This is a genomic window from Nocardiopsis sediminis (assembly GCF_042650565.1).
GTDB lineage: Bacteria > Actinomycetota > Actinomycetes > Streptosporangiales > Streptosporangiaceae > Nocardiopsis_B > Nocardiopsis_B sediminis.
Window position 1 is genome coordinate 507,519 of record NZ_JBHSBH010000004.1, and the last position, 55,555, is coordinate 563,073.

Annotated in this window: 50 protein-coding genes and 1 tRNA gene (1 of these 51 running past the window's edge); 23 read left to right on the forward strand and 28 right to left on the reverse strand. The window is 72.5% G+C overall.

What is annotated here, in order from left to right:
* The 7 genes from ACFOVU_RS06340 to mmsB form a co-directional block, all read left to right on the forward strand.
* On the forward strand, nt 1-1,244 hold a 1,244-nt coding region (locus ACFOVU_RS06340; RefSeq protein ID WP_378530709.1), incomplete at its 5' end, for an ABC transporter substrate-binding protein.
* A 49-nt stretch (nt 1,245-1,293) separates the two neighbouring features.
* A complete protein-coding gene (locus tag ACFOVU_RS06345; RefSeq protein ID WP_378530711.1) occupies nt 1,294-2,265 on the forward strand; it encodes a carbohydrate ABC transporter permease in 972 nt (323 codons plus the stop codon).
* Nucleotides 2,262-3,125, forward strand: a complete 864-nt coding sequence (locus tag ACFOVU_RS06350) for a carbohydrate ABC transporter permease (RefSeq protein WP_378530713.1) — start codon at nt 2,262-2,264, stop codon at nt 3,123-3,125. Before ACFOVU_RS06345 ends, ACFOVU_RS06350 begins: the two co-directional genes overlap by 4 nt.
* 64 nt (nt 3,126-3,189) lie before the next feature.
* Complete coding sequence (gene arfA / locus ACFOVU_RS06355; RefSeq protein WP_378530715.1) at nt 3,190-4,710, forward strand: arabinosylfuranosidase ArfA; 1,521 nt, start codon at nt 3,190-3,192, stop codon at nt 4,708-4,710.
* 40 nt (nt 4,711-4,750) lie between these two features.
* Complete coding sequence (chvE, locus tag ACFOVU_RS06360) at nt 4,751-5,833, forward strand: multiple monosaccharide ABC transporter substrate-binding protein (protein WP_378530717.1); 1,083 nt, start codon at nt 4,751-4,753, stop codon at nt 5,831-5,833.
* 61 nt (nt 5,834-5,894) lie between these two features.
* Entirely contained in the window at nt 5,895-7,406 is a 1,512-nt protein-coding gene (mmsA, locus tag ACFOVU_RS06365) for a multiple monosaccharide ABC transporter ATP-binding protein (RefSeq protein ID WP_378531202.1), read from the forward strand.
* Between the two features lie 7 nt (nt 7,407-7,413).
* On the forward strand, nt 7,414-8,694 hold the full coding sequence (gene mmsB / locus ACFOVU_RS06370; protein WP_378530719.1) for a multiple monosaccharide ABC transporter permease: 1,281 nt from the start codon (nt 7,414-7,416) through the stop codon (nt 8,692-8,694).
* A gap of 177 nt (nt 8,695-8,871) precedes the next feature.
* Here mmsB and ACFOVU_RS06375 read toward each other — a convergent pair whose 3' ends face one another.
* The 3 genes from ACFOVU_RS06375 to ACFOVU_RS06385 are packed head-to-tail and all read right to left on the reverse strand — an operon-like array spanning nt 8,872 to nt 11,953.
* Nucleotides 8,872-9,714 (reverse strand): carbohydrate ABC transporter permease, encoded by an 843-nt coding sequence (locus tag ACFOVU_RS06375; RefSeq protein WP_378530721.1) that lies wholly within the window; start codon nt 9,712-9,714, stop codon nt 8,872-8,874.
* Nucleotides 9,711-10,592 (reverse strand): carbohydrate ABC transporter permease, encoded by an 882-nt coding sequence (locus ACFOVU_RS06380; RefSeq protein ID WP_378530723.1) that lies wholly within the window; start codon nt 10,590-10,592, stop codon nt 9,711-9,713. The genes ACFOVU_RS06375 and ACFOVU_RS06380 overlap by 4 nt, the downstream gene beginning before the upstream one ends.
* A gap of 11 nt (nt 10,593-10,603) precedes the next feature.
* Entirely contained in the window at nt 10,604-11,953 is a 1,350-nt protein-coding gene (locus ACFOVU_RS06385) for an extracellular solute-binding protein (RefSeq protein WP_378530725.1), read from the reverse strand.
* A 184-nt stretch (nt 11,954-12,137) separates the two neighbouring features.
* Between ACFOVU_RS06385 and dnaG the strand changes: the two genes are divergently transcribed.
* The 3 genes from dnaG to ACFOVU_RS06400 all read left to right on the forward strand — a co-directional run bounded on the left by dnaG (nt 12,138) and on the right by ACFOVU_RS06400 (nt 17,643).
* Entirely contained in the window at nt 12,138-14,942 is a 2,805-nt protein-coding gene (dnaG, locus tag ACFOVU_RS06390) for a DNA primase (RefSeq protein ID WP_378530727.1), read from the forward strand.
* Between the two features lie 98 nt (nt 14,943-15,040).
* Nucleotides 15,041-16,183: an RNA polymerase sigma factor RpoD gene (gene rpoD, locus ACFOVU_RS06395; RefSeq protein ID WP_378531204.1), complete on the forward strand. Its 1,143-nt coding sequence runs from the start codon at nt 15,041-15,043 to the stop codon at nt 16,181-16,183.
* A 113-nt stretch (nt 16,184-16,296) separates the two neighbouring features.
* A complete protein-coding gene (locus tag ACFOVU_RS06400; protein WP_378530729.1) occupies nt 16,297-17,643 on the forward strand; it encodes a glycoside hydrolase family 18 protein in 1,347 nt (448 codons plus the stop codon).
* Between the two features lie 22 nt (nt 17,644-17,665).
* On the opposite strand, the gene ACFOVU_RS06405 is transcribed toward ACFOVU_RS06400, so the two are convergent.
* On the reverse strand, nt 17,666-18,307 hold the full coding sequence (locus ACFOVU_RS06405) for a TetR family transcriptional regulator (protein WP_378530731.1): 642 nt from the start codon (nt 18,305-18,307) through the stop codon (nt 17,666-17,668).
* Between the two features lie 96 nt (nt 18,308-18,403).
* Here ACFOVU_RS06405 and ACFOVU_RS06410 point away from each other — a divergent pair, with 96 nt between their 5' ends.
* Complete coding sequence (locus ACFOVU_RS06410; protein WP_378531206.1) at nt 18,404-19,348, forward strand: zinc-binding dehydrogenase; 945 nt, start codon at nt 18,404-18,406, stop codon at nt 19,346-19,348.
* Between the two features lie 89 nt (nt 19,349-19,437).
* Here ACFOVU_RS06410 and ACFOVU_RS06415 read toward each other — a convergent pair whose 3' ends face one another.
* The 3 genes from ACFOVU_RS06415 to ACFOVU_RS06425 form a co-directional block, all read right to left on the reverse strand.
* On the reverse strand, nt 19,438-20,595 hold the full coding sequence (locus ACFOVU_RS06415; protein ID WP_378530733.1) for an RNA-guided endonuclease InsQ/TnpB family protein: 1,158 nt from the start codon (nt 20,593-20,595) through the stop codon (nt 19,438-19,440).
* A gap of 187 nt (nt 20,596-20,782) precedes the next feature.
* Nucleotides 20,783-21,361 carry a sugar O-acetyltransferase gene (locus ACFOVU_RS06420; protein ID WP_378530735.1) on the reverse strand — a complete coding sequence of 193 codons (579 nt, stop codon included), beginning with the start codon at nt 21,359-21,361 and terminating at the stop codon, nt 20,783-20,785.
* Nucleotides 21,362-21,465: 104 nt separating this feature from the next.
* A complete protein-coding gene (locus tag ACFOVU_RS06425; RefSeq protein ID WP_378530737.1) occupies nt 21,466-21,954 on the reverse strand; it encodes a pyridoxamine 5'-phosphate oxidase family protein in 489 nt (162 codons plus the stop codon).
* 95 nt (nt 21,955-22,049) lie between these two features.
* Here ACFOVU_RS06425 and ACFOVU_RS06430 point away from each other — a divergent pair, with 95 nt between their 5' ends.
* Entirely contained in the window at nt 22,050-24,974 is a 2,925-nt protein-coding gene (locus ACFOVU_RS06430) for an FAD-binding and (Fe-S)-binding domain-containing protein (RefSeq protein ID WP_378530739.1), read from the forward strand.
* Between the two features lie 36 nt (nt 24,975-25,010).
* On the opposite strand, the gene ACFOVU_RS06435 is transcribed toward ACFOVU_RS06430, so the two are convergent.
* Both ACFOVU_RS06435 and ACFOVU_RS06440 read right to left on the reverse strand, forming a co-directional pair.
* A complete protein-coding gene (locus ACFOVU_RS06435; RefSeq protein WP_378530741.1) occupies nt 25,011-25,187 on the reverse strand; it encodes a DUF397 domain-containing protein in 177 nt (58 codons plus the stop codon).
* On the reverse strand, nt 25,184-25,990 hold the full coding sequence (locus ACFOVU_RS06440; RefSeq protein WP_378530743.1) for a helix-turn-helix domain-containing protein: 807 nt from the start codon (nt 25,988-25,990) through the stop codon (nt 25,184-25,186). The genes ACFOVU_RS06435 and ACFOVU_RS06440 overlap by 4 nt, the downstream gene beginning before the upstream one ends.
* 282 nt (nt 25,991-26,272) lie before the next feature.
* On the opposite strand from ACFOVU_RS06440, the gene ACFOVU_RS06445 reads away from it, so the two are divergent.
* Nucleotides 26,273-26,722: an ATP-binding protein gene (locus tag ACFOVU_RS06445; protein WP_378530745.1), complete on the forward strand. Its 450-nt coding sequence runs from the start codon at nt 26,273-26,275 to the stop codon at nt 26,720-26,722.
* A gap of 9 nt (nt 26,723-26,731) precedes the next feature.
* On the opposite strand, the gene ACFOVU_RS06450 is transcribed toward ACFOVU_RS06445, so the two are convergent.
* Entirely contained in the window at nt 26,732-27,217 is a 486-nt protein-coding gene (locus ACFOVU_RS06450) for a hypothetical protein (protein WP_378530747.1), read from the reverse strand.
* Nucleotides 27,218-27,220: 3 nt separating this feature from the next.
* On the reverse strand, nt 27,221-27,541 hold the full coding sequence (locus ACFOVU_RS06455) for a hypothetical protein (RefSeq protein ID WP_378530749.1): 321 nt from the start codon (nt 27,539-27,541) through the stop codon (nt 27,221-27,223).
* Nucleotides 27,542-27,677: 136 nt separating this feature from the next.
* On the opposite strand from ACFOVU_RS06455, the gene ACFOVU_RS06460 reads away from it, so the two are divergent.
* The 3 genes from ACFOVU_RS06460 (at nt 27,678) to ACFOVU_RS06470 (ending at nt 30,561) form a co-directional block, all read left to right on the forward strand.
* Nucleotides 27,678-27,750: transfer RNA gene (locus tag ACFOVU_RS06460), tRNA-Asn, on the forward strand.
* Between the two features lie 336 nt (nt 27,751-28,086).
* On the forward strand, nt 28,087-29,709 hold the full coding sequence (locus ACFOVU_RS06465) for an integrase (protein WP_378530751.1): 1,623 nt from the start codon (nt 28,087-28,089) through the stop codon (nt 29,707-29,709).
* A gap of 156 nt (nt 29,710-29,865) precedes the next feature.
* Complete coding sequence (locus tag ACFOVU_RS06470) at nt 29,866-30,561, forward strand: protein kinase (protein ID WP_378530752.1); 696 nt, start codon at nt 29,866-29,868, stop codon at nt 30,559-30,561.
* 46 nt (nt 30,562-30,607) lie between these two features.
* On the opposite strand, the gene ACFOVU_RS06475 is transcribed toward ACFOVU_RS06470, so the two are convergent.
* The 3 genes from ACFOVU_RS06475 to ACFOVU_RS06485 are packed head-to-tail and all read right to left on the reverse strand — an operon-like array spanning nt 30,608 to nt 33,764.
* Nucleotides 30,608-31,615: an ABC transporter ATP-binding protein gene (locus ACFOVU_RS06475; protein ID WP_378530754.1), complete on the reverse strand. Its 1,008-nt coding sequence runs from the start codon at nt 31,613-31,615 to the stop codon at nt 30,608-30,610.
* The gene (locus ACFOVU_RS06480) at nt 31,612-32,709 is read right to left on the reverse strand and encodes a FecCD family ABC transporter permease (RefSeq protein WP_378530756.1); all 1,098 of its coding nucleotides are present in this window, start codon (nt 32,707-32,709) and stop codon (nt 31,612-31,614) included. The genes ACFOVU_RS06475 and ACFOVU_RS06480 overlap by 4 nt, the downstream gene beginning before the upstream one ends.
* The gene (locus tag ACFOVU_RS06485; protein ID WP_378530758.1) at nt 32,706-33,764 is read right to left on the reverse strand and encodes a FecCD family ABC transporter permease; all 1,059 of its coding nucleotides are present in this window, start codon (nt 33,762-33,764) and stop codon (nt 32,706-32,708) included. The genes ACFOVU_RS06480 and ACFOVU_RS06485 overlap by 4 nt, the downstream gene beginning before the upstream one ends.
* 154 nt (nt 33,765-33,918) lie before the next feature.
* Here ACFOVU_RS06485 and ACFOVU_RS06490 point away from each other — a divergent pair, with 154 nt between their 5' ends.
* Entirely contained in the window at nt 33,919-34,932 is a 1,014-nt protein-coding gene (locus ACFOVU_RS06490) for an ABC transporter substrate-binding protein (protein ID WP_378530760.1), read from the forward strand.
* A 36-nt stretch (nt 34,933-34,968) separates the two neighbouring features.
* On the opposite strand, the gene ACFOVU_RS06495 is transcribed toward ACFOVU_RS06490, so the two are convergent.
* The 12 genes from ACFOVU_RS06495 to ACFOVU_RS06550 form a co-directional block, all read right to left on the reverse strand.
* The gene (locus tag ACFOVU_RS06495) at nt 34,969-35,847 is read right to left on the reverse strand and encodes an SAM-dependent methyltransferase (protein WP_378530762.1); all 879 of its coding nucleotides are present in this window, start codon (nt 35,845-35,847) and stop codon (nt 34,969-34,971) included.
* 214 nt (nt 35,848-36,061) lie between these two features.
* Nucleotides 36,062-37,237, reverse strand: coding sequence for a 4-hydroxybenzoate 3-monooxygenase (locus ACFOVU_RS06500; protein WP_378530764.1), 1,176 nt, complete (start codon nt 37,235-37,237; stop codon nt 36,062-36,064).
* The gene (gene pcaDC, locus ACFOVU_RS06505) at nt 37,237-38,376 is read right to left on the reverse strand and encodes a bifunctional 3-oxoadipate enol-lactonase/4-carboxymuconolactone decarboxylase PcaDC (protein ID WP_378530766.1); all 1,140 of its coding nucleotides are present in this window, start codon (nt 38,374-38,376) and stop codon (nt 37,237-37,239) included. The genes ACFOVU_RS06500 and pcaDC overlap by 1 nt, the downstream gene beginning before the upstream one ends.
* A 24-nt stretch (nt 38,377-38,400) precedes the next feature.
* Nucleotides 38,401-39,759, reverse strand: coding sequence for a 3-carboxy-cis,cis-muconate cycloisomerase (gene pcaB, locus ACFOVU_RS06510; RefSeq protein ID WP_378530768.1), 1,359 nt, complete (start codon nt 39,757-39,759; stop codon nt 38,401-38,403).
* A 34-nt stretch (nt 39,760-39,793) separates the two neighbouring features.
* Nucleotides 39,794-40,498, reverse strand: coding sequence for a nucleotidyl transferase AbiEii/AbiGii toxin family protein (locus ACFOVU_RS06515; protein WP_378530770.1), 705 nt, complete (start codon nt 40,496-40,498; stop codon nt 39,794-39,796).
* On the reverse strand, nt 40,498-41,109 hold the full coding sequence (locus ACFOVU_RS06520; RefSeq protein WP_378530772.1) for a type IV toxin-antitoxin system AbiEi family antitoxin domain-containing protein: 612 nt from the start codon (nt 41,107-41,109) through the stop codon (nt 40,498-40,500). Before ACFOVU_RS06520 ends, ACFOVU_RS06515 begins: the two co-directional genes overlap by 1 nt.
* 125 nt (nt 41,110-41,234) lie before the next feature.
* Nucleotides 41,235-41,795, reverse strand: coding sequence for a protocatechuate 3,4-dioxygenase subunit alpha (gene pcaG / locus ACFOVU_RS06525; RefSeq protein ID WP_378530773.1), 561 nt, complete (start codon nt 41,793-41,795; stop codon nt 41,235-41,237).
* On the reverse strand, nt 41,795-42,538 hold the full coding sequence (pcaH, locus tag ACFOVU_RS06530) for a protocatechuate 3,4-dioxygenase subunit beta (protein ID WP_378530775.1): 744 nt from the start codon (nt 42,536-42,538) through the stop codon (nt 41,795-41,797). Before pcaH ends, pcaG begins: the two co-directional genes overlap by 1 nt.
* Before the next feature lie 14 nt (nt 42,539-42,552).
* Nucleotides 42,553-43,728 (reverse strand): thiolase family protein, encoded by a 1,176-nt coding sequence (locus tag ACFOVU_RS06535; RefSeq protein ID WP_378530777.1) that lies wholly within the window; start codon nt 43,726-43,728, stop codon nt 42,553-42,555.
* A 31-nt stretch (nt 43,729-43,759) separates the two neighbouring features.
* Nucleotides 43,760-44,479, reverse strand: coding sequence for a CoA-transferase subunit beta (locus tag ACFOVU_RS06540; RefSeq protein ID WP_378531207.1), 720 nt, complete (start codon nt 44,477-44,479; stop codon nt 43,760-43,762).
* A 35-nt stretch (nt 44,480-44,514) separates the two neighbouring features.
* Nucleotides 44,515-45,348 (reverse strand): CoA transferase subunit A, encoded by an 834-nt coding sequence (locus ACFOVU_RS06545; RefSeq protein WP_378531209.1) that lies wholly within the window; start codon nt 45,346-45,348, stop codon nt 44,515-44,517.
* A 159-nt stretch (nt 45,349-45,507) separates the two neighbouring features.
* Nucleotides 45,508-46,332: an IclR family transcriptional regulator domain-containing protein gene (locus ACFOVU_RS06550; protein WP_378531211.1), complete on the reverse strand. Its 825-nt coding sequence runs from the start codon at nt 46,330-46,332 to the stop codon at nt 45,508-45,510.
* Between the two features lie 280 nt (nt 46,333-46,612).
* On the opposite strand from ACFOVU_RS06550, the gene ACFOVU_RS06555 reads away from it, so the two are divergent.
* The 6 genes from ACFOVU_RS06555 (at nt 46,613) to ACFOVU_RS06580 (ending at nt 53,274) form a co-directional block, all read left to right on the forward strand.
* Nucleotides 46,613-47,575: an ABC transporter substrate-binding protein gene (locus ACFOVU_RS06555; RefSeq protein WP_378530779.1), complete on the forward strand. Its 963-nt coding sequence runs from the start codon at nt 46,613-46,615 to the stop codon at nt 47,573-47,575.
* Nucleotides 47,572-48,417: an ABC transporter permease gene (locus tag ACFOVU_RS06560; RefSeq protein ID WP_378530781.1), complete on the forward strand. Its 846-nt coding sequence runs from the start codon at nt 47,572-47,574 to the stop codon at nt 48,415-48,417. The genes ACFOVU_RS06555 and ACFOVU_RS06560 overlap by 4 nt, the downstream gene beginning before the upstream one ends.
* Nucleotides 48,414-49,250, forward strand: a complete 837-nt coding sequence (locus ACFOVU_RS06565; RefSeq protein ID WP_378530782.1) for an ABC transporter permease — start codon at nt 48,414-48,416, stop codon at nt 49,248-49,250. Before ACFOVU_RS06560 ends, ACFOVU_RS06565 begins: the two co-directional genes overlap by 4 nt.
* A gap of 46 nt (nt 49,251-49,296) precedes the next feature.
* Nucleotides 49,297-50,106 carry an ABC transporter ATP-binding protein gene (locus ACFOVU_RS06570; protein ID WP_378530784.1) on the forward strand — a complete coding sequence of 270 codons (810 nt, stop codon included), beginning with the start codon at nt 49,297-49,299 and terminating at the stop codon, nt 50,104-50,106.
* A complete protein-coding gene (locus tag ACFOVU_RS06575; RefSeq protein WP_378530786.1) occupies nt 50,103-51,731 on the forward strand; it encodes a thiamine pyrophosphate-dependent enzyme in 1,629 nt (542 codons plus the stop codon). Before ACFOVU_RS06570 ends, ACFOVU_RS06575 begins: the two co-directional genes overlap by 4 nt.
* An 85-nt stretch (nt 51,732-51,816) precedes the next feature.
* Nucleotides 51,817-53,274: an aldehyde dehydrogenase family protein gene (locus ACFOVU_RS06580; RefSeq protein ID WP_378530788.1), complete on the forward strand. Its 1,458-nt coding sequence runs from the start codon at nt 51,817-51,819 to the stop codon at nt 53,272-53,274.
* A gap of 130 nt (nt 53,275-53,404) precedes the next feature.
* Here ACFOVU_RS06580 and ACFOVU_RS06585 read toward each other — a convergent pair whose 3' ends face one another.
* Nucleotides 53,405-54,892, reverse strand: coding sequence for an ABC transporter substrate-binding protein (locus tag ACFOVU_RS06585; RefSeq protein WP_378530790.1), 1,488 nt, complete (start codon nt 54,890-54,892; stop codon nt 53,405-53,407).
* Between the two features lie 197 nt (nt 54,893-55,089).
* Nucleotides 55,090-55,555, reverse strand: partial view of a dCMP deaminase gene (locus ACFOVU_RS06590; protein WP_378530792.1) — the 3' portion only. 29 nt of this gene lie beyond the right edge of the window; the window shows 466 of its 495 coding nt (coding positions 30-495); the start codon falls outside the window, past its right edge; it ends in the stop codon at nt 55,090-55,092.

Below are 55,555 nucleotides of genomic sequence, written 5' to 3' on the forward strand. Positions count from 1 at the left end.
TGGCGGCCGCCGGCCTCGGACTCGCCGGCTGCGGCCCCGCCGGGCCCCTGCCGGGCGGCCGGACGCGGCTGCGCCAGTGGAACCTGTTCACCGGTGGAGACGGCGCCCGCATGATCGAGATGCACGACGCCTACCGGCGCGAGCACCCCGATATCGATTTCCGGCCCACCACCTACCTGTGGGGCAACCCCTACTACACGAAGTTCGTCATGGGCGCCGCCGGCGGGCGCGCCTTCGACATCGGCACCCTGCACCTGTCGCGGCTGCGCGGGCTGGGAGCGGGCAGCCTGATCGACCCGGTCCCGGCCGGGCTGCTGGCCGAGTACGGGGTGACGGAGGCCGACGTGCTGCCCAACGTGTGGGAGAAGTGCGTGGTCGACGGCCTGCTCTACGCCATCCCCCTCGACACCCACCTCACCGTCACCTACTACAACCGCGAGATCTGCGCCGAGGCCGGCGTGCTCGACGCCGACGGCGAGCTGGTCGCCACATCGGGCCCGGAGGAGTTCTTCGACCTGCTCGCCGCGGTCAAGGAGGTCACCGGGCAGTACGCGCTGTCCATCGAGACCATCGGGGCCTGGCGCCACTTCTGGTCGCTCTACCGCCAGCTGGGCGGCGAGATGACCTTCGACGGCGAGCTGGGCGTCGACGACGACAAGGCGCTGCGGTCGCTGGACTTCCTGCGCCGTCTCTCCGCCGAAGGCCTGGCGCCGGAGTCCGCCGACGCGCCCGGCACCCCCGCCAACTTCCAGAACGGCATCGCCGGCCTGCTGCTCACGGGCAACTGGGAGATCGCCACCTTCCAGAACGCCGGGATGGACTTCGGCATGCGGCCCTACCCGGCGGTCTTCGGGCCCGAGCTCGGCCAGGGGGACTGCCACGCCCTGGTCCTGCCGCACCGGCGCGAACGCGACGACGCCGCCGTGCGCGCGGCCGTGGAGTACGCCGCCTGGATGCTGAGGAACAGCATCACCTGGGCCGGCGGCGGGCACACCCCCGCCTACCTCCCGGTGGCCGAGAGCCCGGACTACGCCGAGCTGCGGCCCCAGGCCGAGTACCGCCACGCGGCCGCCGACGTGCAGTTCGACCCCGACGCGTGGTTCAGCGGCTCGGCCGCCCCCATGCAGAACGAGGCCAACTCGATCATGAGCGGCCTGCACACCGGCGCGGTCACCCCCGAAGTCGCCCTGGACCGGTTCAAACGGGCCGTGCAGCGGCTCATCGACACCCCGGAGCCGGTGTGATGGCCGGACCCCCCACCCTTCCGCCCCGCGTACCCGCTGGGAGCCCGACATGACCGCTCATGCCGACACCGTGGCCCCGGGGGAGCCGCGGCCGCGCCCCGGCCCCGGCCCCGTCCGCGGGCGCCGCGGCCCGTCGGGCCGCGCCCGCCGCACCGGTGCCTACACCGGCCTGTGGTTCGTGCTGCCCTTCACCGTCCTGTTCGCCGCGTTCCTCGTCTGGCCGATGCTCGCGGGGCTGTGGACCTCCTTCACCGACCGCAGCCTGGCCCGGCCCGACGCCGATTTCGTCGGCCTGGCCAACTGGCGGGAGCTGGCCGGCGACACCGCCATGTGGCGGTCGATGTGGGTCACCTTGCTGTTCACCCTGATCAGCACGCCGCCGCTGGTGGCGGTGGCCCTGGCGATGGCGCTGCTCACCAACCGGGTGGCCCGGCTCGGCTGGTTCCTGCGGTTCTCGTTCTTCGCGCCCTACGTTCTGCCGGTGGCCGTGGTGTCGCTGATCTGGGTGTGGATGTACCAGCCGGGGTTCGGGGTGGTCAACGGCGCCCTCCAGGCGGTGGGCCTGGGCGAGGTGGCGTGGCTGACCGACGAGAACGTCGTGCTCGTCGCGGTGGCGATCACGACCGTGTGGTGGACGGTGGGGTTCAACTACCTGCTCTACCTGGCCGCGCTCCAGGGCATCCCCGGCTACGTGCACGAGGCCGCCGCGCTCGACGGGGCGGGCGCCTGGCAGCGGCTGACGCGGATCACGCTGCCGCTGCTGCGCCGCACCACCGCGCTCATCGTGCTGCTCCAGATCGTGGCCTCGCTCAAGCTGTTCGACCAGGCCTACCTGATGACGGCCGGCTCCGGCGGCCCCGACTTCGCCGCCCGGCCGATCATCGGCTACGTCTTCGACACCGGGTTCACCGGCCTGCGGATCGGCTACGCCTCGGCGATCTCCTATCTCTTCTTCGCCGTCATCGTCGTGGTGTCGATCCTCCAGTTCCGCCTGTTCGCCCGGAAGGGGGACACCCTGTGACCACCGCGACCCCCCGCGCCGCGGCCCGGCGCCGGACCCGCCCGAGGGTGAGCCCCGGCGGCGCGGCCCTGACCGTCTCCGCGCTGTTCCTCGCCGTCGCGTGGCTCATCCCGCTCGCCTGGGCGGTGCTGACCTCGCTCAAGCCCGAGGGCGAGACCACGGCCGTGCCCATCCGGTGGCTGCCGCTGGAGCCCACCTTCGCCGCCTACCGGGCCGTCATCGCCCAGGGCGACCTCCAGCAGTGGCTGATCAACAGCACGGTGATCTCGACCGTGGTCACCGTGCTCACGCTCGTGGTGTGCGCGCTGGCCGCCTACGCGTTCTCCAAGACCGAGTTCCCCGGCCGGTCCTGGCTGTTCGCGCTGTTCATCGCGGGCATCCTGGTGCCGCCGCAGGTCCTCATCGTGCCGCTGTTCGACGAGATGACCTACCTCGGCCTGGTCGACACCTACTGGGGCGTCGCCCTGCCCCAGGTGGTGGCCCCGATGATGGTGTTCATCCTCAAGCGCTTCTTCGACGCCATCCCCGGCGACTACGAGGAGGCGGCCCGCCTGGACGGAGCGGGCCACGCGCGCATCCTGTGGAGCGTCGTGCTGCCGATGTCCACGCCCGTCCTCGCCGCCGTCGGCATCTTCACCTTCGTCCAGGCGTGGAACAACTTCCTGTGGCCCTTCATCGCCACCACCGACCCCGCCCTCATGACCGTCCCCGTGGGCCTGGGCACGGTGCAGGGCGCCTACGGCATCCACTACGCCCAGCAGATGGCCGCCGCCGTCTTGGGAGCCCTCCCGCTCATCATCGTGTTCCTGCTGTTCCAGCGCCAGGTCGTCCGCGGCGTCACCGACGCCGGGCTCAAGTGAGCCGCCCCCGGAACCCACCCCCGTCCTCTCCGCCATCGCCATCGACCTACGAGGGAAGCCGTACATGCTCACCGCCTCCATGACCCTCGACCCCGCCTTCCGCATCGCCCCCGTCCACCGCCGCACGTTCGGGTCGTTCGTGGAGCACATGGGGCGCTGCGTCTACACCGGGATCTACGAGCCCGGCCACCCCACCGCCGACGCCGACGGCTTCCGCCGCGACGTCGCCGACCTCGTCCGCGAACTCGGCGTCACCACCGTGCGCTACCCCGGCGGCAACTTCGTCTCCGGCTACCGGTGGGAGGACGGCGTGGGCCCCAAGGACCGGCGCCCCGTCCGCCGCGACCTCGCCTGGCACAGCACCGAGACCAACCAGTTCGGCCTGGACGAGTTCATCCGCTGGGCGCGCACGCTCGGCATCGAGCCGATGATGGCCCTCAACCTCGGCACCCGCGGCCTGCAAGAAGCCGTCGACCTGCTCGAATACGCCAACCACCCCGGCGGCACCCACCTGTCGGACCTGCGCGTCGCCAACGGCAGCCCCGAGCCCCACGGCATCCGCATGTGGTGCCTGGGCAACGAGCTCGACGGCCCCTGGCAGACCGGCCACAAGACCGCCCGCGAGTACGGCCGGCTCGCGGCCGAGACCGCCGCGGCCATGCGCGCGAGCGACCCCGGCCTGGAGCTCGTGGCCTGCGGCAGTTCCAACTCCGCCATGCCGACCTTCGGCGCCTGGGAGGCGGAGGTCCTGGAGCTGGCCTACGACAGCGTCGACTACATCTCGCTGCACGCCTACTACCAGGAGCACGACGGCGACCTCGCGAGCTTCCTCGCCTCCACCGCGGACATGGACCACTTCATCGAATCCGTGGTCGCCACCGCCGACGCCGTCCGCGCCCGGCTCAAGCGCACCAAGCGCATCCAGCTCTCCTTCGACGAGTGGAACGTTTGGTACCAGAGCCGCTTCCACGACGCGGGGCCGCCCGCCGACTGGCCCATCGCCCCCCGTGTCATCGAGGACCGCTACAACGTGGCCGACGCCGTCGTCGTGGGCAACATGCTCATCTCCCTGCTGCGCCACGGCGACCGCGTCACGGCCGCCAGCCAGGCCCAGCTGGTCAACGTGATCGCCCCGATCATGACCGAGCCCGGCGGCCCCGCCTGGCGCCAGACGATCTTCCACCCCTTCGCGCTCACCGCCGCCACGGCCGCCGGCCAGGTGCTGCGGGTCGAGCCCGATGCGCCCCTCCAGGAGACCGCCCGCTACGGCGAGGTCCCCGTCATCGACGCGGTCGCCACCCACGACCCCGACAACGACCAGGCCGCGGTGTTCGTGGTGAACCGCTCCACCACGGAGCAGGTCGCCCTCGGCATCGACCTGCGCGGCCTGGACGCCCACGGCGTCGCCGACTGCCGGACCCTGTCCGACGACGACGCCTATGCCGCCAATACCGCCGAGGCACCCGACCGCGTGGTGCCCCGGCCCAACAGGGACATCCGGCTTCAGGACGGCCGCCTCACAGTCGTCCTGCCCCCGGTGTCCTGGACCGTCATCAGGCTCGCGCTCGCCACTGAGCCCGCCTGACCCCCAGTAGTCCCGACACAACGAGGCGAAGGTGTTGACATTGAACGGAAAGCTCACGGCCGCGGCGCTGCTCGGCGTGGCCCTGCTGGCGACCTCGTGCAGCGGCGTCGGCGATGCCGCCCGCGACGAAGGCGAGAACGGCCTCATCGGCATCGCCATGCCGACCCAGTCCTCCGAGCGCTGGGTCGCCGACGGCAACAACATGGTGGCGGAGTTCGAAGAGGCCGGCTACGGCACCGACCTGCAATACGCCGAGGACGTGGTGGAGAACCAGGTCTCCCAGATCGAGAACATGATCACCAAGGACGTCGACGCCCTGGTCATCGCCCCCATCGACGGCTCGGCGCTGAACGATGTCCTCCAGACGGCGGCCGACGCCGACATCCCGGTGATCTCCTACGACCGGCTGCTCCTGGGGACCGAGAACGTCGACTACTACGCGACCTTCGACAACCACCAGGTGGGCGTGCTCCAGGGCGAGTACATCGAACAGGCCCTGGACCTGGAGAACGAGGAGGGCCCCTTCTCCATCGAGCTGTTCGCCGGCTCGCCCGACGACAACAACACCTCCTTCTTCTTCGAGGGCGCCATGTCGGTGCTCCAGCCCTACATCGACGACGGCGTCCTGGAGGTCCGCAGCGGACAGACGGAGGTGGAGCAGATCGCCACCCTGCGCTGGGACGGCGCCACCGCCCAGGCCCGGATGGACAACCTGCTCAGCGCCAACTACTCCGACGAAGAGGTGGACGCGGTGCTGTCGCCCTACGACGGCATCAGCATCGGGGTGATCTCCTCGCTCCAGGCCGTGGGCTACGGCACCGAGGACCGGCCGCTGCCGGTGATCACCGGGCAGGACGCCGAGGTGGCGTCGGTGAAGTCCATTGTCGGCGGCGAGCAGACCCAGACCGTCTTCAAGGACTTCCGGATGCTCGCGGAGTCCGCGGTGAACATGACCGACGCCGTCGTCCGCGGCGAGGAGCCCGAGGTCAACGACACCGAGAGCTACGACAACGGCGAGAAGGTCGTGCCCGCCTACCTGCTGGAGCCGGTCTCGGTCGACATCGACAACTACGAGGAGGAGCTGCTGGAGAGCGGCTTCTACGAGCCCGAGGACATCGCGTGAGCGCCCGTCCGGCACTCCCGCGCGGGAGAGGCGGCCGCCCGTGAGCGACGTCATTCTCCAGATGCGCGGGATCGGCAAGGAGTTCCCCGGCGTCACGGCCCTGGCCGACGTGGACCTGCGGGTCGAGCGCGGCGAGATCCACGCCCTGATGGGCGAGAACGGCGCCGGGAAGTCCACCCTCATGAAGGTGCTCAGCGGCGTGTACCCGCACGGCGACTACACCGGGGACATCCTGGTCGACGGCGAGGTGGCCCGGTTCTCCGGCGTGCGCGACAGCGAGCGGGCCGGCATCGCCATCATCCACCAGGAGCTGGCGCTCATCCCGCAGCTGTCCATCGCCGAGAACATCTTCCTGGGCAACGAGCGCACCCGCTCACGCGGCATCGTCGACTGGGGCCGCACCGCCGGTGAGGCCCGCGCGCTGCTGCACCGGGTCGGGCTGGACGAGGACCCCACCCTGCCCGCGGCCTCGCTCAGCGTCGGCCGCCAGCAGCTCGTGGAGATCGCCAAGGCGCTGTCGAAGCGGGTGCGGCTGCTCATCCTGGACGAGCCGACCTCGGCGCTCAACGAGACCGAGAGCGACAACCTCCTGGAGCTGCTGCTGGAGCTGAAGGCGCAGGGGATCACCTGCATCCTGATCTCCCACAAGCTCGGCGAGGTCACCCGGGTCTCCGACACCATCACGGTACTGCGCGACGGCCGGTGCATCGAGACCCTGTCCATGGCCGAAGGCGCCGTCGACGAGGACCGCATCATCCGCGGCATGGTCGGGCGCGACCTCGACCACCGCTACCCCGAGCGCACCGGCGACATCGGCGAGGTCCGCTTCGAGGTGCGCGGCTGGTCGGTCGACCACCCGACCCACGTGGGCCGGCGCATGGTCGACGACGCGGGCCTGACCATCCGGCGCGGCGAGATCGTGGGGCTGGCCGGCCTCATGGGGGCCGGGCGCACCGAGTTCGCCATGAGCGTCTTCGGCCGGTCCTACGGGCGCCACGTCGGCGGCACGGTGCTCAAGGACGGGGCGGAGCTGCGCATCCGCGACGTCGGCGACGCCATCGCCAACGGCATCGCCTACGTCCCCGAGGACCGCAAGGAGCTCGGCCTGATCCTCGATGAGGACATCCGCCGCAACCTCACCCTCGCCGGGCTGGGCCGGGTGAGCCGCAGGTCGGTGATCGACCCCGCACGGGAGTCGGTCGCCGCCGAGGAGATGCGCGTGCGCATGCGCGTCAAGAGCCGCGACGTCTTCCAGACCACCGGCGACCTCAGCGGCGGCAACCAGCAGAAGGTCGTGCTCGGCAAGTGGATGTTCGCCGAGCCCGACCTGCTCATCCTCGACGAGCCCACCCGGGGCATCGACGTCGGCGCCAAGTACGAGATCTACGTGATCGTGCGGCAGCTGGCGGCCCAGGGGGCGAGCGTGCTGCTGATCTCCTCCGAACTGCCCGAGCTGCTGGGCATGTGCGACCGCATCTACGCCATGAGCGAGGGCCGTATCACCGGCGAGCTGCCCCGCTCCGAGGCCGCCCAGGAGCCACTGATGAAGCTCATGACCATGACGAGGGCGTGACCCGACGATGACTTCGACCATCAGCGTCATCCGCACCGTGGTGCGGAACAACGCACGGCAGTACGGCATGGTGATCGCGCTCGCGATCATCGTGATCCTGTTCCAGATGCTCACCGGCGGGCTGCTGCTGCGCCCGTTGAACATCACCAACCTGATCATGCAGAACTCCTACGTTCTGATCCTGGCGGTCGGGATGATGCTCGTCATCATCACCGGCCACATCGACCTCTCCGTGGGGTCGGTGGTGGCCTTCGTGGGAGCGGTGTCGGCGATCATGCTGACCGGCTGGGGGCTGCCCATGCCGGTGGTCGTCCCGCTGGCCCTGGTGCTGGGCGCGCTCATCGGCGCCTGGCAGGGGTTCTGGATCGCCTACGTGCGCATCCCGGCGTTCATCGTCACCCTCGCCGGGATGCTGATCTTCCGCGGCGCGACCATGGTCGTCCTCGGCGGGGAGTCGCTCAGCCCCCTGCCGGCGTCGCTGCGGACCCTGGCCAGCGGGTTCATCCCCGATGTCGCCGACGTGGGCATTCACCTGCTGACCATGGCCGGAGCCGTGGCCGCCGCCGCGGTGCTGGTCTGGCTGCAATGGCGGTCCCGCGCGCGCAACCTGCGCTACGACCTGCCCGTGGCCTCGTCGCAACTGGCCACGGCCCAGTCCGTGGCGACCGTGGCGGTCGTGCTGGTCTTCGCCTACGCCCTCGCCGTCTACAACGGGCTCCCGGTCGTGGGGCTGCTGCTGATCGTGCTGATCGTCGGCTACTCGTTCGTCATGAACACGACGACCGCGGGCCGCCACATCTACGCGGTCGGCGGCAGCGAGAAGGCCGCCATGCTCTCGGGTGTCAAGACGCAGCGGACCACCTTCTGGGTGTTCGTCAACATGGGCGTGCTCTCGGCGCTGGCCGGGCTGGTGTTCACCGCCCGGCTCAACGCCGCGACCCCCCGCGCCGGGACCATGTTCGAGCTGGATGCCATCGCGGCGGCCTTCATCGGCGGGGCCTCGGCATCGGGCGGCGTGGGCACCGTCATCGGGGCGGTCGTGGGCGCGCTGGTCATGGGCGTCATGAACAACGGCATGTCCCTCATCGGCCTGGGCGTCGACTGGCAGCAGGCCATCAAGGGCCTGGTGCTGCTCGCCGCGGTGGGCTTCGACATCTACAACAAGAAGCGCGTGGGATCGGGCCGCAGCGGACGCTCCGCGGCCGCCGGGCCGGACACCTCCCCGCCGACGCCGGGAGAGGAGAAGCCGGCCGAGTCCGCCCGGGCACAGACGGCCACACCGGGCTGACACGGACGGGTCGGCCCCGCCCTCGCAGGGCCGTGAACCGACGCCCTCACCGCCACCCGTTGCTCCTGGCCCGGTGTGGTGCCGCGTCCACGACCTCCGTTCCCCTGTGAGGCGGGGAACGGAGAATGGGGGCCGCGCGCGGCGGCGCGCGGCCCCTCCATCATCGGCGCCGCGCGGTCACCCCTTCATGGCGCCGCCCAGGCTGAAGCTCCCGCCCAGCGCCCTGGACACCCCCAGGTACAGGGCGATCACCGGCAGCGTGTAGAGCAGCGAGAACGCCGCCAGCTCCCCGTACTGCACGGTTCCGTACTGGTCGAAGAACGTGTAGATCCGCACGGCGGCGGGCAGCCGCTCGGGGCTCTTCAACAGGATGAAGGGCACGAAGAAGTTGCCCCAGGTGACCACCAGGGTGAAGATCCCCACCACCGCCATGCCCGGCACGATGAGGGGCACCACCAGCAGGCGCAGCGACTGCCAGGCCGATGCGCCGTCGACCCAGGCGGCCTCCTCCAGCTCGATCGGGATGCCGTCGAGGAAGTTCTTCGTCAGCCAGATCCCGAACGGCAGGCTCGACGCCGCCAGGAACAGCATCGTGGCCGGCCGGGAGTCGAGCAGGCCGGCCTGCACGAACAGGCTGTAGACCGGCACCATGACGGCGGTGATCGGCAGGCCGGTGGCGAACAGGACGGTGTAGAGGAACGGGCGCTTGAACCGCAGCTGGTAGCGCGAGAGCGGGTAGGCGGCCAGCACCGATACCACCACGGTCACCAGTGCGGCGCCGCCGCACAGCAGGATGCTGTTGGCCACGGGGATGAAGACGGTCTCGGGGGTGAGAACGGCGGTGAAGTGGTCCAGCGTGAGCCCGGACGGCGGCTGCGCGCGCAGGGACGCCTCGGGGTCGAACGCGGCGAACACCATCCACAGCCCGGGCAGCAGGAACAGCGCCGACAGCGCGGCCAGCAGCGCGTGCACCACGGCCGACCCGGCCGCGCGCGAGGGTGAGGCGACGGAACGTGTCATCGGATCTCCTCCGGGCGCAGCGCGCGAACGTAGACCGCCGAGAACAGCCCGGCGACCACCAGCAGCGCGAGCGCCACGGCGGTGCCGTATCCGAGGTCGCCGAACCGCAGCGCCTCCTGGTACATCAGCAGCGGGAGGGTGGTGCTGCGCCCGCCCGGCCCGCCCGCGGTCATCACATAGATCAGCGTGAACACCTGGACGGTCTGGAGGGTGACCAGCAGCAGGGTCGTGGCGATGGTGCGGCGCAGCAGCGGCAGCACCACGTGCCACAGCACCCGGGCGCCGCCGGCGCCGTCGACCCGGGCGGCCTCCTTGAGGTCGGTGGGGACCTCGGAGAGCCCGGCCGAGTAGGTCATCATCGAGAACGCGGTGCCCTTCCAGATGTTGGCGAGGACGACCGCGAGGATCGGGGCGGTGTAGAGCCAGTTCTGCGGCTCGGCGCCGGCGTACGCCAGGAGCGCGTTGAGCGTGCCCTCGCGCTCCAGGAACGCCACCCAGATGAAGCCGGCGACCACCTCGGGCACCACCCACGCGCCGACCACCACGGTGCTCACCGCGGAGCGGACCGCGCGGCCGCGGTTCTGCATCAGCAGCGCCAGGGCCAGCCCGATCACGCTCTGGCCCACCACCCCCGACCCGATCAGGAACACGGCGGTGAGCACCGCGGAGTCGAGGAAGGCGGGGTCGGCCAGTAATCGCTCGAAGTTGGCCAGGCCGACGAACTCGGTCCGGGCCGCGGCGGCCCCAGTCAGGGCGGCGTTGGTGAACGACGCCCACACGGTCCACAGGATCGGCCCCGCGAAGAAGGCCAGCAGCAACAGCAGCGCCGGCGCCAGAGGCAGCAGGCGCAGGGCCGCCCCGCGGGCGCCCCCGGTCATGGCCGCCACCGTCAGCCGCCCTGCCGCACGTTGTCGGCGCCCACGATGCCCTCGACCTCCTGGGCATAGGTGGCGGCGGCCTCCTCGGGGGTGGCGTCGCCGAGCATGACCGCCTCGGTGGCCTCCTGGATCGCCAGGGACACCCGCGGGTACTCGCCGTAGGCGGGGCGGAAGTGGGTGACGTCGACCAGTTCCGTGGCGAGGTCGGGGTTGGGGTCGGCGCCGGTGAAGTCCTCGGATGCGGCGACGTCGTCGCGGAGCGGGATCTGCGCGCCCTCGATGGCGAACTTGGTGGCGTTCTCCAGGTTCAGCGCGTAGGACATGACCTCCCACGCGAGGTCGGGGTTGGTGCTCGCGGCGCCGAGCGACAGCGCCCAGCCGCCCGACATGCTGGTGGCACCGGGTTCCCCGCCGTCCTGGGTGGGCATGGCGGTGAACGCCATGGTGTCGGACCACTCGGGCCAGGGCTTGTTCGCGGTCTCGATCCAGCTCTGCGTGGCCCACGAGCCCTCAAGGCTGATCGCGAGCTCCCCGGCGGGGATGCGCTCCTCGTTGTTGAGCGTAGCGACGGCGGGGTTCAGCGCGTCGCGGGGGTCCAGACCCAGGTCCTCGGTGTAGACGGTGCGCACGAACTCCAGGGAGTCGACGAAGCCGGGCGCCCCGGTGATCCACTCCTGGGAGCCGTCGTCGTAGAGGGTGTCGCCGGTGCCGCTCAGGAGCATCTGGAAGCCCTGCATCGACGCGACCTCGCCGGCGGGGGTCCCGGAGTAGACGTTGAGCGGGGTGACCGCGTCGCCGTGCTCGGCCCGCACCGCGCGCGCCGCCTCAAGGACGTCGTCCCAGGTCTCGGGCTCCCACGGGACATCGACCCCGGCCTGCTCCAGCAGGTCGGTGTTGTACCAGAGGCCGCGGGTGTCGGTGCCCAGCATCACGCCGTAGCGGTTGCCGTCGAGCGCGGTGACCCCGGCGTCGGCCTGTTCGTTGTACTGCTCGGCATCGGGCCAGGAGTCCCAGTAGTCGTCGATCGGCAGGAGGTAGCCGGCGTCGACGTCCTGGTTGATGGTGAAGGTGTCCTCGTAGATGATGTCCGGCGCCTCGCTGGGCGACTGGTTCATCAGGTTGACCTGGGCCTGGTAGTCCTCGGGAGGAGCCTCGATCGGGCGCAGCTCGATGGTGGTGCCGGGGTTCTCGGCCTCGAACTCCTCTTTGACCTTCTCGAACAGGGAGTTGGCGGCCTCGAAGGTGCCGTAGTCCTGGTAGGCGACGGTGACGGTGTCGGGGTCGTCATCGGACCCCCCGCACCCGGCCGCGGCCAGGGCGAGGGCGAGGGCTGTTGCGGAAACGGAGATCGCTCGGTGCATGGCTCCTCCTCCTGCGACAGGTGATGCGCACGGGGGTGGGGGTGACGCGCATCACTTGAACTGTCGCACGGAGGGACCGGCCGAATCCACCGCCGTCCACAGGCGGCCGCGCCGGCCGCCCGGCCGTCCACAGGCTCACGAGACCCCGTCGCTTCCTACCCGCGCGGCGAACTACGCTGAGGACGTGGCAGGCCGGATCAAAGACGAAGACGTCGCACTCGTCCGCGAGCGCGCTCCGATCGCCGACGTGATCGGCGAATACCTCCAGCTCCGCAACGCCGGAGGCGGTTCCCTCAAGGGCCTGTGCCCCTTCCACGACGAAAAGTCCCCCTCCTTCAACGTCACCCCGGCCCGTGGACTCTTCTACTGCCTCGCGGGCGAGACCCGGGTCCTGACCGCCGAGGGCGTCAGGCCCATCCGCGACCTCGCCGGAGGCACCCACCGCGTGCTGGGCCCCGGCGCCACCTGGGTCGACGCCCCCTTCCACTCCTTCGGCCACCAGCCGCTCATGCGCCTCACGCTGAGCCGCAGCGGCCAGACCAAGGAGATCCACGCCACCCCCGAGCACCGCTGGTTCGTCCGCGCCGGGAAGGACCGCCGCAGCCGGCGCGAGGTCGTCACCCGGGACCTCACCCCCGGCCAGCGCCTGGCCTGGACGTTCCCCGGCAGCAGGGTCAAGAACACCACTCCGTCGCCCTTCGGTATCGCCCACGGGATCACCTTCGGCGACGGAACGCTGTCCGGAACGGGCAGCATGGCCCAGCTCGACTCCGAGAAGGACGTCGACCTGCTGAAGTGGTTCTCCAACAGCGTGACCACCGAGTCCGGCCGGCAGATCCTCATCCACCACCTGCCGCGGTTCTTCAAGGACCTCCCTCCCCTGGACGAATCCGTCCCCTACCTCTACGGCTGGCTGGCCGGGTACCTCGCCGCCGATGGCCACGTGGCCAAGGACGGCACGGTCATGCTCAACTGCGCCGACCGCGCGGTCCTCGAACACGTCCGCGACGTCTGCACCCGGCTGGGGATCGGCACCTACGGCATCACCGAGCAGGTGCGTGAGGGCTTCCCCGGGCGTGAGCCCTCGGCGCTCTACCGCGTCCACCTCATCGGCGAGGACCTCACCGAGCCGTTCTTCCTCAACCCCGAGCACCGGTTCCGCTTCGTCGGCTCCGAGAAGAAGTTCGCGCGCCGGGGGTGGACCGTCGTATCGGTCGAGGAGACCGATCGCTTTGAAGAGGTGTTCTGCGCCGTCGTCGACGACGGCCACGCCTTCGTCCTCGAGGACAACATCCTCACGGGCAACTGCTTCGGCTGCGGCGAGGGCGGCGATGTCATCGCCTTCGTGCAGAAGATCGAGGGGCTGGGGTTCGTCGAGGCGGTCGAATCGCTGGCGCAGCAGGCCGGGGTGCGGCTGCGGTATGAGCAGGGGGGCTACACCTCCCGCGGGGAGCAGGGGCAGCGGCAGCGGCTGATCGAGGCGCATCGCATGGCGCAGGTGTTCTACGCCGAGCAGCTGCTCACGCCCGGGGCCCAGGAGGGGCGGCGGTTCCTCACCGAGCGCGGGTTCGTGCGGGCCGACGCCGAGCGGTTCGGGGTGGGGTTCGCGCCGCCGGGGTGGGAGTCTCTCACCACCCACCTGCGCAAGAAGGGCTTCACCGACAAGGAGATCATCACCGCCGGCCTGGCCAGCCAGGGGCGGAGGGGCGCCTACGACAAGTTCCGCAACCGCCTGGTGTGGCCGGTGCGCGAGGTCACCGGCGAGGTCGTCGGGTTCGGCGCCCGCAAGCTCGACCCCGAGGACGACGGCCCCAAATACCTGAACACCCCCGAGACCCCCATCTTCAAGAAGGGCAACCTGCTCTACGGGCTCGACCTCGCCAAGCGTGAGATCACCCGCGAACAGCAGGCCGTCATCGTCGAGGGCTACACCGATGTCATGGCCTGCCACCTGGCGGGGGTCGGCACTGCGGTGGCCACCTGCGGCACCTCCTTCGGCGAAGAGCATCTGAAGGTGCTGCGCCGCATGCTGCTGGGCCGCTCCAACATGGGCGGCCGGGTCGTGTTCACCTTCGACGGCGACGCCGCCGGGCAGAAGGCCGCGGTCCGGGCGTTCGCCGAGGAGCACGGCTTCGCCTCCGAGACCTTCGTCGCCGTGCAGCCCGACGGCCTCGACCCCTGCGACCTCCGGCTGCGCCACGGCGACTCCGCGATCGTCGACCTCATCGAGGCACGCAAACCGCTGTACGAGTTCATGATCCGCAACGTCATCGAGCAGTACGACCTCAACACCCCCGAGGGCCGCATGGCCGGGCTCGACGCCGGCGCCGAGATCGTGGCCAGCATCCGCAACGAGGGCGTCCGCAAGCTCTATGCGGTCAACCTCGACCACTGGCTGGGCATCATGGACGAAGCGTTCGTGAGCCGCCGGGTCAACCAGCACCTGCGCGGCGGCGGCCCGCGGCAGGGTGCGCGGCGCCCCGCCCCCGCGGCGCCGCCCGGGGCCGCCGACTCCGCCCCCTACGACCTCCGCGACCCCTCGTTGCAGCGCGAGCGCCAGGCGCTGAAGATCGCGGTGCAGTACCCGGGCCTGGCCCTGGAATTCGACGACCTCGACCCCGAAACCTTCACGGTGCCCCAGCACGGCGCGGTGGTCGAGCTCATCCGGGGCCTGGGGGGCGTGGCCGCGGCGGGCGACGCCGGGCAATGGGCGTCGCGGCTGCGCGAGAGCGCGCCCAATGACGCCCAGCGCGCTTTCGTCACGCGGCTGGCGGTGGAGCCGATCGAGGTCTATGGAGAACTCGACGAGCATTTAGCCCGGGAAATCCTCGGCACAATTAAGATACATTCCATCAATCGCCAGGTGGCAAACCTGAAATCCCGCCTGGGGCGCCTCGACCCTGCCGCCCAAGCCGACGAATACCAGGCTGTCTTCACCGAGTTGATGACCGTTGAGCAGCAGCGACGCTTGATGCGAGAGCGGACCTGAGGGGCGCCCTAGCACGGAGGTGACAAAATTGGTTCTCTCCATTCGGCTGCATGGGCGGGCACACTGTAGGGGTGGCTCTTTCGGCGCTGCCCAGCGAAATGCCGCCGCTTCGTCAGGTGGTGCACCTGGTCGCGGGAACAAGACCCGGCGACTCGGTGACACTCTCCGATGTCGCCTCCGCCCTGGATCGGCTTGACGCCCCTCCCGAGTCCTTGGACCAGGTGGTCCGGGGCCTCGCCCAGCAGGGGGTCGAGGTCGTCGACCCCTCCGCTGACGACGCCTCTCCCGCCGCCGAGCTCGGTCGGAAAGCTCCCACCAGCGACCTTGTGCGCATCTACCTGCGCGAGATCGGCCGCGTGCCGCTGCTCACGGCAGAACAAGAAGTGGAATTCGCCAAATCGATCGAGGTCGGGCTGTACGCGGGTGAGAAGCTGCGCGCCGCGGGTGCCGACGGCGTCCCCGTCCCGGGCCAGCCGCCCGGGCAGCTCCTCGACGACCTCCGCTCCCTGGTGCTCGAAGGCGACCGCGCCAAGCGCCGCCTCATCGAGGCGAACCTGCGCCTGGTCGTCTCCATCGCCAAGCGCTACATCGGCCGTGGGCTGCTGTTCCTGGACCTGATCCAGGAGGGCAACCTCGGGCTGATCCGCGCGGTCGAGAAGTTCGACTACACCAAGGGGTTCAAGTTCTCCACCTACGCCACCTGGTGGATCCGGCAGGCCATCACCCGGGCCATCGCCGACCAGGCGCGCACCATCCGCATCCCGGTGCACATGGTGGAGACCATCAACAAGCTGATGCGCGTGCAGCGCCAGCTGCACCAGGAGCTCGGCCGCGAGCCCACCCCCCAGGAGCTCTCCGGGGAGCTCGGGTTCGGCGACGACCGGGTCCAGGAGATCCAGCGCATCGCCCAGGAGCCGGTGTCACTCCAAGCCCCCATCGGCGAGGAGGACTCCGACTTCGGCGACTTCATCGAGGACTCCGACGCCGTCGCGCCGGTCGAGGCGGCGGCGTTCATCATGCTCCAGGACCAGCTGGTGGCGATGCTCGGTGACCTGTCGGCGCGCGAGCAGCGCATCATCCAGCTGCGGTTCGGCCTGGCCGACGGCCACCCGCACACCCTGGAGGAGGTGGGCCGGGAGTTCGGGGTCACCCGCGAGCGCATCCGGCAGATCGAGTCCAAGTCCCTGGCCAAGCTGCGCCACCCCTCGCGGGCCCAGCTGCTGCGCGACTTCCTGGAGTGAGGCGGAACGCGCGGCGGCCGCCCGGGGTTCCCGGGCGGCCGGGCGCGGCCTGATGTGGCCGCGTGCGACGGCACCCCGCCCCGGGCACCGGGGCGCGGGCTACCGTCGGGGTGGTGTCAGCTCTCGCGTGGCCGCCGGCCGTCCGCGGCCGGCGCCTGGTGTGGGGCGCCGGCGTCGCGCTGACGCTCGGTGCCCTGCTGCTCACGGCGTTCGCCGTCATCGCCGACAGCGGTGAGGACCGCCCCGCCGATACGGGCCCGCTGCGGGTCGCCTACTTCGCCGACTGGAACGTCGCCAACCGCGGCTATACGGTCGCGGACATCGGCGACAGCGGCGCCGCCGCCCGGCTGGACCGGATCCTGTGGGCGTTCGGCGATGTCGGCGCCGACGGCCGGTGCCACGTCTCGGAGGCCACCGGCCAGCCCTGGGAGCTGTACCAGCGGCGCTACACCCCTGATGAGAGCGTCGACGGCAGCGCCGACTCCTACCGCCAGCCCCTCGCGGGGAGCCTCCACCAGCTCCGGCTGCTGCGGGAGCGTACGCCGGGCCTGGGGGCGAGCATCAGCCTGGGCGGCTGGAACTGGTCGCGGTACTTCTCCGAGGCGGTGCGCACCGAGGAGTCGCGCGCGGCGCTGGTGTCGTCCTGCATCGACCTGTGGCTGCGCGGCGACCTGCCGCGGCTCGGCGGCGAACCGCAGGGCGGCCCGGGCGCAGCGGCGGGGGTCTTCAACGGGATCGACCTGGACTGGGAGTGGCCGGTGGGCGGCGGCAACGCCCACAACACCACGCACCCCGGCGACCGGCGCAACCTCACCCTGGTGGCCGAGGAGTTCCGCCGCCGGCTCGACGCGCTGGAGGCCGAGACCGGCGAGCGGTACACCCTGTCGGTGTCCCTGGCCAACGCCGAGGCGGTCATCGCCGCCGCCTACGAGCCCGAGCTCTTCGAGCACGTCGACTTCGCCACCGTGCAGGGCTACGACCTCACCGGCCCCTGGAGCGACACCACCAGCCCCCACTCCCAGCTCTACGCACCCGAGGGGGCGCCCGACGCCGCCAGCGTCGACCGCGCCGTTCAGCGGTACCTGGCCCTGGGGCTGCCGCCGGAGAAGCTGGTGGTGGGCTTCCCCGGCTTCGGCCGCGGCTGGGCGGGCGTGCCCCCGCAGGGCTTCGGCCGCTTCGCCCCGGCGCAGGGCCCGGCCCCGGGCGCCTACGGCGAGGGCACCGACTCCTACGCCGACCTGGAACAGCGCCCCGGGCAGCGCTTCCTGGACCCGGTCAGCGGCGGCTACTGGATCTACGACGGCGACCAGTGGTGGAGCTACGACACCCCCGAGGTGGTCGCCCTCAAGGGCGCCTACGTCCGCGACAACGGCCTGGCCGGGATGATGCTCTGGAACCTCGACATGGACCCGCGGGGCGAACTGGTGGCGGCCATGGACACCGCCCTGCGCGGAGGGTAGCGGCGGGGCGGATCCGCGATCGTCACGCCGCGGACGGGATCTCCACGGCGATGCTGCCCGGGATGGCGGCGAAGGCGTCGCGGACATGGCCGGCGAGGGTGTCGCGGGTGGCGGGGCCCGGATGGCGGGTCCATTCCTCCAGTCCGCAGCGGAAGGCCGCGAGCACGACGTCGAACGTCAGCCGCGGACGCAGGTCCGCCGGGTCGAAGCCGAAGCGCTCGCACACGATGTCGAGCGCCGCACGGGTGGTGCGGTCGCAGAACTGGAGGTTCCGGGCGTTCATCGACGGCGTGTCCTGGGCGAGCACGCGGCTGAGGCGGACACGGTGCGCCCAGCCCTCGGCGGGCATGGCGCGGATCGTGGTGAGCACGGTGTCCTGGAGCAGGTCCCTCAGCAGGCCCCCGTCCGCGGGGCGGGCCGCCAGCTCTGCCATGAACGCGGTCCACATGTCCTGTGTGGGTGCCAGCGCGACGTCCTCCTTGCCGGCGAAATAGCGGAAGAACGTGCGCTTGGAGACCTCGACCCCCGCGCAGAGCTCGTCGAGGGTCGTGCCGTCGAAGCCCTGAGCGGTGAACCGCTCCAGCGCGGTGGCGATCAGCGCCTCGCGGGTGCGGTGCTTCTTGCGCTCGCGCAGCGGCAGCCCATCGGGGATCACGGGATTCACACCGCCACTGTATCCGGAAGGCGAATGCCTCCAATAGGCTTATGTCACTCAGTGGCATTTCGCTCCGCTGAGTCGCCTAGAGAAATCGAGTGGATGATGCGCGCACTGATCGTCGACCGTTCCGCGCCCGCCGGCGTGCGGCTCGGTGAAGCACCCGATCCCGAACCCGCCGCCGACCAGGCACTGGTACGCGTGACGGCGGCCTCCCTCAACTACGGCGAGGTCTCGGTCGGCGTCCACAACGCCCCGGAAGGGTCCGTGCCGGGCTGGGACGCGGCCGGTGTGGTCGAGCGCGCAGCGGCCGACGGCTCGGGTCCGCCCGTCGGCACGCCGGTCGTCACGTTCGCCATGGACGGCGCCTGGGCCGAGTTGCGGGCCGTCCCGACAGGCCAGATCGGAGTCGTGCCCGAGGGCGCCGACCTCGGCGCCATCAGCACCGTCCCGGTCGCCGGCGCCAGCGCGCTGCGTGCGCTGCACCGCATCGGGCCCATCCTGGGCCGGCGCGTGCTCGTGACGGGCGCCACCGGCGGGGTCGGCCGCTACGCGGTCCGCCTGGCCCACCTCGGCGGGGCGCACGTCGTCGCGTCGACGGGCGACCCGGCGGCGCACGGGGAGGATCTGCGCAGGCTCGGGGCCGACGAGGTGGTGTCCGGACCCGCGGAGGTGGCGGTCCCCGTCGACGGCGTAGTCGACAACGTGGGCGGCGGTCAGCTGGTGGCGGCCTTCGACCGCCTCGCCGGGGGCGGCACCCTGGTCGCCGTCGGCCACACGACCGGCGAGGGCGAGGAGTTCCCGTTCGGCGCACTGTTCGGCGGCCCGGGACGGTCCGACCGCTCCGTCGTCACCTTCTTCCTGGGCGGGCACACGAACCTGGCCCCCGACCTCACCTGGCTGGCAGGCGCCGTCGCCGCCGGGCGGATCGACCCCGGGATCTCCTGGCGCGGCCGGTGGGATGGGTTCGCCACCGCGGCCGAACTCCTCCTGGGCCGCCGCCTCCACGGCAAGGCCGTCCTCGACATCGGGTCAACTTCTCGGCCCTGAAGGACCGAGCTTGTCACCCGATCCACGAAAGGTCGTGATTGCAAGTGGAGCGCGACCGGCTGCCGCGTGGTCCCCTGCGTCCGGTACGGCTAGGCCGTACTGGGGCGGTTGACCGCGCCCCGCTTCCACACAGCATCGGCCCGGTGGGCGATGTTGCGGGAGCCGTTGATGTCCGCGTGCAGCACCGCGCCGCAGGAGCGGCACGCGAACATGGCCTGGGAGACCCTATTGGTGCGGTGGGTGTGGCGGCACTCGCAGCACTGGCGGGAGGTGTCGCGCGGGTCCACGACGACCACGGGCACACCCGCCCGCCGCGCCTTGTAGGCGATGAACGCGCCAAGCTGGGCGAAGCCCCAGGAGTGCAGCCGGGACCGCTGTTCCTTCTTGGCCGTGACCCTCTGCCGGATACCGCCCAGGTCTTCCAGGGCGATGCCACGGGAGGTGCGTTCAGCGGTGGCGACGAGCTTCTTGGCGATGATGTGGTTGCGCTGGGCCGCGTACCGGGACTCCCGGCGGCGGATGCGCTTGAGGGCGCGCTTGGCGCTCTTGGTGCGCTTCGTCTGAAGCTTTTTGCGCAAGGTGCGCATGCGTCGCCGGTAGCGGTTGATGCGGCGCCCGGACATGATCTGCCCGTCGGAGGTGGTGGCGATGTTGACGATGCCCAGGTCGACACCGAGGAACCCGTCCGGCTCGTAGGGTTCGGGTTCGGGCAGGTCGATGGTGGCGTTCAGGAAGAACATGCCGTCGCGCATGATCAGGTCGGACTCGCCCCTGCGGGAGGCGAGGAGCTTCAGCGCCTCGGGCGAGCCCACGAACGGGATGCCCTTGATGCGTCCGGCCACGGTCCAGATGGACACCGTCCGGGCGTCGAGGTTCCAGGTGAGGATGCGGTCGTCGTAGGGCTGGGCCGCATCCTCCCGGAACACGACCGGCCTGGACTCGGCACGGGTGCGCCGCTTCGATCCTTCCGGGCCGAGGTTGCCCGCCTTCAGGTTGGCTTTCAGTGTCGCGTAGGCGTCGACCACCTTCTTGATGGTGCGCACCGCCGGCTGCGCGGCGAGACCGAAGGTCGCCTTGGTGTCGCGGTACACGGCCCGCTGCAACGCGTTGCGCCCGAACAGGCCCCGGGCGTGCGCGGCCTGGGACACCCAGGTTGCGGCCCGGTTGCAGGCGCGCAGGGTCGCCGCCAGCGCGTCCGCGTCATGAGCGGACACAGGCACCAGCTTCACCTGCGCGACGACCTTCACGCAGAGCACCCTAGTACAACTGATCACCGAAAGTGATCTCATCTTCACAATACGACGAAACGGACTCCGCCACTACGCGGCTCCGCCCCGGGGAAGCCATTCCTCCCGGGGCTGAAGCCCCGGGCTTCCTGGCAAGACAACAGGTGAAGGTGGCGCCGCCTCAGGGCACCGGTGGTAGCGCCCGGCACTACCAGCGACGGCGCACCGTGCCCTTGGGGCCGGCCACCAGGCTCGCGGCCGGGACGTCGTCGGCCACGGTCGTCCCGGCCGCGACAACGGAGTCGCGACCGATACTGACGCCGGGCAGGATCGTCGCGCCGGCACCGATCCACACGTTCTCCGCCACATCGATGGGCGCACCACTGAGGAACCGGCGCCGCTCGTCGGGGTCCACCGGGTGGCCCACCGTGATGAACGTGGCCTTGGGGCCGACCATCACGCCCTCGCCCAGCCGGATGCCGGCGTAGTCGAGGAACGTGCATCCCTGATTGATGAACACCCGCTCCGCCAAGTCCAGGCGAAGCCCGTGATCGGTGTAGAAGGGCGGGTAGATGGTCACCCTCGCCGGCAGGGGGCGGCCCAGGATCTCCTCGAACAGCGCCGCCTTACCCGCCTCGTCCTCAAACGGCAGGACGTTGAGCCGGGAGGTCAGCTCCGTCGCCCGCAACACCCTGGCGCTCATCGCCTTGAACTCGGCACCTAGGACGCGCTCGCCCCTGGACAGGAACTCCGGGTCGTGGATGAGCATGAAGCGGTCGTCGGTCATCCGACGATTCTCGCGCACCGTCCGCGGCCCGGAGACCGGGCCTCGGTGACTCGACACGCCATGGCGGCACCGGAAGGCCGTGGACACCGATGGGCACCGCGTTGTCAGGCTCGCCGGGTCTCCGTCACGCCCGCTCCCGGGCGCCATAGGCGGATCACCAGGTGGTCGCCTTCCACGGAAGTGACCACGGCGTCGGTCAGCGTCAGGCGGAACAGGTGGAAGGGGCCGGGCGGGGTGCCCGGCTCGCGGTGGGACTCGACCTCGTCCGGGTCGGTGATCTCCTCGGCGGTGCCGGAGATCTTGGCGTCGCCGCCGTGCTCGGTCACCGTCGACTCGTCGCCGGGGTTGGCGTGGAGCGCGAACCGCCCGTCGCGTTGCAGGTCGAGTGCCTTGCGCGCGTCCGGCATGGAGCCGATGTAGAGGCCGCCGTCGTCCCGGAAGTCCACCTCGGTCCCGCTCACCCGGGGCGCGCCGTCGGCGCGCAGTGTGGCCAGCACGTGGTGCTTCGTCGCCTCGAACCGGCCGCGCACCACCGCGGCCAGTTCCGGGGCCTCGTCGGCGAACGCATGCCAGCCCGTCGTCTTCGTCGTCATGGCAACAGTCTGCTTCGTCCCACCCGACATCCTCTGTCAGGAATCGCCGGTGTGCCCCTGTTGTCACTTCCGGTGTCTCACGTCACTCTGAAGAGATGGTCGATCTCTCTGCTCCCATGCCCCCCGGCTCCCACGCGGCACGCGGTATCGACCTTGAGGGGTTCCGGCGCGCGTTGCGCGACGGCGTCTCCGGCGAGGCCGCCTTCGGGGAGGGCGCCCGCGCCCTCTACACCGCCGACGCCTCGAACTACCGCAGCGTGCCCCTCGGCGTCGTCATCCCCCGCACCACCGACGACGTGATCGCCGCCGTCGCCGCCTGCGACGCCTACGGCGTGCCCATCACCCCGCGCGGCGGCGGCACCAGCATCGCGGGCAACGCCATCGGCCCCGGCCTGGTCATCGACGTCTCCCGCCACCTGACCGCCATCGAGGAGATCGACCCCGTCGCCCGCACCGCCCGCGTGCAGCCCGGCGTCATCCTCGACGACCTGCGCGCGGCCGCCGCCCCCCACGGCCTCACCTTCGGCCCCGACCCCTCCACCCACAGCCGGTGCACCCTCGGCGGGATGATCGGCAACAACGCGTGCGGCGCCCACTCGGTGGCGTGGGGCACCACCGCCGACAACGTCGAGTCGCTGGACGTGCTCCTGCACGACGGCACCCGCATGACCGTGGGCGCCACCACCCGCGACGAGTTCGACCGGCGGGCCGCCGAGCCCACCCGCGAGGGCCGCATCCACGCAGCACTGCGCGACCTCACCGACGCCTACATGGGCGACCTGCGCACGGGCATGCCCTCCCTGTCCCGCCGGGTCTCCGGCTACTCGCTGGACCGCCTGCTGCCCGAGAACGGCGGCAACATCGCCCGCGCGCTCACCGGCACCGAGGGCGGTTGCGTCACCGTTCTGGGCGCCACAGTGCGGCTGGTCGAGGCACCCCGCGCCCGCGCGCTGGTGGTGCTCGGCTACCCCGACGCCCCCGCCGCCGCCGACGCCCTGCCGGAGCTGCTCGGCCACCAGCCCCTCACCGTCGAAGGGCTCAACGACCGGCTCGTGGCCGGCCTGGACCGACCCGGCGCGCGGTCCGGTGTGGCGCTGCCGGAGGGGCGCGCCTGGCTGATGGTCGAGATCGGCGGCGACAGCCCCGAGGACGCCGCCGACGCGGGCCGGCTGCTGGTGAGCGGCCTGCGCGGGGCGGCCCGGCCCCTCGGCTCGGCCGTGGTCACCGACCCCGCGCACACGCGCGCGCTGTGGCGCATCCGCGAGGAAGGCGCCGGGCTCACCTCCCGCACCCCCGACGGAGCCGAGGCGTGGTCGGGGTGGGAGGACGCCGCCGTCCCGCCCGAGCGCCTCGGCTCCTACCTGCGCGAGTTCGACGCCCTGATGGAGCGGCACGGACGCGACGGCGTGGTCTACGGTCACTTCGGCGAGGGCTGCCTGCACGTGCGCATCGACTTCGACCTCGTCACCGAGGAGGGCCACCGCGGGTACCGCGCGTTCATGGAGGACGCCGCCGACCTGGTGGTCGCCCACGGCGGCTCGATCTCCGGGGAGCACGGCGACGGCCGGGCGCGGTCGGAGCTGCTGCCGCGCATGTACGGCGAGCGGCTGATGCAGGCCTTCGCGGCGTTCAAGGCGGTGTGGGACCCGCGCGGGCTGATGAACCCCGGCGTCATCGTCGACCCGGCGCCGCTCGACGCCGACCTGCGCGTCCCCGCCGCGCTCAACGCCCCGCTGACCGTCCTCGACTACCCCGACGACCAGGGCGACTTCGCCCGCGCCCTGCGCCGGTGCTCCGGTGTGGGCAAGTGCCGCCGCCACTCCGGCCCGGGCGTGATGTGCCCCAGCTACATGGTCACGCGGGAGGAGAAGGACTCCACCCGCGGGCGGGCGCGGATGCTCTTCGAGATGGTCAACGGCGAGGTGATCACCGACGGCTGGCGCTCGGAGGCGGTCCGTGACAGCCTCGACCTGTGCCTGTCGTGCAAGGGGTGCCGCAGCGACTGCCCGGTTAACGTGGACATGGCGTCCTACAAGGCGGAGTTCCTGCACCACCACTACGAGGGGCGGCTACGCCCGGCGTCGCACTACTCGATGGGGTGGCTGCCGGTGTGGGCGCGGCTGGCGGCGCTGGCGCCGGCCGAGGTCAACCGGGTGGGGCGCGCGCCGCTGCTGAGCGGGCTCGTGAAGCGGGCGGGCGGGATCGCGCCGCAGCGCAGCATCCCCGAGTTCTCCCGGACCACCTTCACCCGCTGGTTCCGGCGGCGTAGGGGGCGGGCGGCCCCGGGGGCGGGGGAGCGGGGCGAGGTCGTGCTGTGGCCGGACACCTTCGGCAACCACCTGACCCCGGGTGTCCCCATGGCGGCCGTGCGGGTGCTGGAGGACGCCGGGTTCCGGGTGGTGCTGCCGTCGGGGCCGGTGTGCTGCGGGCTGACGTGGGTGTCGACGGGACAGCTGGGGGTCGCGCGGAAGGTGATGGGGCGCGCGCTGCGGGCGCTGGCGCCGCACGTGGCGGCGGGGACCCCGATCGTCGGCCTGGAGCCGAGCTGCACGGCCGCGCTGCGCACCGATCTCGTGGAGCTGGTGCCGGGCGCGGCCGCCGAGCGGGTGGCGGAGTCGGTGCACACGCTGGCGGGGTTCCTCGCGGAGCGCGCACCGGACTGGGACCCGCCGCGGGTCGACGCCCGGGCGCTGGGCCAGGTCCACTGCCATCAGCACGCGGTGATCGGGTTCGACGCCGACCGCGACCTGATGCGCCGGGCGGGGATCGACGCCGACATCCTCGACTCCGGCTGCTGCGGGCTGGCGGGGAACTTCGGCTTCGAGGCCGAGCACTACGAGGTGTCGCGGGCGGTGGGCGAACGGGTCCTCCTCCCGGCGGTCCGCGAGGCCGACCCGGACACCCTGATCCTGGCCGACGGCTTCAGCTGCCGCACCCAGGTCACCCAGGAGACCGGCCGCCCGGCGGTCCACTTGGCGGAGGTCCTGGCGAGGGGGTTGGGCCCGGCCTCCGCCCCGTGAGGGTGAGGGGTGGTGGGGAGGAGGCCGGAGAAGAAGTTACAGCGCGTCGATGTCGGCGAGGAGGGCGACCCACTCGCGGGCGCCCAGTGAGAGAGTGGCGGCGTCGCGATGCTTAGTGTCTCTGATAAGGGTCTCCGGCCCCTCCGACACCTCAACGCAGTGGCCGCTGCTGCCGCCACTGTATGAGGACTTGTGCCACTTCCTCTGGTTCATGCGTATTCCTCTCTGATTCTCGTGATCATCCTCGCGGACTCGGATGGTGACAGTGCCTCCGCCTGCAACGCTCCGAACAGGCTTCGGCACTGCCTCACCTTCCTCGGAGCGGTCACCACATCTTCGCCCATCCGGTGCTCAGCAAGGACCACGGGGCTCCGGTCCGCGAAGTCGAGGATGCGAATGGGTCCGCTCAGTCCCGGATGATCCACCAGACCGTCCGGGATGACCTGGAAGCGGATCCGCTTCTCGGCGACGAGATCGAGGATTCGAGTCATCTGGTCGCGCATCACTGCACTATTGCCAACCCGACGGCGAAGCGCGAACTCGTCGACGACGAACCACAGAAAGACCGCGTCCCGCAGCTGGTCGCGCCGAGCGATCCGCGATTCGACATCGCGTTCGACCTCCTCCGGAGGGTCCCACGGCCTTCCCGCCAGCATCAGCGCACGCGCGTAAGTCGACGTCTGGATCAGACCCGGGAACAGCGTCATCTGATACTCGCGGATCTCCACCGCGTTCCGTTCCATGGCACCGATATCGCGCCACCACTCCGGGACATCGACACTTCCATGGATGTCGAGCCACAGCCGTACCATCGCCCCGCCTGTGGAGAACGCTTTGTCCAGTAGCTCCGCATGACTCCGTTTCGGGGCTCGGGCGGAGTTCTCGATTGCGGACAGCATGGATTTCGAGATTCCGGTCATTCCATGGACTCTGTCCTGCGTGAATCCTGCTTGATCTCGCATTCGTTTTACATGAGTTCCGAACTGCTTCCAGCCCGGGTCAACCTCATTGGCCATGCTCACTTTTATACACCTGGTGTCCACAGAAGCACACGAAATCAACAGAACTTTTTAGGTTCGTGAGTGGTATGGCTGGTCAGAGCGCATGCGTGCAAGGTGGGGGTCAGCAAGAAGCCCCGGCGACCGGCGCTACGGCCCCGAGGCGCGGGCTCCACTCATTTCTCCGGAAGGAGAAGTCATGTGCGACGATGCACGACCGAAGACCTGGACGATCAAATCCACCAAAAACGCGCGAAGCGCTCGAATTCGTCCCTATCTGTTCCGAGTCGGGGGGCGGTGATGGCGGTGGTCTATTACGCCCGGTTTCCGGGGTGGGCCGAGCAGGTGAAGCGGGCGCGGCACTGGTGTGAGGACCTGCTGACCGTCCACTCCGCGTTCGACATCCCCGGCGAGACCGTCGCCTCCGCCGTCCTCCTCCTGAGTGAGGCGGTGACCAACGCCGTCCGCTATACCGCCTCGGGCCGGGGCGGGACGTTCGACGTCACGTTGATGATCGAGCAGCGGAAGATCACCATCGAGGTCGAGGACGAAGGGCGTCCCGCCGGCGGGACACTTCCCTTCATCCGGCCGCTGACCCCGATGGCCCAGCACGGACGCGGCATGACCCTGGTCGACTACCTCGCCGACACCTGGGAGGCCCTGCCCAAACCCCGCACCGGGGTCACCTTCACCCTCACCTGGGATGGCCTGCCCCGCAGGTCCGCGAAGAGGGCCGCTTCCCCGGCGTGACCGCCCGGGTCACACCCCCATCTGCTCGCGCATCGCCGCCAGTGCGCGGGCGGTGTGGTCGGGCAGGCGGGGGTCGTCGGGGTCGATCCCGTCGTCGATGTGCACCTGCCAGGTGATCTCCGTGCCGCCCGGTGCCCGCCGGGCGGCGAGGCGGATCCCGCGTCCGCTCGGCTCGTCCGGCAGCGGGACGTGCTGGGCCACGACGATCGACGCGGTCACCCGCTCATAGACGGCCTCCGCCAGGGTCCCGGGATGGTCGATCGTGAACACCCGCTGGCCGACACCCTCCTCCGTGAAACGGAGGCCGGTGTCGGTCCAGCGGGCACGGTCGATGTGCTCCCACGGCACCGGGTGGCCATCGGGCAGGTGGAGGGCACGGGTGGTGGCCACCAGCGTGCCCTCGGTGGACTCGGCGTGGGCGAGGACGCGCTCGCCCCGCTCCAGCCGGAGGCGGTCGCGGACTTCGCGGGGAAGCGCGGTGCGGCGCAGGCCCATGGGTCAGCGCCCGCCGGTGGGATCGGGGGAGGGCCGGGAGCCGTCGATCCCCTGCCGGTGCAGCTCCTCGCTCTCCTCAGGGGTGGGGCCCGCCAGGAAGTCCTTGAGCGAGGTGACCGGGATCCGTTCGCTGACCTTCGAGTAGACGGCCTTGCCGGCAGTGCTCACCTGGGCGCCCACCAGCCCGGCGGTCTCCTGCACGGCGGGGCTGTCGGCGATGCGCCGGGCGGTGCGGACGATCTGCTCGTAGCGGGCCTTGCCGGCCTTCGCCCCGAGCACGTATCCGACGGCCAGTCCGGCGACGAACGTGATCCGGTAGCGCATGGGTCCCTTTCGGCGGCGACGGTGCTGTCACCCCCGACGGTACCCCGCGCACACCCGAAAATGTCGTCACGAGCACGACCGCGGATGCGCTAGTCTATGACGTGTCGCCAGGGGAAACCGGGCGGCACGAGCACCATCCCGCGTAGCTCAATCGGCAGAGCAGCCGGCTGTTAACCGGCAGGTTATTGGTTCGAGTCCAATCGCGGGAGCCCATCCAGACCCACCGGTACCCCCGGTGGGTTTTGTCATTTCCAGGCCTGCCGCCGGTGACCTCGGAGGCCTTCCGTGTCGATCCGGTGCTGTATGCGCCCTACCGGCGCGTCTCCGCCGATCTTCCGCCATTCGCCCTACCTCGCAGCGGGCCGCCGACTAGGATCGGCGAGCGCGGCTCCCGAACTGCGGCGAGAGGGTTTACCGACGTCACGCACCTGCCCGCTGGTACCGCGGGGGTCGCAAAGAGACCAAAGAAAGAGGGGAGCGGCCCGAAGGCGGCTCCCCTGCTTTAGCTCGTCGTGCGCACGGCACTGGAAGAAGTATAGCAACCCATGGCTCGTCCCAATCCCCCACGGTCGAAAGCGTTGCTCGGCGCCGACCCCTACGCCCGTCATCTCGTCGCCCGCCTCCAGGACTTCTTCGCTGATACAAGCCCCTGGCCGCGGCGACTCTGGGAGTCGGGCAGCGTCCTGGCCCTCCGTGAGGCGGCGGAAGCGGGCGACTGGGTCCGCATGAGGGTACTGTCTCCCGGGGCAGTCTCCTGGTACCTCCGTGAGCTGGAGCGCCACTTGGGGCCCGACCGAGGTCTGGGTGAATCCCGGCTTCGCAAGGAGCTGACCTCGCTGCTGCGTACCGGGCTGGAACCGGACAGCCGGGAACGCCGTCGCCTGGTCCAGCTGCTGCCGATGATCCAGGACGGCTACCTCGCACGGTGGGCCGTGGCCGTGGACACCGATCGTCCTCCGTCCCCCGAACGGCTGGCGCGAGCGATAGCGACCCACCTTCTCGACTGTGGTCACAGCTCGGGTCGGCTGCACCGGTGGGCGCGGGGCCTCAGTGCGCGGCCGGAGGCGACCCTGGAGGATCTGTTCACGCAGATGGATCAGCTGGCGGAGCAGGAAGATCGCGACATCGAGGTGCTGGTCCCCTTCATCTCGGTGCCCGAACACCAATCGCTCGCGGCCCATCTTCCCGAGTGGAGGTCGCCGCAGGCCGCGGCTGCGTGGTTCGCCGAGCAAGGGATAGGTACACCCCCTCGCCACAACGGGGCCTTCCTCTATACGTTCCCGGCCAAGGACCCGGTGGCGGCCGCTCGCATCGCGAGCAGGCAGGTGCAGCGCCTGGACGCGCGGCGCTCCTATTCGCGCGGTTCGAGGAAGCGGCTCGTACCTGAGGGCAGGGTCTGGGTGGCCGGAGTCGCGGACCCCTTGCCTTTGTGGCCGCCGGAGCGGGGAGTGAACGTTCTTTCCCTTGAACGGGAGAAGACGATGTACGCCGTGAGCCAGAATGACCGGATCGACGAGGCGCTTGAGCTGGCGGCTCCACTCAACGCGGGCCCGGCCGCCTCGGCCGTGGCCGGCGGCTGGGCGGCCATCGAGTCGCTCCTCTACCACCCGGGGGACAAAGCGGACGCGGAACAGGGCAGAGCCGTCGCCGCCGATCGCCTGGCGGCGATCATCACATGCTCATGGCCCCGCGCCGAACTCACCGCTCTGTCGTACCGTCACGCGCCTTCCACGCCCGATCAGCTTGTCGCGCGCCTCCGCGAGTGTGTGAGCAACCGGCAGCGCAGCCGGGTCGTCGCGGATGCTTTGGCCGAAGGGACGCCCATCGCCTTAGAGCTCGCCGGCGACATGGCCGCCGCGGAGCGGATGCGAGCGGTACTGCGCGCGCCACACCCCCAACTCGGCGACGTCCACCGCACGGTGCAAGGTGCGCTCCGGCGGCTGTATCGGCAGCGCAACATCGTTGTGCATGGCGGGAACACTGCTGCGATAGCCCTCGACTCAGCGCTGCGAACGGCGGCGCCGCTCATCGGCGCAGGGCTCGACAGGGTCGTCCATGCCCACCTCACCGACCATGTCGAGCCCCTTTTTCTGGCTGCGAGGGCGGAGAACTCGCTGGCCCTGGCAGGTGATCCGCTGGGTCCGCATCTCACGGCTCTCCTGGAATGAGCCGACGGCGGGAAGCAGTAATACCCTCATCCGGTGTCGAGACGACGGAATTGGGATGACCTCCCAGAAAACGCTCTTGCGGCGGTGCGTGAGCACACCGGCTCCATTGACCGGGCCGCGTCCGTGAGCTCCGGGTCCAGCAGTCAGATCGCGGCGGTGCTGGACACTTCCCAAGGCCGGTTCTTCGTCAAGGGGATGCGGCGGGATCACCCTGAGGCGTGGACGCAGCAGCGCGAGGCGGCGATCAACCCCCACGTCGTCCCCCTCGGGCCGAGGGTGCTGTGGCGCACGACCGCGGGCGGCTGGGACCTGCTCGGCTTCGAGTACCTCGTTGCCCGGAGCGTCGGTTACGACCCGGGATCCGCGGGCCTTCCGCTGGTGGTCGATGCCATGACGGCTCTCGGGCGGCTCGACCTTCCCGACGTGGAGCTGGAGGCGGCGGACGAGCGATGGGGCGTCCACCTCGACGACCCGGCCGATGCCGACCTGTTCGCCGGTGACGCGCTCCTGCACACCGACTGGAACCCGAGCAACGTGCTCATCACCGGTCCGGGCACCGCCTGGCTGGTCGACTGGCCCTGGGCCACCCGCGGCGCCGGGTGGGTCGACCCGGCGTGCTGGATCGTCTGGCTCGTCCTGTCCGGGCACACCCCTTACGAGGCCGAGCAGTGGGCCGCCAAGGTGCCCGCATGGTCCACCGCGTCCGGTCGCGCCCTCGACCTGTTCTCGGCCGCCGATGCCCGCTCCTGGCAGCGCATCGCCGACGGCCGCCCCAACGAATGGACGCTCGGGCTCCGCGACGCGGCGGCCCGATGGGCCGGGTACCGGGCGGACAAGGGGGCGTTCGCCTAGCGCTGCGGCGACCGGTGCTGCGATCGGTGCCGTGACCGGAGCGGGACTACGGCTCGGCCCGATCGGTTCCGGTCACGGCACCCGCTGCCGCCGTCTCCCCGGTGCCGGTGCGGGTCTGTACCCCGATCGGGACGACCAGCGGGGTTCCCGCCACCGGGTCGGGGATGACGGTGGCGTCCAGGCCGAAGACCTCCGCCACCAGGGCCGGGGTGAGCACCGAGGCCGGGTCGCCCGATGCGATCACCGTGCCCGCTCGCATCGCGACGAGGTGATGGGCGTAGCGGGCGGCGAGGTTGAGGTCGTGGAGGACCATCACCACGGTGCGGCCGTGCTCGGTGTTGAGGGTCCGCACCAGCTCCAGGACCTCGATCTGGTGGGCGAGGTCGAGGAAGGTCGTGGGCTCGTCCAACAGGAGGAGGTCGGTCTCCTGGGCCAGCGCCATCGAGATCCACGCGCGCTGCCGCTGCCCGCCCGACAGCCGCTCCAGGGGCCGGTCGGCGTGCTCCAGCATCCCGGTCAGCTCTAGGGCGCGGACGATGACGTCCTGGTCGGTCGAGGTCCACTGCCGGTACCAGCTCTGGTGCGGGTGGCGGCCGCGCGCCACCAGGTCGCCGACGGTGAGGCCGGGCGGCGCCTGCGGCGACTGCGGCAGGACCGCGATCGTGCGGGCGACCTCGCGCGGCGGCAGCGCCGAGATCGGGCGCCCGTCCAGCACGACCTGACCGGCGGAGGGCCGCAGCAGCCGGCCCAGCGCGCGCAGCAGGGTGGACTTCCCGCACCCGTTGGGCCCGATGATGGCGGTCACCGCATGGTCGGCGACGGCGAAGTCCAGGCCGGTGGCGACGACGTCGTCGCCGTAGGCCAGGGTCGCGCCCTCGGCGCGCAGGCGTGCGTCCGGCCCGCCACGCTCCGCGCCCGGCCCCGACTCCGGCCCGGCGCCCTCGGCGCCGCCCTGTCGCGACTGCGGCGTGACGCCTTCCGTGCCCGGTCGTGCGTCCGGGGCCGCATCCTCGGGGCGGGGGCGCGACGGCGACGGGGTGGGCTCGGCGGTCATATGCGGGACTCCCGGTGGCTGCGGACGATCAGGTACATCAGGTAGGGCGCCCCCAGCAGGGCGGTGAAGACGCCCACCGGGAGCTGGACGGCGAACAGGCCGGCGGCGAGCTGGTCGGCGGCCAGGGTGACGGCGGCACCGGTCAGCATCGACGTCACCAGCGGGGGCTGCGGGGTGCGGCACAGGCGCAGCGCGATCTGCGGCGCCGCCAGTGCGACGAAGGTGATCGGCCCCGCCGCGGCCGTGGCCAGGCAGACCAGCAGCGCCGCCCCCAGCAGCAGCGACAGCTTCGCCGCGTCCACCCGCACCCCCAGCCCGAGCGCGGTGTCGTCGCCCAGCCCCAGCGCGGCGATCGCGCGGGCGGCGGCCAGGGTGAGCGGGAGCAGCACCGCCAGCACGATGGCGGCCGGGGTGGCGCGGTCCCAGTCGGCGGCGTGCAGGCTGCCGGTGATCCAGGTCTGGGCGCGCGCGGCGTCGTTGACGTCGCTCCAGGTCATGGCCCAGTACACGAGGTTCGCGCAGATCAGGGAGACCGCGACCCCCACAAGCAGCAGCCGCGTGCTCTGCACCCCGCTGCGCCACGACAGCCCGAACACCACCGCAGCGGCGACGAGGCCGCCGACGATCGCGCCCGCCGGGATGCCGATCTGGGACGCCGCCCCGCTGACCCCGCCCGCGCTGCCGCCCACCACCATCACGGCGACGGCGCCCACCGACGCGCCCCACCCGATGCCGATGGTGTCGGGGCTGGCCAGCGGGTTGCGGGTGAGCCCTTGCAGGATCGCCCCGGACAGCCCGAGCGCCGCGCCCACCAGCGCGCCGGCGAGCGCGCGGGGCATCCGCAGCTGGAACAGCACGAACCGTTCCCCACCGCCGCCCCCGCCCAGCAGCACGGACACGACTTCGGCGGCGCCCATGGGGTAGTCGTCGAAGGCCAGCAGCGCGCGGACGAACACCGCGCCGGTCAGTCCCGCCATGATGAGCGCCACCAGCAGCGGGCGGGGCCGCCACGACCAGGAGGCCGCGCCGATGCGCAGCGTGCGCCGGCGCAGGACCTCGGGGGCGCGCGGGCGGCGGGGCGGAGCGGCGGTCATAGCGCGACCAGCTTCCGTCGTCGGATCAGTGCGATGAAGAACGGCCCGCCCATGACGGCCAGGATGATCCCGACCTCGACCTCCCCGCTGCCCCGGGCGACCCGCCCGATCACGTCGGCGATGAGGACGAGCGAGGCCCCGCACAGCGCGGCGTAGGGCACCAGCCAGCGGTGGTCGGGCCCGGTGATCGCGCGGGCCAGGTGCGGCGCCATGAGCCCGACGAACCCGACCGGCCCCACCGCAGCCACCGACGCCCCGGTGAGCAGGGAGATCGCCAGGATCCCCGCCGCCCGGGTGACCCGGACCCGCTGGCCCAGCGCCACCGCGACGTCGTCGCCCAGTGCCAGGGCGTTCATGCCCGGCGCGGTGGCGACGGCGATCGCCAGCCCGGCCAGCAGGAACGGCAGGACCTGCCAGATCACCTCCGGCGGGCGGCCCACCAGCGACCCCACCCGCCAGAACCGGAAGACCTCCAGGCTCTGCTGGTCGACCAGCACCACCGCCGAGGTCACCGCGCTCAGCAGCGCGGTCATCGCCGCCCCCGCCAGCACGAGGGTGACGGGGGTGGGGCCGCGCCCGCCGCCCGATGCGATGGCGAACACCGCTGTGCTGGCGGCCAGCGCGCCGGCGAGGGCGAACCACACGTAGCCGGTGAGCGAGCCGACGTCGGCCAGGAAGATGCCCAGCACCACGCCGCATGCCGCGCCCGCGGAGACCCCGAGCAGGCTGGGGTCGGCGATCGGGTTGCGGGTGTGGCTCTGCATGAGCACCCCGGCCACGCCCAGCGACGCGCCGACGAGGACGCCCAGCGCCGTGCGCGGGACCCGCAGCGAGCGGACGATGGTGGCGTTCTCGCCGCCGTCGGGGGAGACCAGCAGCCGCCACACGTCGTCCAGGGGGATCGACCGGGCGCCCACGGAGATCCCCGCCACAACGCAGGCCAGCAGCCCCGCGAGCAGCAGCCCCAGCCCCAGCAGCCGGCGCCGCCGGCGTGCGTCGCCCAGGCGCGGTGCCCCTGAGGGCGTGCCGCGCGCGGCGAGCGCGCGTCCTTCCACCCGGTCCCCCCTTGGATCGTGTCGGCCGTGGCCGTCCGTGTGCGCGGCGTCAACTCGACAAACACCCGCCGGATCCGCATACTCCCAGATCACGGGCGAACCGCCCCGATTAGGCTAGACAAACCTAATGCAGGTTGGAACGAGGGGGTCCCCCATGCCCAAGACCGCTCGCCCGCGGGGCTTCGCCCGCGCGCTCGCCGCTGTGGCGGCGGCGACGGCGCTCGCTGTGTCGGCCGCCGCGTGCGGTTCCGGGGACACCGGTGAGGAGCAGGCCGGCGCGTCCGGCTCGGGCGCCTTCCCCCGCACCGTCGAGCACTTCCGCGGTGAGGCCGAGATCCCCGAGCAGCCGGCCCGCATCGTCACCCTGGACACCAGCTACACCGACGCCGCCATCGCCCTGGAGCTGGAGGTCGTGGGCCGCATCACCTACCACGACTTCGACCAGGAGCTGCCCGAGTACCTGGGCGAGGACGGCGCCACCTACGCCGGCGATGCCGAGATCGTCGGCACCCAGGAGGCACCCGACCTCGCCGCGATCGCCGAGCTGGAGCCGGACCTGATCGTGTCGGCCGACGTCCGCCACGCCGACATCTACGACCAGCTCAGCAGCATCGCCCCCACGATCTTCTCCGAGACCACGGGTGCGACGTGGAAGGACAACATCCGGCTGCTGGCCGAGGCCACCGGCACGGAGGACCTCGCCGAGGAGAAGATCGGCGCCTACGAGGAGCGCGCGGCCGAGGTCGGCGCCGCGATCGAGGACGCCAACGGCGGCGAGGCCCCAACGATCTCCATCACCCGGTTCGCGGGCGAGCCCACGGTGCGGCTGTACTCGTCGGCGTCGTTCCCGGGGATCGTGATGGCCGACACCGGGCTGTCGCGGCCCGAGGACGCGCCCGACAGCGACACCGAGATCATGGTGGACCTGAGCCAGGAGGAGATCCTCGACCTGGACGCCGACCAGATCTTCATCGGCCGGTGGGACGACGGCAGCGAGGGCTCCGCGGAGAAGGCCGACGCCTTCCTGGACAACCCGCTGTGGGATCGGCTGGAGGGCGAGCAGCACGACGTGCAGGACGTGGTCTGGTTCACGTCGGTGAGCCTCCAGGGCGCCGAGGGGATCCTCGACGACCTGGAGGAGATTCTGGCAACCCCCGACGAGGGGTGACGCCCCCGCGCCAGGGCGCCGGGCCGCGTGCGGGGATCACTCCTTGTGCGCGACCCCGCCCCCGATGAGCCGGTGGTTGCGCTCCGGCATCAGGTAGGAGCCGGGCTTCGCCGACCCCGGTGTGGGCCGCCACTCGTTGAGCGGGACCACGCCGGGGTCGAACATCGTCCAGTCGCCGAAGTAGCCGCGGATGTCCTCATATGGCCGCCACACCCCCGTGCTCAGCTTGGCGAGGAACGCCTCCTCCAGCTTCACGGCGTGGCGGTGGTCGACCGGGTACTCCTCGGCCGGGGGACGCAGGAAGTGGCTGACGGCGAGGTGGCTCCCGGGCACGAGGGAGTCGCGCAGCTGTGCGGTGAGCCCGCCGGGGTCCTGGTGGTCGTGCAGGTGGTGCAGGATGCCGCCGAGGATGAGGGCGACGGGGCGGGAGAGGTCGATCAGCCCGCTCTCCTGCGCCTTGGCGAGGATGTCGTCGGGATCGGTGAGGTCGGCGGTGACGACGATGGTGGTGTGGTCGTCGGCGAGCAGCGCCCGGGCGTGGGCGAGCACGATGGGGTCGTTGTCGATGTAGACCACCCGGGCGTCGGGCGCGCTCTCGTGGGCGATCTCGTGCACGTTGCCGTCGCTGGGCAGGCCGGAGCCGATGTCGAGGAACTGCCGCATGCCGCGCTCTTGTGCGAGGAAGCGGACGGCGCGCTGGACGAACGCGCGGTTGCCCAGGGCGAGGTCGGTGACGCCGGGGACCGCGTCTTCGGCGTAGTCGGCCATGGCGCGATCGACCGCGAAATGATCCTTTCCGCCCAGTAGGTACGAATAGACCCGCGAGATGCTGGCCTTCGTCATGTCGATCGGCGGGGTGGGGCGGAACTTCCCGCCCATTCCCTTCAGGAATTCCGGGGAGTCGAAATGCGACATAAGCGACAGAGCCGTTCTTGGTCAAAGATGGGGAAGGTCGGCTTGTTGCCTCCGGATTGTATTCGTCGGACCCGCGTCCGGTCACCACTTCGCGGCTTTCGTCTGCCGGGATCGGGCCCTTCTTCCCTGGCGACGACGGGCGATCGGTGCTACCGCCGCAGGCCGCGCGCCTGAGCGCACGCCCGTCCACGGAGGCGGGGACGGGCCCACCCCCTCAGACGCGCGGCAGGCCCGTGTAGTTCTCCGCGACGTAGGTGGAAACCGCGCGCGAGCCGGCGATGTGCTCCAGGTGCGACGTCTGGAGCCGCCGGTCGAATTCCGTCCCCGACGGGTCGGTGTGCAGCAGCGATGTCATCCAGGAGGAGAAGTGCTGCGCCCGCCATACCCGGCGCAGCGCCGTCGCCGAATAGGCGTCCAGCAGGGCGGTCGCGCCCGTTGCGTGCCACGCGCCCAGCGCCTCGGCCAGGAGCATGACGTCGTGCATGGCGAGGTTGAGGCCCTTGGCGCCCGTGGGCGGCACGATGTGGGCGGCGTCCCCGGCCAGGAACAGGGCGCCGTGGCGCATCGGCTCGGCGACGAAGCTGCGCATCGGCGTGATGCCCTTGTCGGTGATGGTGCCGCGGTTGACCGTCTCTCCGCCGCCGTCCAGGCGCGAACGGGTGGCCAGCTCGGCCCAGATGCGCTCGTCGGGCCAGTCGGCCGGGTCGGTGCCGTTGGGCACCTGGAGGTAGAGCCGGCTCACGGCCGGCGAGCGCATGCTGTGCAGGGCGAAGCCGTTGGGGTGGTGAACGTAGATCAGCTCGTCGGAGGTCGGCGCGGCGTCGGCCAGGATGCCGAGCCAGGAGAACGGGTAGGCCTTCTCGAACGTGGTGAGGGCGCCGGCGGGCAGCGAGGCGCGCCCGATGCCGTGGAACCCGTCGCAGGCCACCACGTGGTCGCACTCCACGACGCCGTCGGCGCCCCCGTGGGTGAAGCGGATGCGCGGCCGGGCGGTGTCGATGCCCTCGATCGCGGTGGCCTCGGCCTCGAACAGCAGCCGGCCGCCGTCGGCCAGCCGCCGCGCGATGAGGTCCTTCACGATCTCGGTCTGCGCGTAGACGAGCACGTGGCGCCCTGCCAGGCCGGGGAAGTCCACCCGGTGGCCCCGCCCGCCGAAGCGCAGCTCGATGCCGTCGTGCACGAACCCCTCGCGGTCCATCCGCTCGCCGGCCCCGGAGGCGCGCAGCGCCTCGGCCACGCCGTGCTCCACCACCCCGGCCCGCTGGCGCCGCTCGCAGTAGGCGCGGTCGCGCCGCTCCAGCACGACCGACTCCACGCCCTTGCGGTGCAGCAGGTGCGACAGGAACAGGCCCGCCGGGCCCGCCCCGATGATGCCGACGGGGACGCGCATCAGCCCTCCGCCTCCTCGGTCTCGGCGAGGATGCGCTGGGCGATGCCGAACGCCTTGTTGGCGGCGGGCACGCCGCAGTAGATCGCCGCTTGGAGGAAGACCTCGCCGATCTCCTCGGCGCTGAGGCCGTTGCGCCTGGCCGCGCGCACGTGCATGCCCAGCTCGTCCCAGTGCCCGAGGGCGACCATGGCGGTGAGCACCATGCAGCTGCGGGTGCGGCGGTCCAGGCCGGGGCGGGTCCAGATCTCGCCCCAGGCGTAGCGGGAGATCAGGTCCTGGAACGGCTCGGTGAACGGGGTCGCCGCCGCCCCGGCGCGGTCGACGTGGCGATCGCCCAGCACCGCGCGGCGCACCGCGGTCCCCGCGGTGTGCCGCACCGCGCCGAAGTGGGCGCGCAGCAGCTCGTTGACCGCGCCCGCCTGCTCCCACGAGGCGAGGTGGGCGGCGGGCTCCAGGACGTGCAGCCGCGCGCCGCCGATGCCCGCGGCGATCGCCTCGGCGTGGACGGGCGGGGTCGCGGGGTCGTCGGCCCCGGCGACGACCAGGGTGGGCGCGCCGATGCGGGCGAGGTCGCCGCGCAGGTCCATGCGCTCGATCGCGCCACAGCACGCCGCGTAGCCCTCGGCGGGGGTGCCGGCGACCATGCGCCGCAGCCACTCCGCGACGGAGGGGCGCCGCTCGGCGTAGCCGGGGGTGAGCCAGCGGGAGACGACGCCCTCGGCGACCGCGCCCGTGCCCCCGGCGCGAACGGTCTTCGCCCGATCGGCCCACCCCTCGGGCGGCCCCAGGTGGGCCGAGGTGCACAGCAGCGCCAGCCGCCCGACCCGCTCGGGGGCGTGCGCGGCCACCCACATGGCGGTCATGCCGCCCAGCGACAGCCCGGCGAGGTGCGCGCGTCCGGCGCCGACCCGGTCCAGCAGCCGCAGCAGGTCGCCGCCCAGGTCGGCGAGGTCGTAGGGCCCTTCGGGAACGGGGGAGGACCCGTGCCCGCGCGTGTCGTAGCGGACCACCCGGAAGTCCCCGGCCAAGGCCGCCACCTGCGGCCCCCACATCTCCAGCGTGCTCCCCAGCGACCCTGCCAGCACCACAACGGGCGCCCCTTCGGGCCCGTCAACCGCGTAGTGCACGTCGATGCTCACGTCTGTGTCCGCCTCCTCATCACGTCATGGCCTTGGAAATCGTGGCCGCTGCGCCGCACGGGCGTGGTGGGCCTGGAGGGCGCGGTCGGTGAACTCGCCCGCTTGACCCAGGTAGGCGGCCGGGTCGAGGAGGGCGGCGATCTCGTCGCGGGTGCGGCGGCCGGCCAGCCGGTCGGCGAGGGTGTCGGCCAGGTTGCGCCCGCTGTCGGATGCCTCCGTGCACGCCGCGCGGACCAGGTCGTGGGCGGGCAGGCGGCCCAGGTCCGCCGCCAGGTCGGTGGTGACCCGCTCCGCCAGCGCGAAGCCGCCCGTGAGGTCGAGGTTGGCGCGCATGCGCGCCGGGTCCACGTGCAGGCGCTCCAGCGACGTGCCCAGCCAGGCCACCGCGGCGCCGGTCACCCGCAGCAGGTGTGTCAGCGCCGGCCACTCCGACTGCCACGCCCCCGCCGCCCGCTGGTGCTGCTGGACCTGCGCGGCCAGCAGCGTGGCCGCCAGCCCCGGCGCCTGCTCTGCGCAGGCCACGGCCGACACCGCCGCCACCGGGTTGCGCTTGTGCGGCAGGGTGGACGACCCGCCCACCCCCGCCCCGCCCGCCTCGGCGGCCTCGCCGACCTCGGTCTGGGCCAGCAGCACGATGTCGCCCGCCGCCTTGCCCACGGCCCCGCTCACCCGTGCCAGCGCCCCGGCCAGGTCGGCGATCCGGCCGCGGTCGGTGTGCCAGGGCAGCAGCGGCTCGGCGAGCCCCAGCTCCGCGGCGAACGCCGCGGCCACCCGCGGGCCGTCGTCACCGAGGGACGCCAGCGTGCCCGCCGCCCCGCCCAGCTGCACCGCGCAGCCCTCGGCGAGGACCGCATCCAGCCGTTCCAGCGCGGTGCCCACCCCGTTCAGCCAGCCCGCCGCCACCAGCCCGAAGGTGACGGGCAGCGCCTGCTGGAGCAGCGTGCGCCCCGCCATCAGCGTGCCCCGGTGCCCGGCCGCGAGCCCGGCGAGCGCGCCGGTGGCGGCGGCCCCCTCGGCCAGGATGACCGCGCCCGCGCGCCGGGCCACCAGCATGGCCGCGGTGTCCATGATGTCCTGGCTGGTCGCGCCGGTGTGGACGTGCCGCGCGGCGTCGCCGCCCACCGCCCGGGTCACCTCCCGGACCAGGGGGATCACCGGGTTCCCGCCGTCCGCGGCGGCGCGGCCGATGGCTTCGGCGTCGACGGCATCGGGGACGCAGGCGCGGGCGACGGCCTCGGCGTCGGCGGCCGTGATCCGCCCGCAGGCGGCGTGGGCGCGCGCCAGCGCCGCTTCGGCGTCGAGCAGCGCCCGCAGCCAGGCGCCGTCGTCGACCTGCCGCTCGATGCCGCCGTGGCCGAACACGCCCGCGAACAACCCCATCATCGCTCCGCGCCTCCCATGGCCGCCGGTGTGTGCGTCAGATCCATTCGCATGCGATCGGGTTCCACGTTCGCCGGTGGGAGGCGTCGGCGAGGAGCGGGTCCGCGAAGGCCGTGACGACGGAGACGAGTTCGGCGAAGTCCTTGGGATGGTGGCCGGTCGCCGAGGCGCCCTGGCGGCGGAGCCAGGCGGTGTAGGAACTCTGGCGCAGCGTCGGCAGGTCGGTGACCGCTTCGGAGAGAGGGCGGAGCCGGATACCGCGGTGTGCCGCCGTCGCTGCCAGGGCTTTGGACAGTTCCCCGCCGTCGAGCCGGTGGCGGGTGATCAGCTGGTGGAGATCGGCGTAGTCGCGGTCGCGGGTGTTGAGGTCGCCGAGGGCGACTGCGGTGGAGAGCTTCTCCGCGATGACGGTGGCGATCGGGTAACCGAAGAGTTGGAATGACGATCCGTCCAGGCTCTGCGGATAGTCGATCAAGGTGGGCTCGGGGGTGACCGGATCGCCGATGCTGATGTCGAGCTGGAGCTTGAGCCGGGCGCGGCTGAGGGCCGCGTCCATGGCGAGCCGTAGTCCGTGGTACTCGTCGTCCTGCCGGATCGGCACGGTGCGGAGGGTACCGGGGGAGAAGGAGACGCCGTCGTCGACTTCGGTGGCGGCGATCGCCGCGATACGGCGAGTGATCTCCTCTTCGTCGCCGGGGAAGGCGCGGCCGAGGATGTCGATGTCGCGGGTGGGGCTGGGCATCAGGCGAGCACCGCTTCCATGGCTGGGCGAATGGTCGACAGGGCGCCCAGATGCTTGGCGGCGTCCTGGAGGTCTGCGACTCCGGCCTGGCCGCGGCGGCGCAGGTAGCGATTGAGGGCACCGAGTGCGAGGGTTCTTCCCGCCTTGCCGCCATGGCGCACGGCGTCGACGACGGAGCGCGCCTCGCTGTAGACGGGGACGTTCTCGCCCGGCGCTGCCTCGTACTGCTCGATCGCGTAGGAGAAGGTGCCGGCCGCGTACTGCGAGACCTTGGTGGGGGGGAAGGCGATCGCCGGACGGTGGGTCCCCCGGGGAACGGCGATGTGGACCTCGAAGGGGATGTCATCGATCAGTTCGTGGAGCCCCAGGGCGGATTCTCCGCAGATGACCGCGTGTGGTGCCCGCGCACAGACGGCGAGCAGGTCCACGTGCGCCGTGGGCGGGACGTCGGTGCGGCGGTAGACGCCCCGGGAGATGTCCTCGATGCCGCCTGCCGCCGCAGCGTCAGCGAGGTCGCGCGAGGACAGGCCGGCAGCGCGCGCCTCGCGGGTGGTGAAGGTCGCCGGCAGTCCCGCGAGGCGCCGCGTGAGGCGATCGGCAGCTCCAGTCATGTACTCAACCCTACCCAGGTGTGGTCCGTCTGGGTGGGATTCGGTACATGCGGATACCGGTCGGATCCGCGGCGGCGGGCGGCCCGGATCGGGTGCGTACCAACGGTTGCGCGGTTCATAGGAGCTCAGATGTCGAAGAACACGGTCTCGCCGTCGCCTTGCAGGCGGATGTCGAAGTGGTAGCCGTCCCCGGCGGGCCGTGCGATGAGGGTCGCCCGCTCCGCGGGGTCGGCGATCGCGGCGAGCACCGGGTCGGTCGTGTTGGCGTCGGGCTCGTCGGGGAAGTACACGCGGGTGACCGTGCGGTGCATCAGGCCGCGCGCGAACACCGACACGTCGATGTGCGGGGCCTGGAGCGCGCCGCCGGGGCCCGGCACCGGGCCGGGCTTGAGCGTGTACACCCCGTAGGAGCCGTCGGCGCCGGTGGGGCAGCGCCCGAAGCCGCGGAAGCCGGGGCGGGCGACGGCCCCACGCGGGTCGTCGGGGTGGTCGAAGCGGCCGTCGGGGCCGGCCTGCCAGGTCTCGATCAGGCCGTCGGCGACCGGCCGCCCGGCGCCGTCGGTCAGGACTCCGCGGATCCAGATCCCGCCGGGCGCCCCCTCGGCCAGCGCGAAGGGGCCGTCGGGCCAGGGCAGCCCGATGTGCAGGTAGGGGCCGACGGTCTGGGAGGGGGTGGTGGCGGGCATCAGTCGTCGTCCCCGTCCTGCTCGAAGAGGGTGGCCTCGCGCCCGCGCAGGACGATGTCCCACTCGTAGGCCAGCGCCCATTCGGGCTCGGTGGCGGCGTGGTCGTAGCGCGCCACGAGCCGCTGCCGGGCCTGCTCGTCGGGGATCGCGTTCCACATCGGGTCCTGGAAGAACAGCGGGTCGTCCGGGAAGTACATCTGGGTGACCAGCCGCTGGGTGAACGCCCGCCCGAACAGCGAGAAGTGGATGTGGGCGGGACGCCAGGCGTTGTCGTGGTTGCGCCAGGGGTAGGCGCCGGGCCGGACGGTGGTGAAGCGGTAGCGGCCCTCGGCGTCGGTGAGCGTGCGCCCGACCCCCGTGAAATTGGGGTCGAGCGGGCTGGGCCAGTTGTCGCCGGTGTGGCGGTAGCGGCCCCCGGCGTTGGCCTGCCAGATCTCGACCAGTGAGTGGGGGACCGGGCGGCCGTCGCCGTCGAGCAGCCGGCCGTGCAGGATGATGCGCTGGCCCTGCGGCTCGCCGTCGTGCTGGCGGGTGAGGTCGTTGTCGAGGGCGCCGATGCGGTCCTCGCCCAGGACCGGGCCGGTGACCTCGGTGAGCAGGTGCGGCAGTAGCTTGAGCCGCCGGGAGGGGTGGCGCAGCGCCGTGCTGCGGTACCCGGGGGAGTCCAGCGGCGGGTGGACCCCGTGGTCGCGGACGTAGCCGGGCACGTCCACGCGCCGGTGCGCGGTGTCGTCGGTGGTCACGTCGGTCTCCTCTCTCAGGCGTGCAGCACGACGGCCAGCCCCTGGCCCACCCCGATGCAGATCGCGGCGAGCCCCCAGCCGCCGCCGCGCCGGTGCAGCTCGTGGGCGAGGGAGCCGAGGATGCGGGCGCCGGAGGCGCCCAGCGGGTGGCCGATGGCCAGTGCGCCGCCGTTGGGGTTGACGATGGCCGGGTCGAGGTCGGGCCACAGCCGCAGGCAGGCGAGCGACTGCGCGGCGAACGCCTCGTTCAGCTCCACGACCGCGAGGTCGCCCCACCCGATCCCCGCCCGGCGCAGCGCGGTCTCGGCGGCCTCGACGGGCCCGATGCCGAACCGGTTCGGCTCGACGGCGGCCACGCCGCGGCTGACGATGCGCGCCAGGGGCGCGCGGCCGGCGGCGTGGGCGGCCTCGGCGTCGCCGATGAGCAGCGCGGCGGCGCCGTCGTTGAGCGGGGAGGAGTTGCCCGCGGTGACGGTGCCATCGGGCCGGAACGACGGCTTGAGTTTCGCCAGGAGCTCCATCGAGGTGGCGCGGATGCTCTCGTCGCGGTCGAGGTCGACCCCGGGCACCGGCACGATCTCGTCGCCGAAGACGCCCTTGGCCCAGGCGTCGGCGGCGTTGGCGTGGCTGCGCAGGGCGAACTCGTCCTGCTCGGTGCGGCCGATCTTGTAGGCGTCGGCGATCTGCTCGGTGCACTCGCCGAGGGAGACCGTCCACTCGGCGGGCATGCGCGGGTTGACCATGCGCCAGCCCAGCGTCGTGGAGTGCAGGGTCTCGTGGCCGGTGGGGAAGCCCTTGGCGGGCTTGGTCAGCACCCACGGCGCGCGGCTCATGGACTCCACGCCGCCGGCCAGGACGAGCGAGGCGTCGCCCACGGCGACGGCGCGATTGGCGGCGATGACCGCCTCCAGCCCCGATCCGCACAGGCGGTTGAGGGTGGCGCCCGGGACCGATGCGGGGAGCCCGGCGAGCAGCGCCGCCATGCGGGCGACGTTGCGGTTGTCCTCGCCGGCGCCGTTGGCGTCGCCGAAGACGACGTCGTCGATGAGCGCGGGGTCCAGGCCGGGGGAGCGGGCGACCAGCCCGCGCACGGCGTGTGCGGCGAGGTCGTCGGGGCGCACCCCGGCCAGTTCGCCGCCGATGCGGCCGAAGGGCGTGCGGACCGCGTCGAGCACGAACACGTCGGTCATGGCGGGTCTCCCATCCGTTGGTCCGGCCGGGTCAGCGGTCCGTGAGCGCGCGCAGTACCGCGAGCTCGCCGGGGGCGGGCGGCGCGGTGGTGCGCAGGTCGCCGGCCACGGCGAGGTCCCAGCCGGTGGCCGCGCGCACGTCGGGCACCGTTGTGCCCGGGTGCACGCTCACGAGGGTGAGCTCCCGGGTGACGGGGTCGGGTTCGAGGACGCCCAGGTCGGTGATGACCCGTGTGGGCCCGCCCCCGCGCAGGCCCAGGCGCTCGCGCCCGCCGGGGCCGTCGGCGTGGCCCACCGAGGTCACGAAGTCGACCGACTCCACGAACGTGCGGCGGCTCTGCCGCACGATCACGACGACCTCGCGGCAGGAGGCGGCGATCTCGGGCGCGCCCCCGGCGCCGGGCAGGCGCACCTTCGGGTCGGCGTAGTCGCCGATGACGGTGGTGTTGATGTTGGCGTAGCGGTCGATCTGGGCGGCGCCGAGGAAGCCGACGTCGATGCGGCCGGGCTGGAGCCAGTAGTTGAACACCTCCGGCACCGGCACGACGGCGTCGGCGGTCTCGGCGAGCACGCCGTCGCCGATCGACAACGGGAGGGTGGCGGGCTCGGTGCCGAGCGTCCCGGACTCGTAGACCATCCACAGGCCGGGGGCGTGGGTGCGCCGGGCGAGGTTGGCGGCGGTGCTGGGCAGGCCGATGCCGACGAAGCACGCCATGTCGGAGGTGAGGGAGCGTGCGGCGGCGACCGTCATGATCTCGTCGGCGGTGTAGGCGGTCGCGGTGGCGGTCACGGTGCGTTCTCCTCCTCGCGGGCGGGCGCGGCGCCGCCGTGGATCTCGGTGCGCAGCCATGCGCCGAACGCGGCGCGGTCGCGGCTGATGGCGTCCCACGCCTGGTAGGCGGAGTTGTCGCGGGCGTAGTAGCCGTGCGTGTAGGACGGCCGTGCCCCGCCGGGGGCGACGGCGACCGCGGTCACCACGCGCGCGGGCAGGACGACCTGGCCGGGGACCGGGGTCAGCTCATCGACGATCTCCTCGACCGTGACCAGGCTGCGCCGGGCGGCGAGCACCGCCTCCTTCTGCACGCCGGTGATGCCCCACAGCTGCACGTTGCCCGCGCGGTCGGCGCGCTGGGCGTGCACCACGGTGACGTCGGGATTGAGGGCCGGGACGGCGGTCAGTTCCTCGCCGGTGAACGGGCACTCGACGGTGGCGATCGTGGCGGTCCGCCCGGCCAGGTCGGTGCCGACGTAGCCGCGCAAGACGGCGAAGGGCAGGCCCGACGCCCCGGCGACGTAGCGGTTGGCCATGCCGGCGTGGCTGTGCTCCTCGATCTCCAGCGGGACCGGCCAGCCGGCCTGGACGGCGTCGCGGAAGCGGTGCAGGGACCCCACGCCGGGGTTGCCGCCCCAGGAGAAGACCAGCTTGCGGGCGCAGCCGGCGCCGATCATCTGGTCGTAGACGATGTCGGGCGTCATGCGCACCAGGGTGAGGTCGCGCCGGCCCTGCCGGATGATCTCGTGGCCCGCGGCCACGGGGATCAGGTGCGTGAAGCCCTCCAGCGCGACCGTGTCCCCGTCGCGGACGAGCTCGCGGACGCCCTCGGCCAGCGGCACGATCATGGATGCCATCCCCGCCTCTGTTCGGATGCCGAATGGATGTTCTCAAAGCGAACACCTATGGGCGAACGTAACCCCGGCGGCGGGCACGGTCAAGGGGTGCGCAACGGGAAAGGGCCGCCGGGACGTGACCGGGCGGCCCGCCTCCGGGGTTGCGGGGTGTCAGGCCCGGCGTGCGCCGCGCGAGGCGATCTCCAGGTCCGTGCCGATGCCGTCGGCGCATGCCTGTAGCGCGGGCAGCAGATCACGGCGCACCAGGGCCACGGAGGTGCGGTTGGCCTGCACGGAGACGTTGGCCGCCGCGACCACCCGGCCCTCACCGTCGCGCACCGGGACGGCGACCGACCGCAGGCCCTCCTCCAGCTCCTGGTCGACGATCGCCCAGCCCTGCTCGCGGACCCGCTCGATCTCGGCGCGCAGCTCCTCCCGGGAGGTGAGGGTATGCGGGGTGAGCGGCTCCAGGCGCACCCCGCTGAGGTAGGCGTCCAGCTCGGCCGGGCTCTTGGCGGCCAGCAGCACCCGGCCCATCGACGTCGCGGACGCCGGGAACCGGGTCCCGACGCTGATCGCCACCGTCATGATCCGTGTCGCGGCGGCCCGGGCGACGTAGACGACGTCGTCGCCGTCGAGAACCGAAACCGACGAGGACTCGCGGACCTCGGCGGTGAGCCGTTGCAGGTGCGGCTGGGCGACCTCGGGCAGCCCGGCCGCGGACAGGTAGGCGTAGCCCAGCTCCAGGACCCGCGGGGTCAGCGCGAACCACCGGCCGTCGGTGCGCACGTAGCCCAGGTCGGCCAGGGTGAGCAGGAAGCGCCGGGCCGCCGCGCGGGTCAGCCCGGTCGCCCGTGCGACGTCGCTGAGCGTCATGGACGGCGTGTCGGCGGAGAACGCGCGGACGACCGCGAGCCCCCGTTCGAGGGACTGCACGAAGTACTCGCCCCGCTCGGCCATCGGCTCCGCCGGCGACCCCGGCTCCGGCCTCGCCATGGGATCGTTCGCGGTCATTGGCCCCTTCTTTCCGGGCGCGTTTCGGATCGGACAATGGTGGGCTTGGGCGGGTTGACGTCGCCGACGGCCTTGATCTACGTTCGCGTTCAGAACAGCCGTTCGCAAGACGCACACTCCGGCATCCCCGAATCTACTCCTCCGGCGAACTCTTCACACGGGTCCCGTTGCGAGCGCGCCCGACCGCGCGCCGCCGCTCCCGGAGGCCGCCCGCACGGGCGTGCCCTCCGGTCCCCCTCCCCCGAAGACCAGGAGACCTGCGATGCGTCGAACAATCCTCGCCGTGGCCGGTGCAGCGGTACTGGCCACCACGTCGGCCTGCGGGGGCGGTGCGGCCGATGAGACCGCCGACGGCCTCATCCCCATCACCGTCGGCGCCATCCCCATTGTCGACGTCGCCCCCCTCTACCTCGGCGTCGACCAGGGGTTCTTCGAGGACCAGGGCCTCGACGTCACCATCGAGAGCACCACCGGCGGCGCCCAGGCGGTCCCCAACGTCGTCAACGGCACCTACGACTTCGCCTTCGGCAACATCACCTCGCTCATCGTCGCGCGCGACCAGAACCTCCCGGTCGTCGCCGTGGCCAACGGCGTGACCACCACCGGGGAGCAGGGCGGCGACTTCAGCGCCGTCGTCGTCCCCGAGGGCAGCGCCATCGAGGCCCCCGCCGACCTCGCCGGCGCGACCGTCGCCGTCAACAACCTCCGCAACATCGGCGGCACCACCGTGCGCAACTCCGTCCGCCTCGACGGCGGCGACCCCTCCGGCGTCGAGTTCGTCGAAATGCCGCTCCCCGACATGAACGCGGCCCTCGACAACGGCGACGTCGACGCCGCCTGGGTCGTCGAGCCCTTCCTGACCGACGCCCTGGCGAACGGCGGCACCGAGATCGCGTCGAACTTCGTCGACGCCCACGAATCGCTGACCGTCGCCGCGTACTTCACCACCGAGCAGGTCGCCGCCGAGGACCCCGAGCTCGCCGACGCGTTCACCGCCGCCGTGCAGGAGTCCATGGCCTACGCCGACTCCCGCCCCGAGGAGGTCCGGCGCATCCTCGGCACCTACACCGAGATCGACGCCGCGGTCATCGAGGAGATCCGGCTGCCCACCTACCCGGCCGAGGTCGACCGCGAATCGGTGCAGGCCATCGCCGACCTCATGGTCGAGGACGGCGCGGTCGACAACGAGCCCGACATCGACGCCCTCCTGCGCGAGACGCGATGACCGCCACGCGCGCGCCCGCGCGCGGTCCCGCCGCGGCCGCCCGCGGCCCGGCGGCGACCCGCGGCGGCAACGGGCGGCCCTCCCCGCTGCTGGGGGCCGCCGGGATCGCCGCCCTCCTGGCGGTCTGGGAGGCCGCGCCCCGCGCCGGCTGGGTCTCGGGCCGCTTCCTGCCGCCCGCCTCCGAGGTGCTGGCGACCCTGGGGCAGCGGCTCGCCCAGCCCGTGTTCTGGCGGGCCGTGGCCGACACCGTGGCCGCCTGGGGCCTGGGCCTGGCGATCGCCCTCGCCGCCGCGACCGTGCTCGGCTTCGCGGTGGGGTCGGTGCCGGTGCTGCGCGCGTTCACCGCCTCGACCGTGGAATTCCTGCGGCCGATCCCCTCGGTCGCCCTCATCCCCCTGGCCATCCTGCTCTACGGCACCGATATCCGCTCCACCCTGCTCCTCGTCGTCTACGCGGCGTTCTGGCAGATCTACATCCAGGTCCTCTACGGGGTGGCCGACGTCGACCCCGTGGCCGAGCAGACCGCCCGCTCCTACGGGCTGGGCCGCTGGGCCCGCACCCGCCACATCACCTGGCCCTCGGCCCTGCCCTACCTGCTCACCGGCGTGCGCCTCGGCGCCGCCGTCGCCCTCATCCTCACCATCACCGGACAGCTCACCATCGGCACCCCCGGGCTGGGCCGGGAGATCGACGTCGCCCGCTCCAGCGGGGCCGTCGACCTGGTCTACGCGCTGATCGTGGCCACCGGCGCCCTCGGCGTCGCCGTCAACGCCGCCGTCCGCGCCCTGGAGCGCCGCCTGCTGCGCTGGCACACCTCCGTCCGAGGGGAGACCCCGCTATGAGCGCGACCCCGGCGCCCGTTGCGGCGCGGACGCCCCGCACCAGGGCCGCGTCGCTGGCCCGCCGGGCGGCCGTGCGCACCCTCCAGGCGCTGCTGCTGCCCGCGCTGCTCGTCCTCGCCTGGTGGTGGGGCAGTGCCGCCTCCGGCAGCTTCTACCTGCCCACGCCCGCCGCCATCGCCACCGCCTTCGGCGACGTCTGGTTCGGCGAGCGCTTCACCGGCGACGCCCTGCCCAGCATCGGGCGGCTGCTCACCGGGTTCGCGCTCGCCGCGGTCCTCGGTGTCGGCCTCGGCCTCCCTCTCGGCCTCTCGCCGCACGTGCGCGCGCTGGCCGAACCCGTCCTGGAGTTCTTCCGCGCCATCCCGCCGCCCGTCCTGGTCCCCCTGCTGATGCTGCTCATCGGGGTCAACACGCCCATGAGGCTCGCCGTCATCGTCTCGGGGTGCATCTGGCCGATCCTGCTCAACACCGTCGAGGGGGTCCGCGCCGTCGACCCGGTGCTCGCCGACACCTGCCGCTGCTACGGCGTCCGCGGCCGGCGGCGGCTGACCACCCTGGTACTGCGCTCGGCGAGCCCGCAGATCATGGCGGGGCTGCGCCAGGGCCTGTCCATCGCGATCATCCTGATGGTCATCAGCGAGATGTTCGCGAGCAACAGCGGGCTCGGCTACACCGTCCAGGAGTTCCAGCGGAGCTTCGCCATCCCCGAGATGTGGACCGGGATCATCTTCCTCGGCCTGCTCGGCGTCCTGTTGTCGGCCCTGTTCGGCCTGGTCGAACGCCGCGTCCTCGCCTGGTACCACGGGCTGCGCGCCGCCGTCCGCGACGGCTGAGCCGCGCCCCGCACGCCCGCCCACCGCCGCCCACGGGAAGGCCCTCATGCTCGACGTCACCGGATTGCAGAAGACCTACCGCGGCAGGGAGCGCGACGTCGAGGCCGTCCGCGACCTCACGTTCCACCTCGCCGAGGGCGAACTCGCCTGCCTCGTGGGGCCCTCGGGCTGCGGCAAGACCACCCTGCTCAAATGCGTCGCCGGGCTGCTGGAACCCACCTCCGGCACCGTCCGGCTGGCCGGCCGGGCCGTCACCGGACCACCGCCGGACATGGCCGTCGTCTTCCAGGAGTACGGCCGCAGCCTGTTCCCCTGGCTGACCGTCCGCGGCAACGTCGAGCTGCCCCTCAAGGAGAAGCGGCTGCCCCGCGAGCGCCGCCGCACCCTGGTCGCCGAGGCGCTGGAGGCCGTCGGCCTGGCCGGCGCCGACGACCGCCACCCCTGGGAGCTGTCCGGCGGCATGCAGCAGCGCGTCGCGATCGCCCGCGCCATCGCCTACGAGCCGCGCGTGCTGCTCATGGACGAGCCGTTCGCCGCGGTCGACGCCCAGACCCGCGCCGACCTCGAAGACCTCATCCGCGCCCTGTGGCGGCGGTTCGCCATGACCGTCCTGTTCGTCACCCACGACATCGACGAGGCGGTCTACCTCGGGCAGCGCGTGCTGGTGCTGTCGTCGGCGCCGACCGTCGTGCAGGACGACGTCGCCGTCGGCCTCCCCGCCGACCGCGACCAGCTCACGACCCGCGCCGACCCCCGGTTCACGGAGCTGCGCGCCCGCATCTACGCGGGCATCCAGGACGCCAAGCGCGGCCCGGCGCCGGGCGCCGCCGCCGGGGACCGTGAGGCGCGCGCATGACGGCGGGCGCGGGGGCGGGGCGCACCGTCCGGGACGCGACGCTCGGCGTCCTGCGCGAACTCGGCCTCACCACCCTCTTCACCAACCCGGGCTCGACCGAGATCCCCTTCCTCACCGACCTGCCCGGCGACATCCGGTTGGTCCTCGCCCTGCACGAGGGCTCGGTCGTGGGCATGGCCACCGGCTGGGCCATCGCCCGCGACCGCCCCGCCCTCGTCCAGCTGCACACCACCGCGGGCCTGGGCAACGCGGTGGGCGCCCTGGCCACCGCCCGGGTGAACCGGGCGCCCCTGGTCGTGCTCGTCGGCCAGCAGGACCGCCGCCACCTCGCCACCGAGCCCTTCCTCGCCGGGCGCCTGCGCGGCCTGGCCGGCGACTACCCCGTGGCCGTCGACGAGCCCGCCACCGCCCGGGACGTGCCCGGCGCCGTCGCCCGCGCCCACCACGCGGCCGTCCACGGCCGCGGCCCGGCGCTGGTCATCGTCCCGGTCGACGACTGGGCCCGGCCCGCCGCCGAAGGGGCCGAGCGCGCCGCGGCGTCGCGCGTCGCGTACGGCACGGCGGCGGACCCCGCGGGCCCGGCGGAGATCGCGGCGATCATCGACGCGGCCGCCTCTCCCGCGCTGGTCGCCGGTGCCGGGAACGACACGGACGACGGCTGGGCCGCCCTCGTCGCGCTCGCCGAACGCATCGGCGCCCCGGTCCACCAGGAGAGCTTCGGCGCCCGCGCGGGCTTCCCCCAGGACCATCCGCTGTTCGCCGGGATCCTGCCCGCCGACCGGCCGGGGCTGCGCGCGGCGCTGGCCGGCCATGACGCCGTCATCGCCGTCGGAGCCCCCGTCTTCCGCCAGTACATGTTCTCCGCGGGCCCGCTGGCGGAGCCGGGCACCCGGCTCGCACTGCTCACCGACGACCCCGCCGAGGCCCACCGCAGCCCGGTCGAACTGGCGGTGCTCGCCCCCATCCCGGCGGCCCTGCGTTCGGTCGCCGAACGCGTGTCCGCCCGGGCGACCCGGCCATCGGTCCAGGGAGCCGCCCCCACGGAAGAGCCCGCTCCGCCCGATGAAGCCGGTCCGCTGCTGCCCGCGCACGTCTTCGCCGCGCTCGCCCAGAGGACGAGCCAGGACACCGTGATCGTCGAGGAGACCCCCTCCAGCCGCCCCGACCTGCACCGCCTCCTGCCCGCGCGGCGCCCCCTGGGCTTCCTCTCCGCCGCCATGGGCGGGCTAGGGTTCGCGCTGCCCGCCGCCATCGGCGTGCGCATGGCCCGCCCCGGCCGGCCCGTCATCGCCGTGGTCGGCGACGGCGCCTCCCTCTACCAGATCCAGGCGCTGTGGAGCGCCGCCCACTACCGCGTCGGCGTGCTCGTCGCCGTCCTGTCCAACGGGCGCTACGCGGTGATGGACCGCCTCGCCGAAAGCGCGGGCGGCAAGCCGTCATGGCCACCCTTCGAGGAGGTGTCGGTGTCCGCCGTCGCCCGGGGACTGGGCTGCCCGGCGCAACGGGTGGCGACCCACGCCGAGCTGACCGCCGCCCTCGACGCGATCCTCCCCGCCCTGCACGACCGGAGCGACCCGATGCTCCTGGACATCGCCGTCGCCACCGACCCCGCCTTCCACCCTTGAGATCCCCCGGAGAGAGAACCCCACCCACCGCGTCCGGCCGCGCCGGGCGACCTCGAACGACCCCGAACGATCTATGGAGCACCCCATGGCCCTGTTGAACGATGAATGGAACGGCGCGGTCTTCACCGGCGCCTGGGCGCCGGCGCGGGGCGGGGACGCCCCGGTGACGGCGCCCGCGTCCGGTGCGGAGATCGGGCGCATCGGGTCCGCCGACGCCGAGGACGTCGGTGCTGCGGCAGCGGCGGCCGCCACCGCCCAGCGCGGGTGGGCGGCGGCCTCTTTCGAGGAGCGGGCCGCGGTCCTGCGCCGCGCCGCGGCGCTGCTGGAGGAGCACAGCGAGGAGATCGCCGGGTGGCTGGTGCGCGAGGCCGGGTCCGCCCGCGGCAAGGCCGGCTTCGAAGCGCACCTGGCCGCCACCGAGGCCTACGAGTCGGCCGCCCTCGCCTCCCAGCCGGCCGGAGAGGTCCTGCGCAGCGGCAAGCCCCGGCTTAGCCTCGCCCGCCGGGTGCCGGCCGGCGTGGTCGGCGTCATCGCCCCGTTCAACTTCCCGCTCATCCTGGGCCTGCGCTCGACCGCCCCCGCTCTGGCGCTGGGCAACGCCGTCGTCCTCAAGCCCGACCCGCGCACCGCGGTCAGCGGCGGCGCCGTCATCGCCGAGGTCTTCCGGGCGGCGGGGCTGCCCGACGGCGTGCTGCACGTCCTGCCCGGCGGCGCCGATGCCGGGGAGCGGCTGGTGGCCGACCCCCACGTGCGGATCGTCTCCTTCACGGGCTCCACCGCGGCCGGGCGCAGGGTCGCCGAGGCCGCAGGCCGCCACCTCAAGCGCGTCCACCTGGAGCTGGGCGGGAACTCCCCGCTCATCGTGCTGGACGACGCCGACCCCGACCGCGCCGCCTCCGTCGGCGCCTGGGGGTCCTTCCTGCACCAGGGCCAGATCTGCATGACGACCGGGCGCCACATCGTCCACGAGTCCATCGCCGACGCCTACATCGACCGGCTCGCGGCCAAGGCCGAGGCGCTGCCGGTCGGCGACCCCGAGCGCGACGAGGTCGCCCTCGGCCCGGTCATCGACACCGCCCAACGGGACCGGATCCACGCGCTCGTCACCGGGAGCGTCGAGACGGGCGCCGAGGTCCGCGCGGGCGGCACGTTCGACGGGCCGTTCTACCGGCCCACCGTCCTCGACAAGGTCACCCCCGCCACACCCGCGTTCGGCGACGAGGTCTTCGGCCCCGTCGCGCCGGTCATCCGCTTCTCCACCCTCGGCGAGGCGGCCGCGATCGCCTCGGCCTCCGACTACGGGCTGTCCCTGGGCATCCTCACCGGCAACCCGATGCGCGGCCTGGAGCTGGCCGACCGCATCCCCTCCGGGATCGTGCACATCAACGACCAGACCGTGGACGACGAGGCCGTCGCCCCGTTCGGCGGGGTCGGTGTATCGGGGACCGGCGCCCGCTTCGGCGGCACCCGCGCCAACATCGAGGCGTTCACCGAGACCCAGTGGGTGACCATGCAGAGCGAGATCGAGCGCTACCCGTTCTGACCGCGGGCGCGCAGGTCCCGAGGTCGTTCACCCGGTCGGCCGGCGGGACGGGGTGCCCGGTCCCCGTCGCGGCGGCGGCCGGGGCGGTCGAGCGGTGCGGCGGCCCCGCTCGACCGCGGGACCGGGCCCCTCAGCCGACGTCGGCCTGAACCTCGCGCGCCGCCTCGGCCATGGCGGCGGCGACCTCGGCCGGGTCGGTGCCGTCGAACAGCGGGGCGACCTCGTGGGAGAGCGTGTTGCGCACGGCCAGCGTGCCCGCGAACACCGCATGCTCGGTGCCGAATCCCCAGCGGCCGATGGACTGCGCGCCGTCGGCGAAGCCCTGCACCGCCGCCTCGTCGTAGAGGTCCGACAGCGGGACGTGCGATCCCGGGGCCTCACCGGTGCGCAGCGCCGACCAGCCCTCGGTGAACGCGTCGGGCTCCTGCTGGGTCCCCGAGCGCATCGGGACCCTGCCCTCGGGGGAGACCGCCAGAGACTCCAGGTAGCCGTCGCCGAGCAGGAACTCGATGAACGCCTGCGCGCCGGAGGCGTCGGCCCCGCGCGGCACACCGAGGTTGAGGGTCTGCCCGTAGCGGGGCCCCTGCGCGGCACCGGTGTCGTTGGAGCCATCGGGGTCCTCCAGGCCTTCGGAGGCAGCGGTCTCCCCGGAGCCCGCCGCAGCGGCGCCCGGGTCCCCGGAACCGCCGATGACCGTGGTGAACCCGGTGTTCTCGGCCAGGAATTCGGGGTCGTCGGCACACTCGTCGCAGGTCGTGGGGGAGCCGGGGACCAGCCCGGCGAGCTCGTCGACGACGTCGGGCCCCCAGAGCAGCATCGCGCTCTCCCCGGCCAGGTACGCGTCCCGTGCGGTGCGCACGTCCTGGTCACCGCCGTCCGACGCCGCCGCCATCCGCTGGTAGTCGCCGAGCGCGGCCACGCACCTCTGGGACTCCAGGGCGACGGAGCCGCTGGGGCCGACCAGCGGGCAGTCCCGGGCCACCATCAGCGCCTCCAGGGTCTGGGTGGTGAACGGGTCTCCCGGCCGGGTGCCGAGAGCGATCCCCGCGACGCCGTCGGTGTCGATGCGCTCGGCGGCGTCGGCGATCTCGGCGGGCGTCGCGGTCGCCCCAGGCGGCCGCACACCTGCGGCCTCGAACATGTCGGTCCGGTACACGAGCACCTGGCCCCACCCGTCGCTGGGCACGGCGACCGGGCCGTCGCCCACCGTCACCATCTCCAGGGCGCGCTCGCTGAAGGTGCCGGGGCCGAGCTCGTCGAGCACGGCGCCCGCGGCGGCGGGGTCCAGAAGGTCCTGCCGCGTCCAGGCCGCCGCCTGCTCCGCGGTCGCCAGCACCACATCGGGCACCTCGCCGGCCTCTGCGCCGACCTCCAGCGCCCGGCCCTGATCGCCGGCCTCCATCGGCACCACATCGACCTCGATGCCGGTCTCCTCGGTGAACCGCGCCGCGGTCTCCTCCTGCTGGGCGATCCGGTCCGGCGTGACGTGCGGTGTCCAGAACGTGAGGACGTCGGCCCTCCTCTCGCCGTCGTCGGGCGTACACGCCGTCAGGGGCAGCAGAACCGCTGCCGCCAGTGCCAGCGCGGCGCGGCTCGTGGTGGACTCGAACACCGTCACGGTCACCTCGGGGATCACTGGATGGGGGGGTGCACTCGCTCGCCGCCGGAGGGGGCGGGGCGGGGGCGCTGGGCGCGATCGGGGCGGGGGAGGGGCCCGGATGCGTCCGGTGCATCATGCCCGGTTCCCGCCCGTGCGGCCAATCGGGGAGGTTGCGGGATCAAGCGTGCGGCGGGCACACCCCGCCGCGGCGCGGATCAGCCGAGCAGGTGGGCGTTGACGTCGCGCACCAGGCCGGCCAGGTCGGGCACCTCGACCACGGTGCGGCCGGCCGCCCGCAGCCGTTCGGCGCCGTCGCAGTCCACGAAGATCGCGGGTTCGCGCCAGGCGAACACCACCCGCGGGATCGGCGTGGCCAGGATCAGGTCGGTGCAGGTGAGCGGGCGCGAGGCGCGCGTGCCGCAGGGTTCCAGCGAGCTGTAGACCGTGGCGGTGCGCAGCCGGGGGTCGGCGCCGTCCACGGCGCGCAGCGCCGCCTCCTCGGCGTGGTCGTGCGGGTCGTCGCGGCGCGAGTAGCCGTCGGCGAGCACGGTGCCGTCGGCGCCGACCACGATCGCCCCGACGCAGAACGCGCTCGGCGACGGCGTGCACGCGCGCGACAGGTCGATGGCCGCGCGCAGCCAGTCGCGGTCGGCCGGGTTGGCGTGTGTGCCCGTGCCCGGG

What these genes read in the sequence shown, in the direction of transcription:
- ACFOVU_RS06345 (WP_378530711.1), top strand. Translation starts at nt 1,294, where the DNA reads ATGACCGCTCATGCCGACACCGTGGCCCCGGGGGAGCCGCGGCCGCGC.
- arfA (WP_378530715.1), top strand. Translation starts at nt 3,190, where the DNA reads ATGCTCACCGCCTCCATGACCCTCGACCCCGCCTTCCGCATCGCCCCC.
- mmsA (WP_378531202.1), top strand. Translation starts at nt 5,895, where the DNA reads ATGCGCGGGATCGGCAAGGAGTTCCCCGGCGTCACGGCCCTGGCCGAC.
- mmsB (WP_378530719.1), top strand. Translation starts at nt 7,414, where the DNA reads ATGACTTCGACCATCAGCGTCATCCGCACCGTGGTGCGGAACAACGCA.
- ACFOVU_RS06375 (WP_378530721.1), bottom strand. Translation starts at nt 9,714, where the DNA reads ATGACACGTTCCGTCGCCTCACCCTCGCGCGCGGCCGGGTCGGCCGTG.
- ACFOVU_RS06380 (WP_378530723.1), bottom strand. Translation starts at nt 10,592, where the DNA reads ATGACCGGGGGCGCCCGCGGGGCGGCCCTGCGCCTGCTGCCTCTGGCG.
- ACFOVU_RS06385 (WP_378530725.1), bottom strand. Translation starts at nt 11,953, where the DNA reads ATGCACCGAGCGATCTCCGTTTCCGCAACAGCCCTCGCCCTCGCCCTG.
- rpoD (WP_378531204.1), top strand. Translation starts at nt 15,041, where the DNA reads ATGCCGCCGCTTCGTCAGGTGGTGCACCTGGTCGCGGGAACAAGACCC.
- ACFOVU_RS06410 (WP_378531206.1), top strand. Translation starts at nt 18,404, where the DNA reads ATGCGCGCACTGATCGTCGACCGTTCCGCGCCCGCCGGCGTGCGGCTC.
- ACFOVU_RS06420 (WP_378530735.1), bottom strand. Translation starts at nt 21,361, where the DNA reads ATGACCGACGACCGCTTCATGCTCATCCACGACCCGGAGTTCCTGTCC.
- ACFOVU_RS06425 (WP_378530737.1), bottom strand. Translation starts at nt 21,954, where the DNA reads ATGACGACGAAGACGACGGGCTGGCATGCGTTCGCCGACGAGGCCCCG.
- ACFOVU_RS06430 (WP_378530739.1), top strand. Translation starts at nt 22,050, where the DNA reads ATGGTCGATCTCTCTGCTCCCATGCCCCCCGGCTCCCACGCGGCACGC.
- ACFOVU_RS06435 (WP_378530741.1), bottom strand. Translation starts at nt 25,187, where the DNA reads ATGAACCAGAGGAAGTGGCACAAGTCCTCATACAGTGGCGGCAGCAGC.
- ACFOVU_RS06440 (WP_378530743.1), bottom strand. Translation starts at nt 25,990, where the DNA reads ATGGCCAATGAGGTTGACCCGGGCTGGAAGCAGTTCGGAACTCATGTA.
- ACFOVU_RS06445 (WP_378530745.1), top strand. Translation starts at nt 26,273, where the DNA reads ATGGCGGTGGTCTATTACGCCCGGTTTCCGGGGTGGGCCGAGCAGGTG.
- ACFOVU_RS06450 (WP_378530747.1), bottom strand. Translation starts at nt 27,217, where the DNA reads ATGGGCCTGCGCCGCACCGCGCTTCCCCGCGAAGTCCGCGACCGCCTC.
- ACFOVU_RS06455 (WP_378530749.1), bottom strand. Translation starts at nt 27,541, where the DNA reads ATGCGCTACCGGATCACGTTCGTCGCCGGACTGGCCGTCGGATACGTG.
- ACFOVU_RS06465 (WP_378530751.1), top strand. Translation starts at nt 28,087, where the DNA reads ATGGCTCGTCCCAATCCCCCACGGTCGAAAGCGTTGCTCGGCGCCGAC.
- ACFOVU_RS06475 (WP_378530754.1), bottom strand. Translation starts at nt 31,615, where the DNA reads ATGACCGCCGAGCCCACCCCGTCGCCGTCGCGCCCCCGCCCCGAGGAT.
- ACFOVU_RS06480 (WP_378530756.1), bottom strand. Translation starts at nt 32,709, where the DNA reads ATGACCGCCGCTCCGCCCCGCCGCCCGCGCGCCCCCGAGGTCCTGCGC.
- ACFOVU_RS06490 (WP_378530760.1), top strand. Translation starts at nt 33,919, where the DNA reads ATGCCCAAGACCGCTCGCCCGCGGGGCTTCGCCCGCGCGCTCGCCGCT.
- ACFOVU_RS06495 (WP_378530762.1), bottom strand. Translation starts at nt 35,847, where the DNA reads ATGTCGCATTTCGACTCCCCGGAATTCCTGAAGGGAATGGGCGGGAAG.
- ACFOVU_RS06500 (WP_378530764.1), bottom strand. Translation starts at nt 37,237, where the DNA reads ATGCGCGTCCCCGTCGGCATCATCGGGGCGGGCCCGGCGGGCCTGTTC.
- pcaB (WP_378530768.1), bottom strand. Translation starts at nt 39,759, where the DNA reads ATGATGGGGTTGTTCGCGGGCGTGTTCGGCCACGGCGGCATCGAGCGG.
- ACFOVU_RS06515 (WP_378530770.1), bottom strand. Translation starts at nt 40,498, where the DNA reads ATGCCCAGCCCCACCCGCGACATCGACATCCTCGGCCGCGCCTTCCCC.
- ACFOVU_RS06520 (WP_378530772.1), bottom strand. Translation starts at nt 41,109, where the DNA reads ATGACTGGAGCTGCCGATCGCCTCACGCGGCGCCTCGCGGGACTGCCG.
- pcaG (WP_378530773.1), bottom strand. Translation starts at nt 41,795, where the DNA reads ATGCCCGCCACCACCCCCTCCCAGACCGTCGGCCCCTACCTGCACATC.
- ACFOVU_RS06535 (WP_378530777.1), bottom strand. Translation starts at nt 43,728, where the DNA reads ATGACCGACGTGTTCGTGCTCGACGCGGTCCGCACGCCCTTCGGCCGC.
- ACFOVU_RS06540 (WP_378531207.1), bottom strand. Translation starts at nt 44,479, where the DNA reads ATGACGGTCGCCGCCGCACGCTCCCTCACCTCCGACATGGCGTGCTTC.
- ACFOVU_RS06545 (WP_378531209.1), bottom strand. Translation starts at nt 45,348, where the DNA reads ATGATCGTGCCGCTGGCCGAGGGCGTCCGCGAGCTCGTCCGCGACGGG.
- ACFOVU_RS06550 (WP_378531211.1), bottom strand. Translation starts at nt 46,332, where the DNA reads ATGGCGAGGCCGGAGCCGGGGTCGCCGGCGGAGCCGATGGCCGAGCGG.
- ACFOVU_RS06555 (WP_378530779.1), top strand. Translation starts at nt 46,613, where the DNA reads ATGCGTCGAACAATCCTCGCCGTGGCCGGTGCAGCGGTACTGGCCACC.
- ACFOVU_RS06560 (WP_378530781.1), top strand. Translation starts at nt 47,572, where the DNA reads ATGACCGCCACGCGCGCGCCCGCGCGCGGTCCCGCCGCGGCCGCCCGC.
- ACFOVU_RS06565 (WP_378530782.1), top strand. Translation starts at nt 48,414, where the DNA reads ATGAGCGCGACCCCGGCGCCCGTTGCGGCGCGGACGCCCCGCACCAGG.
- ACFOVU_RS06570 (WP_378530784.1), top strand. Translation starts at nt 49,297, where the DNA reads ATGCTCGACGTCACCGGATTGCAGAAGACCTACCGCGGCAGGGAGCGC.
- ACFOVU_RS06575 (WP_378530786.1), top strand. Translation starts at nt 50,103, where the DNA reads ATGACGGCGGGCGCGGGGGCGGGGCGCACCGTCCGGGACGCGACGCTC.
- ACFOVU_RS06580 (WP_378530788.1), top strand. Translation starts at nt 51,817, where the DNA reads ATGGCCCTGTTGAACGATGAATGGAACGGCGCGGTCTTCACCGGCGCC.